Source organism: Streptomyces sp. NBC_01454 (assembly GCF_036227565.1).
Taxonomy (GTDB): domain Bacteria; phylum Actinomycetota; class Actinomycetes; order Streptomycetales; family Streptomycetaceae; genus Streptomyces.
This window is the reverse complement of sequence record NZ_CP109460.1, coordinates 6279857-6337527: the sequence shown is the minus strand read 5'-3', so window position 1 is coordinate 6337527 and position 57671 is coordinate 6279857. Positions and strand designations below refer to the sequence as shown.

Genomic DNA, 57671 nt, shown 5'->3' with positions numbered 1-57671 from the left:
TGCCGCCGGCGCTGCCCGGCGCGGTCCGTGCACTGTCCCTGGGCACCTGCTCGCTCGTGCTGGAACCGGGGGCGAGCGCCTATGAGTCCCTGCTGCGCCGCGAGGCCCGGCGCGGTGTCTTCACGGCGCTGGACCCCAACATCCGGGCCGGTCTGATCTCCGACCCGGCCGCCTACCGGTCCCGTTTCCGCGCCTGGCTCCCGGATCTCGCCCTCCTGAAGCTGTCGGAGGAGGACGCCTTGTGGCTGGCGGGAGCCGAGGACGCAGCGGACGGCGGCTGGGAGGCGGTCACCGCGGCGGCGAAGGAGTGGCTGGACGCGGGGCCCGCGGCGATCGTCCTGACCCGCGGCGGGGACGGTCTGACGGTGCTGACGCGGGGCGGCGGCGCGGTGTCGGTCCCCGGCGAACGGGTCGAGGTCGTCGACACCATCGGCGCCGGTGACACGGTCAACGCCGCCTTGTTGCACCGCCTGGACGCCCATGGCGCCCTCTCGTACGCCGCCGTCTCCGCGCTCGGCGACGACGACTGGCGCGACATCCTGCGGTTCGCCGCCCGCGCGGCCGCCGTGACCTGCTCCCGCGCGGGCGCGGAACCGCCGTTCGCCGCGGAGATGGCGCTGTAAGAGGTGGCTGCGGAGCAGAGGGCGGCGCAGGAGGTGTGGCGGGCGCTCATCGGGGGCCCGCCGCCGTCTGCCGCGACGGGCCGCCACCGCCCCTGGGGAGCGCGGTGACGGCCCGTTCCGGGAACGTTCTCGCCGGCGTCAGGTCCGGCGTGCCCGCGCCGTCGTCTTCGTGGCGGCGGTCTTCTTGGCCGCGGTCTTCTTCGCGGCAGCCTTCTTGGCGGGGGCCTTCGCCGCGGCGGCCTTCTTGGCCACCGGCTTCTTGCCGGACGCCGCCGCCGGGGCGGCATCGCTGACCCGGCCGCCGAGGATCTCCCGCAGGAACTTGCCGGTGTGGCTGGCGGGGATCGACGCCACCTCCTCCGGCGTGCCCTCGGCGACGACCAGACCGCCGCCGTTGCCGCCCTCGGGGCCCATGTCGACGACCCAGTCCGCGGTCTTGATCACATCGAGGTTGTGCTCGATGACGATCACCGTGTTGCCCTTGTCGACCAGGCCGGACAGCACATTGATCAGCTTGCTGATGTCGTCGAAGTGCAGACCGGTGGTCGGCTCGTCGAGGACATAGACCGTGCTGCCCGTGGAGCGCTTCTGGAGCTCGCTGGCGAGCTTGACGCGCTGTGCCTCACCGCCGGAGAGCGTCGGCGCGGACTGCCCGAGCCGGACGTACCCGAGGCCGACCTCGTGGAGCGTCTTGAGGTGCCGGGCGATGGTCGGCACCGCCTCGAAGAAGCTCAGCGCCTCCTCGATGGGCATGTCCAGCACCTCGGCGATGGACTTGCCCTTGTAGTGGACCTCCAGCGTCTCCCGGTTGTAGCGCGCCCCGTGACAGACCTCGCACGGCACATACACATCCGGCAGGAAGTTCATCTCGATCTTGATGGTGCCGTCGCCGGAACAGTTCTCGCAGCGGCCGCCCTTGACGTTGAAGGAGAAGCGTCCCGGCAGATAGCCGCGGACCTTGGCCTCCATCGTCTCCGCGAAGAGCCTGCGGACATGGTCGAAGACGCCGGTGTAGGTGGCCGGGTTGGAGCGCGGGGTGCGGCCGATCGGCGACTGATCGACATGGACGACCTTGTCCACGAGATCGTCGCCGGCCACCCGGGTGTGCCGGCCCGGCACCGACTTGGCGCCGTTCAGCTCGCGTGCGAGGTGGGTGTAGAGGATGTCGTTGACCAGCGTCGACTTGCCGGAGCCGGAGACTCCGGTGACGGCGGTGAACACCCCGAGCGGGAAGGAGACGTCGATGTCGCGGAGGTTGTTCTCCTTCGCGCCGTGCACCGTCAGCCGGCGCGCCGGGTCGGCGGGCCGCCGGATGTCCGGGGTCGCGATGGACTTCTTGCCGGACAGATACTGGCCGGTGATCGACTCCTCGGTGGCCAGCAGCTGCTTCATCGGGCCGCTGTGCACGACCCTGCCGCCGTGCTCGCCCGCGCCGGGGCCGATGTCCACGACCCAGTCCGCGATCTTGATGGTGTCCTCGTCGTGCTCCACGACGATCAGGGTGTTGCCCATGTCGCGCAGCCGCACCAGGGTCTCGATGAGCCGGTGGTTGTCGCGCTGGTGCAGACCGATCGACGGCTCGTCGAGGACGTAGAGCACACCCACCAGGCCGGAGCCGATCTGGGTGGCGAGGCGGATGCGCTGGGCCTCGCCACCGGAGAGGGTGCCGGCCGCGCGGTTGAGCGAGAGGTAGTCCAGGCCGACGTCGACCAGGAACTTCAGCCGCTCGTTGACCTCCTTGAGGACCCGCTCGGCGATCTTCTTCTCGCGTGCGTCAAGCACCATCTCCCGCAGGAAGTCGGCGCAGTCGCTGATGGACATGGCCGCGACCTCGGCGATCGACTTCTGCTGGACCGTGACGGCGAGGACGATCGGCTTGAGCCGGGTGCCCTCACAGGTCGGGCAGGGCACTTCGCGCATATAGCCCTCGAAGCGCTCCCGGCTGCTGTCGCTCTCCGCCTCGGAGTGCCGCCGCTTGACGAACGGCACGGCTCCCTCGAAGGGGGTGGTGTAGGCCCGCTGGCGGCCGTACCGGTTGCGGTAGCGCACCTCGATCTGGGTCTTGTGGCCGTTCAGCAGCGCCTTCTTGGCGCGGGCCGGCAGCCCGGCCCAGGGGATGTCCGTACGGAACCCGAGGGCGTCCGCCAGCGCGCCGACCAGGCGGCCGAAGTACTCCTTGGTGTGGCCGTGCGACCAGGGGTGGATCGCTCCCTCGTCGAGGGAACGGTCCTCGTCGGGGATGATCAGCTCGGGGTCGACCTCCATACGCGTGCCGATGCCGGTGCAGTCCGGGCAGGCGCCGAAGGGCGAGTTGAAGGAGAAGGAGCGGGGCTCCAGCTCCTCGAAGGAGAGATCGTCGTAGGCGCAGTACAGATGCTCCGAATACATCCGCTCGCGCTGCGGGTCGTCCGCGTCCAGGTCGACGAAGTCGAGGATGACCATGCCGCCGGAGAGCCCGAGGGCGGTCTCGACGGAGTCGGTCAGCCGGCGCTTGGCGGTCTCCTTGACGGTGAGGCGGTCGACGACCACCTCGATGGTGTGCTTCTCCTGCTTCTTCAGCGTCGGCGGCTCGGAGAGCTGGATCGTCTCCCCGTCGACCCGCGCCCGGCTGTAGCCCTTGGACTGGAGGTCGGAGAAGAGATCGACGAACTCGCCCTTGCGCTCGCGCACCAGTGGGGAGAGCACCTGGAAGCGGCTGCCCTCGGGGAGTTCGAGCACCTTGTCGACGATGGCCTGCGGCGACTGCCGGGCGATCGGCCGCCCGCACTCGGGACAGTGCGGCTTGCCGATACGGGCGAAGAGCAGGCGGAGGTAGTCGTAGACCTCGGTGATCGTGCCGACCGTCGAGCGCGGGTTGCGCGAGGTCGACTTCTGGTCGATCGACACCGCGGGGGACAGGCCCTCGATGAAGTCCACATCGGGCTTGTCCATCTGCCCGAGGAACTGCCGGGCGTAGGAGGAGAGCGACTCGACATAACGCCGCTGCCCCTCGGCGAAGATCGTGTCGAAGGCGAGCGAGGACTTGCCCGACCCGGAGAGCCCCGTGAAGACGATGAGGGAGTCGCGGGGGAGGTCGAGCGAGACATTCTTGAGGTTGTGCTCGCGAGCGCCACGGACGATGAGACGGTCGGCCACGCCGGTCGGCACCTTTCTTGGAAGGGGGCGGGGGCCGCGGCCCTGCGTCCGCCGCGCGGTGGGTGAGCAGAGGCGACGGAGCGGAAGAGCCCCCGCCCCAGAGTAGGGGGCCCGCCGCGGCACTGTCGTTGGGATGCCACGCACGAGCTTATAGCACGCGCATTCGATTTTGAGAGGCCGCAAGCCCTCTTCACCCGAACGTGTGGCGGCCGCACAATCTTCCCGCCCCGCCCGCACGCCCGTACGCTGCGGAAACGCTCCCGTCAGGCGAAGGCGGGCAGCGCCCGCTCCAGCACATCGAACGTACGCCGCAGCGCCTCCGCCTGTTCAACGGCCACCTCGTCCGCGGGGTCACCCCCGAGCTGTCGCGCCACGGCGTCGGCACCGGCCGCCCGCACCCCCGCGACGATCAGCGCCGCGGCCAGCCGGGCGTCCTGACCGGGCCGGCCGGCCTCGCCGCCCGCGGCCTCCGCGAGCACCCCGGCGAGGGCGCCCTCCATCTCCTCGACCGCCTCGCGGCCCCGCGCCCGCAGCGCCGGGGAGTCCAGCACCGTGCGCCAGAAGTGCGCGAACCCCTCCCCCACCGCGGCCAGCGGATGCCGCTCCGCCACGAGCCCGAGCACCAGCGCGCGCAGCGCGGCGAGCGGCGACTGGTCCGCCCCGCGCTCCCGGACGGCGCGGGTGATCAGCTCCCGCGCTTCGGGGATCCGGTCCAGGAAGAGGTCCTCCTTGCGCGGGAAGTAGTTGAAGACCGTCATCGTCGAGACCTCGGCGGCCCGGGCCACCTCGGCGACCGTGACGTGGTCGAAGCCGCGCTCGAGGAAGAGCAGCGTGGCCTCGCCGGAGATCCGCTGCCGGGTCTGCAGCTTCTTGCGTGCGCGCAGCGTCAGCCGCCCGTCCTCCTTGGTGAAGCCGGTCTCCCCCCGCAGGGCGCCGGCCCGCTCCCCGTCCGTCGTCCGCGCGCCGCCGCGCCGCTCCTCTTCCGCCATGGCCGGAATTCTAGCTAATTTTTAGCCGCCATAATTTTTTAGTCACTACACTCACGCCCATGCATCATGACGCAGACGTAGTAGTGGCAGGGGGCGGCCCGGTGGGGCTGATGCTCGCCTGCGAACTCGCACTGGCCGGTGTCCCGGTCATCGTCCTGGAACGGCTGACCGAGGTGGACACCACGATCAAGGCGGGGGCGATCAACACCCCCACCGCCGAGGCCTTCTACCGCCGCGGGATGCTGCCCGCACTGGCCGAGGCACAGCGCACCGCCCTCGGGTTGTTCGACACGTTCGCGCGCGCCCACCGGGCCGCCGGCGGTTCCGCCCCGGTGCGGCAGCCGCCGAGGTTCGCCGGGCATTTCGCGGGCATCATGCTGCGCGGCGACCTGCTGGACGCGTCCGATCCGGACTTCGAGGGCCCCGGACCCGCCGGCGAGGTCGGTCTCGTGGCGCAGGCGGACCTGGAGCGGCTGCTCCACGCCCGTGCCGCCGAACTCGGGGTGGACCTGCGCCGCGGCACCACCCTGACCGGGTTCGACGCCGGTGCGGACGGCGTGCACGTGCACACCTCGGACGGGTCGCTGCGCACCGGCTGGCTGGTGGGCTGCGACGGCGGCCGCAGCACGGTCCGCCGGCTCGCCGGCTTCCCGTTCCCCGGCACGGCGCCCGAGATCACCGGCCGGCAGGCCCTGGTGGAGCTGACCGGCGCCGAGGCGCTGGGAGTCGGGTGGCACTGGACAAAGACCGGGACCTACGCCCACGGCCCGCTGCCCGGCCGGCTCCTCACCGTGGAGTTCGACGGACCGCCGGCGGACCGCGAATCCCCCGTCACCGCCGAGGAGTTGGAGGCCTCCCTGCGGAGGGTGTCCGGGGTGTCGGACGTGCGGATCCACAAGGTGCTCACGGCGACCCGGTTCACGGACAACGCGCGTCAGGTGCCCGACTACCGCTCGGGGCGGGTGCTGCTGGCCGGTGACGCGGCGCATGTGCACGCGCCGTTCGGCGGCCAGGGGCTGAACCTCGGCATCGGCGACGCGCTGAACCTCGGCTGGAAGCTCGCCGCCACGGTGCGCGGCCGGGCACCGGAGGGGCTGCTCGACACGTACACGGCCGAGCGGCACCCCCTGGGCGCGTGGGTACTGGACTGGACCCGGGCCCAAGTGGCGCTGATGCGGCCGGAGTCGCACGCCCGGGCGCTGCGCGGAGTGATCGCCGAACTGGCCGGAACGGTCACCGCCACCACGTTCTTCGCCAAGAAGATCTCCGGCGTCCAGCAGCACCACGACCTGCCCGGCGACCATCCGCTGACCGGCCGCAGCGCCCCCGACCTGGAGTTCTCCGACGGCACCCGGCTGGCGGACCATCTGCACGACGGTCAGGGGCTGTTGCTCGACCTCACCGGGGACGCCGGGGTGCGCCGGCGCGCGACGGGATACGGCTCCCGGATACGGCTGCTGCGTGCGCACTGCCCCGGGCGGCCCGGTCTGGCCGGCCTCCTGGTACGGCCGGACGGCTGCACCGCCTGGGCGGCGGACTCCCCCGGCGGACCGGACACGGGCGACGAGCTGACGGCCGCGCTGCGGCGCTGGTTCGGCACGCCGGACGACGGGGCGGCCTGACCGCCGCGGGCGGCCCGGCGGCCCGGCGGCTCGGCGGCCGGCCGTCACGCCCCGCCCGCCCCGGCTGTCCCGCCCCCGCGTACGCCCCGATCGGCGCCGGCGGACTCCCGCACACGCCCCGGCGGCGCTAGCGTCGGACCATGACCCTCAACCTGCCTGACTTCCCCCGCGATGTGGCAGCCGTCCGCGAGGCCACCGGCCGACTCATGGCCTCCGTGCGCACGCTCGACGACGCGGCGCTCGCCGAGCCGTCGCTGCTCGCCGGCTGGACCCGCGGCCATGTCCTGGCCCATCTGGCACGCAACGCGGACGCCCTGGGCAACCTCCTGACCTGGGCGCGGACGGACGTGCGGACGCCGATGTACGCGAGCCCCCAGGCACGCGAGAGCGACATCGAGCGGGGCGCCGCCCGCCCGTTGGCGGCGCATCTGGCGGACCTCGAGGAGACGGCGGCACGCTTCGACGCGGCGATGGAGGCGCTGCCCGCGGCGCGCCGGTCGTTCGAGGTCGAGATGCGCAACGGCGTCGTCGAGCGGGCCGACCGGCTGCCGCTGCGCCGGCTGACGGAGGTCGAGCTGCACCGCATCGACCTCGGCATCGGCCACACCGTGGACCAGCTGTCGCCCGCGTTCGTCGACAGCGAGCTGGCCTTTCTGTGCACGGTCAAGTTCGCGGGCCACCCGGAGCTGCCCGCGCTGGAGCTGCGGGCCGACGAGGGCGGCCGGTGGCGCACCGGCCGGTCGGACCCCGCTCCGGGCGGCGGGGCCGCGCCGGTGGTCGTGACGGGCCCGGCGACGGCGCTGGTCGGCTGGCTCACCGGACGCGGTGACGGCGGCAAACTCGACAGCCATGGCTCCGGCCTGCCCGCCGTACCGCCGCTCTAGAGTGGTCCCATGGGCTACAGCGGAGCAGTGAAGGTCGGCGGACCGGCCGACGTGCACGAGCTGACCGACCTGATGATCTCGAAGGTCGCGGTCGGTCCGATGAACAACAACGCCTATGTGCTGCGGTGCCGGGCGACCGATGAGCAGTTGCTGATCGACGCAGCCGCCGAGCCGCGCACTCTTCTCGCCCTGATCGGTGACAGCGGAATCTCCTCCGTGGTCACCACGCACCGGCACGGTGACCACTGGGGCGCGCTGCGCGAGGTGGTCGATGCGACGGGTGCGCGGACGTATGCCGGGCGGTACGACGCCGAGGGCATCCCCGTCCCCACGGAGGTACTGGTCGACGACGGCGACACCCTCACCGTCGGTCGGGTCGAGCTGACCGCGCGTCATCTGGTCGGGCACACCCCGGGCAGTATCGCGCTGGTCTACGACGACCCGCACGGCGCCCCCCATCTGTTCACCGGGGACTGCCTGTTCCCCGGCGGCGTCGGCAACACCTTCGGCAGCGCCGAGAACTTCGTCCGCCTGATCGACGATGTGGAGCGCGAGCTGTTCGACCGGCTGCCCGACGAGACCTGGGTCTATCCGGGCCACGGCAACGACACCACGCTCGGTGCGGAGCGGCCGCAACTCGCGCAGTGGCGCGAGCGCGGCTGGTAGGCGAGAGGCGACAACCGGACGGCGCCCGGCCCGCTCCCCTCGGAGCGGGCCGGGCGCCGTCGTGGCGTACCGCGCCGGGCGGCGGCCTCAGACGCCGCTGTTCTCCTTGACCGCCGTCTCGCCGCCCGCTTGCTTCTTCGAGGCGCGCAGGCTGGTGATCGTGGTGACGATCAGCACGGCGCAGATGACGCCCAGCGAGACCGGAATGCTGATCTCCGGAACGGGCACCCCGGACTCGTGCAGCGCATGCAGCACCAGCTTGACCCCGATGAACCCCAGGATGATCGACAGGCCGTACGAGAGGTGGACCAGCTTCTTCAGCAGTCCGCCGATCAGGAAGTACAGCTGCCGCAGACCCATCAGGGCAAAGGCGTTGGCGGTGAAGACGATGTACGGGTCCTGGGTCAGGCCGAAGATCGCCGGGATCGAGTCCAGCGCGAAGAGGACGTCGGTGGTGCCGATCGCCAGCATGACGATCAGCATCGGCGTCATCAGCCGCTTGCCGTTCTCGACGATGAACAGCTTGGTCCCGTGGTACGTGTCGGTCGACGGGAAGCGCTTCTCGACCATCTTCAGGAAGCGGTTCTCCTCGAACTCCTCGTCCTCCTCCTCGGCGCGCGCCTCCTTGATGAGCTTCCACGCGGTCCAGATGAGGAACGCGCCGAAGAGGTAGAACACCCAGGAGAAGTTGGCGATGATCGCGGCGCCGGCACTGATGAAGCCGGCCCGCAGCACCAGCGCGATCAGCACACCCACCAGCAGCACCCGCTGCTGGTAGATCGCCGGGACCGCGAACTTCGCCATGATCAGGACGAAGACGAAGAGGTTGTCGACGCTCAGGGACTTCTCGGTGATGAATCCCGCGAAGAATTCACCGGCCGGTGCGGTGCCGCCGAGCAGCAGCAGCCCGAGGCCGAAAAGCGTGGCGAGCGCGATCCAGACACCGGTCCAGATTCCGGCCTCCTTGAGGGAGACCTCGTGCGGTTTGCGGCCGCCGATGAAGAAATCGGCGGCGATCAGGACACACAGACCAAGAATGGTCAGCGCCCACAGGGTAGGGGAAACGTCCACTGCTCCTCCGGCAGATTCGTACGGCACTCACAGCGTCGTCGCTGCCGGAGGTCTCTTCCACCCCGCCGCCCCTCGAGGGGCGGGACCGACGCCCCGGGATCTCGTCACACTCGCAATCCGTGATGACGGGTACGTCGCGTAGGAATACTCCCCTCCGCACAAAGAAGCGTAAAGGAAACCCAATGAATAGTAAAGAGAAAGGTAAAGTCGCAGGTCAGGATGGCCGCCGGGCGCCTGCGACCCGCTCCAGCGTCTGCCGCACCACCTGACTGCCCTTCGGGGCGAGCAGGGGTTCGTACGTCCAGGCATGGCCGACCCAGGGGTCGGCGAGGTGGGCATCGGGGACCGGGGTGATCCGCAGCAGGGAGCGCCACAGCGGGTCCAGGACCGGGCCGTACTCCCGGGCCTGGGCGCGGTCGGCGACCATCAGGAGATGCACCCCGACGGCCGGCCCCTCGTCGGCCAGATAGCGGAGCAGGGTGAGGGCGCGGTCGTCGAAGCCGTGCGGGAAGTCGTGCACGATCAGCAGCTGGTCGGCGGGGTCGAGGTCCGGCGGCAGCGCATCGGCGGCGCGGTGGCGGACGGCCATCTGCACCAGCTCGACCCGCCGTGTCAGGTCTTCCAGGACCGAGGCCACCCCCTGGGCGCCGGGCACCGGGAGGGCGGGCAGCACGCCGCTCTCCACCAGGGGCGCGAGCGCGGGCGCCGCGGTACCGGCCGGGTCGATGACCTGGACCGCGAAGTCGCCGGGCGGGTGGACGGCGAGCAGTCGGGCGGCGAGCGCGACGGCGGTCTCCATGGCCAGGCGGCGCAGTTCGGCCTCGTCGGGCGGCCCGTCCGTGAGCGCGCTGCCCAGCTCCCGCCGGCCGACCTCCCGCTCGGGGTCGGGGCGGCCAGGGTGGGCCCGGACATCGGGTCCGCTGTCGATCCACAGCCCGCGCTCCAGGGGGAGGCGTACGAGCATGGGAATGCGCAGGTCCAGGACCTCCGGGAGGTGGAGATCGCCCAGGCGCACCGCCATCGGCCGCTCCTGGGAGGCGTGGTGGCCCTGCCATACGGGGCTGTCCCAGCGGGCGAAGGCCGGCGGCAGTGCGGGCTCCACGACCTCCGACTCGGCCACGAGCTGGCCCAGATCGCGGTCGAGGGCGGCACGGGCCCGGGTCAGGAGGGTGGCGTGCCGGTCGCGGGCGGTGGCACGGGCGGCATCGGCGGCCGTACCGAGGCGGTTGCGCGGGTCGGCGAGGGCCTTGTCGAGCTCCTGCTCCAGACGGGACCGGGCGAAGTCGGCGGCGCTGCGGTAGGCGGCGACCGAACGGGCCAGGTCCTCGAACATGCCCCAGACCTGGTTGTAGAGCCGCTCCTCCATGCTCCAGCCGGCGGCATCCCCGGCCACCGGCAGCGGGGGGCCGTCGGGTGTGGCGGGGCCGTCGGCCGGCGGGGTTGCGGGGGACGGGGTTGCGACGGACGGGGCGGGGTCGGGTGGCGCGGGGGTGGCGCGGCGCCGCGGGTGCCGGTAGTCGACGGGGGCGCCGGCGGGCGGGACGGGGGCGGCCTCGGTACCGGTCGAGGCTGCGGCTCCGGATGCGGCTCCGGATGCGGCTGCGGCTGCGGCGCCGGCATCGGCCGTGGGCGGCGCCGGGGGGCCGTCTCCGTGGGCGGCTCCGGCTCCCGTTCCGTGTGCCGAGGCTGCCGGGTCGTCAGATGCCGTGCGGTGCACGGGGGACGGCCGGTCGCCGGCGGGCGCGGCGGCCGGGCCGGTACCGGACTGTTCGCACCGGGCCGCCGCCACGGGGGCGGGCGCGGGGAGCGCGCGGGCCTGCCCCAGGCCGACCGCCTGCTCGATCTCCGCGGCCAGTTCCGCCGCCTGCGGCAGCCCCTGGTCGTGCAGCATCGCCGGGAGGCCACCTTCGTAGCCCTGGCCCACGGCACGCACCTTCCAGGTGCCCTGCCTGCGGTAGAGCTCCAGGGCGACGACGGCGGACTCGGGGCCCAGGCCGGTCACGGTGTAGCGCGCGAGGGCGGTGCCGTCGAGGCCGGTGACCGCGACGGAGGGCGCGGCGGCCGCGCCGAAGGCGGTCAGCGCACCGATCCCGCTGGGCAGCGCCAGCAGCACGCTGACCCGGTGGACGGCCCCGGGCAGCGCGTCGAGATCCACCGCGATGCGGTGCTCGGCGGCCGCCTGGCGGGGAACCTCGATCCCGGTACGCCGGGGCGCGCCCGGATGCGCGACCGCCTCGTTACCGGAGAGCCTGCCGTGTGCGTCGCCGAGCATGACCCCGGCGACGACGGGACCGCCCGCCGCCACCCGGATCTCCACCCGCGTCCGGTCCAGCGGATGGTTCTGCCCCCGGACCAGCTCGGCCGTCATCAGTCTTCCCCCTGCTTGTCGTGGCGCGTTCCCGGCCGGCTTCCGGGCGGCGGACCGGAGCGCCCGGGGCGGCGCGGCCCGGTGCGCGCTGCCGCGGTGTGTGGCTACAGGTGCGGCAGGATCGCCGGCACGAGGTCCTGGAAGGTACGGCCGACGGAGGGCTCACCGATGGCGGTCATCTGCCAGCCGTCGCCCACCCGGTGCACCTTGGACATGACCTGTGCGGTGTAGTCGCCGCCGCCCGTGAGGGTGTAGCGGGCCAGCTCCTCGCCGGTGGTCTCGTCCACCAGACGGCAGAAGGCATCCTGCACCTCGGCGAAGGTCTGGCCGGTGAAGGAGTTGACGGTGAACACGATCTGGTCGATGTGCACCGGCACCCGCGCCAGGTCCACCAGGATCGCCTCGTCGTCACCGCCCTTGCCCGCACCACCGACCAGGTTGTCGCCGGTGTGCCGGACCGCGCCGTCATCGCTGGTCAGGTGCTGGAAGAAGACGACATCTATGGGCTTCTTCTCGGCGAACAGCACCGCCGAGGCATCGAGGTCGATCTCACTGGTCCGCCTTCCGAACAGCCCGCGGCGCGGCGCCGAACGCCATCCCAGCCCCATCCGCACCGCGGTCAGGCTTCCTCCGTCGGACTTCTCCAGGCTGATGCCCTGTCCCTTGGCCAAATTGACCGACACGCGCCGTCCCCTCTCTGTACTGTCCCCGCCCAGCTTTCCGGCGGCCCCTTCGACCCTATGCACGCCGACGTGCCGAAAGCGGCTGTGGCTCGCCTTTTGTGGCGCTTCTGCAACACACCGGGAACCGCTGGGCACACCCCGTTCACTTGCGGTGATGCCCCGCTCAGGCGGATACGGCCCCGTCCGGACGGACCGGCCGGGCGCCGCCCCTTGGCTCACTCACCCTCAGCTGACGCCGCCCCGCTACTTCACCCCGGCCTCCCTCATTTGCCGCAGCTCCTTCTTCAGTTCGCCGACCTCGTCGCGGAGCCTGGCGGCGACCTCGAACTGCAGCTCGGCCGCGGCGGCCCGCATCCGCTCCGTCATCTCCTCGATGAGCTCGGCCAGTTCGGCGGCGGGACGGTCCGTCAGTGCCGCCGCTTCCTTGCCGCCCTTGCCCTTCGCGGCCTTGGCCCCCAGCGCCGGGACCGGTGCCTTGCCCTTGGTGTCCTTGGCCTCCGCGCCCTGGCGGTACCCCGTGCCCAGCAGCTCCCGGGTGTCGATCTCCTCCCGGGCGATCGTGGCGACGATGTCGCCGATCTTCTTGCGGAGCGGCTGCGGGTCGATGCCGTTCGCCTTGTTGTAGGCCAGCTGCTTCTCCCGGCGGCGGTTGGTCTCGTCGATGGCCTTCTCCATCGCCCGGGTGACCTTGTCGGCGTACATGTGCACCTGGCCGGAGACATTGCGCGCCGCGCGTCCGATGGTCTGGATGAGCGCCGAACCGGACCGCAGGAAGCCCTCCTTGTCGGCGTCCAGAATGGCCACCAGGGAGACCTCGGGGAGGTCGAGGCCCTCCCGCAGCAGGTTGATGCCCACCAGGACGTCGTACTCACCCGCTCGCAGCTCGCGCAGCAGCTCCACACGCCGCAGGGTGTCCACGTCGCTGTGCAGATAGCGGACCTGGATGCCGAGCTCGAGGAAGTAGTCGGTGAGGTCCTCGGCCATCTTCTTGGTGAGGGTGGTGACCAGGACGCGTTCGTTCTTCTCGGTGCGCGCACGGATCTCGTGCACCAGGTCGTCGATCTGCCCGTCGGTGGGCTTGACCACCACCTCCGGATCGACCAGACCGGTCGGACGGATGATCTGCTCCACGAAGCCGTCCCCGCGGGCCAGCTCGTACGGGCCCGGGGTCGCGGACAGATACACCGTCTGCCCGATGCGCCCGAGGAACTCTTCCCACTTCAGCGGCCGGTTGTCCATGGCCGACGGCAGCCGGAAGCCGTGCTCGACGAGGGTGCGCTTGCGGGAGGCGTCGCCCTCGTACATGGCGCCGATCTGCGGGACCGTGACATGCGACTCGTCGATGACCAGGAGGAAGTCGTCCGGGAAGTAGTCGATGAGGGTGTGGGGCGCGGAACCGGGCTCGCGGCCGTCCATGTGCATGGAGTAGTTCTCGATGCCCGAGCAGGAGCCGATCTGACGCATCATCTCGATGTCGTACGTGGTGCGCATCCGCAGCCGCTGGGCCTCCAGCATCTTGCCCTGCTTCTCCATGGTGGCGAGGCTGTCCGCCAGCTCGGCCTCGATCCCGGCGATGGCCCGCTCCATCCTCTCCGGCCCCGCGATGTAGTGGCTGGCCGGGAAGATGTACAGCTCCTGGTCGTCGGTGATCACCTCGCCGGTGAGCGGGTGGAGGGTGGACAGCGCCTCGATCTCGTCGCCGAACATCTCGATCCGCACGGCCAGCTCTTCGTAGACCGGGAAGATCTCGATGGTGTCGCCCCGCACCCGGAAGGTGCCGCGGGTGAAGGACACGTCGTTGCGGGTGTACTGGATGTCGACGAAGCGGCGCAGCAGCTGGTCGCGGTCGAATTCGTCGCCGACCTTCAGCGGCACCATCCGGTCGACGTACTCCTGCGGCGTACCGAGGCCGTAGATGCAGGACACCGAGGCGACGACGATGACATCACGCCGGGTGAGCAGCGAATTCGTGGCGGAGTGGCGCAGCCGTTCGACCTCCTCGTTGATGGAGGAGTCCTTCTCGATGTACGTATCGGACTGCGGGACGTACGCCTCGGGCTGGTAGTAGTCGTAGTAGGAGACGAAGTACTCGACGGCGTTGTTCGGCAGCAGCTCGCGGAATTCGTTGGCGAGCTGGGCCGCGAGGGTCTTGTTGGGCGCCAGGACGAGCGTCGGGCGCTGCAGCTTCTCGATCATCCACGCGGTGGTCGCCGACTTGCCGGTACCCGTGGCGCCCAGCAGGACGACGTCCTTTTCACCCCCGCGGACGCGCTTCTCCAGTTCGGCGATGGCCGCCGGCTGGTCGCCGCTGGGCTGGTAGGGGCTGACGACCTCGAAAGGCGCCACCGTGCGTTCGATCTTTGATACGGGCCGCATGGGATCCACCGTACGACCCTGCACTGACAACCGATGCGAGTAGCGCCCTGACCTGCGTCTTTGCAGGATGAGGGAAGCCTCCCGCGAGGGCCGGCGGGGCCCGGCCGGCGCGGGGCGGCGGACAGCGCGGCGCGTTCTGCGTTCGCCGCGGAGTGGCGCGGCCCCGGCCGCAGCACGCCGCCGGGGCCGGGGCCGACGCCGGGCACCCGGCAGACCGCCCGGTCCGGGACCGGTCGCACCGCGGCCCGGTTCCGTGATCCCGGGGGCGGGTCCGCGAGCCGACCGCGCCGGGCCGGCCTGCGGGGTGTTCGACCAAAACCGTTCAGAAGCACGACGGGTGACGCATCATCGGTCAAGATGCGCGGATGCCGTGGCTCCGGCAAGTTGGACGGCGTCGGGGCGTACGTCTGTCGCAGAGCTGATCCAGGCGACCTGCAACTGCGCGACGCTCCGGCACGGAACCCCGGCCACGTCCCGTTCAGCACCCGGCCACCGCACCACCGCCTGCCGCTACGGCCCGGCTGCGAGCCTCCGTCCGTCCGACCCCGGTACACGTCACTTCACGTCAGTTCACGTCCATGACGTCACGAGGAGTCCGTATGCGTATCCGCCCCGTCGCCACCGTCGCCGCCGGTGCGCTCCTGGGTCTGTCCGCGCTCGTCCTCTCCCCGGCCGCCCAGGCCGCGCCGCACGGACACCCTCCGGTGATGGTCGCCCACCGCGGTGCCGCGTCGTACGCCCCCGAGAACACGCTCGCCTCGATCGACGCCGCCGCCCGGCTCGGGTTCGAATGGGTCGAGAACGATGTCCAGCGCACCAAGGACGGCGAGCTGGTCATCCTCCATGACAGCTCGCTCGCCCGGACGACCAACGTGGAGCAGGTCTTTCCCGACCGGTCCCCGTGGAACGTGTCGGACTTCACGCTCCGCGAGATCGAGAAACTGGACGCGGGCAGCTGGTTCGGAGCGAAGTTCAAAGGGGAGCGGGTGCCGACCCTCGAGGACTACATGGACGAGGTCGAGCACAACGACCAGAGCCTGCTGATGGAGCTGAAGTCCCCGGAGCTCTACCCGGGCATCGAACGGGAGACCCTGCGGGAGCTACGCGGCGCGGGGTGGCTGAACAGCGCGCACCTCAAGGACCGGCTGGTCATCCAGAGCTTCAACGCGGATGCCATCAAGACGGTGCACAGGCTGCAGCCGGAGGTCAGGACGGGCTTCCTCGGCAATCCGTCCGTCGCCGACCTCCCGAAGTTCGCGAAGTACTGCGACCAGATCAACCCCGTCCACACCGCGGTCACCCGGGACTACGTGGCCGCCGTCCACGGTCTGAAGGGCCCGCACCGCCGGCCGCTGGACCTGTACACCTGGACCGTCGACGACCCGGCGACCGCGGTCAAGGTCGCCGGCCTGGGCGTCGACGGCATCATCAGCAACAAGCCCGACGTGGTGCGGGCCGCCGTGGGAGGCGAGGACGACGACTGACGTCCGGGCGGGCGCGGGGCGGGGCCGGCGGCCGGTGCCGGTCCGTTCCCGGCCGCGTTGTCAGTGGTGCGTCCTACCCTGAACAGGTGACGCACGAAGAGCAGGATTCCCCGCCGGCGGCCGCGCCGGACGCGGCACCGGAGACGACCCGGCGCGACTGGGCCTGGACGCGGCTGGAGACGCCCATCGGTCCGCTGCTGCTCGCCGCGACCGGCACGGGCCTGGTCCAGGTCGTCTTCCATGCCGACGCGCGCACGGCCCGCCGCGCGCTGACCCCTCTGGAGCAGCTCTTCGGCGGGCCGCCGCTCACCGGCATACCGCATCTGGCGACGGCCGTCTCCGAGCTGTCCGCCTATTTCGCCGGCGGGCTGCGGACCTTCACCGTCCCGCTGGACTGGTCGCTGTCCTCCGGGTTCTCCGCCCGTGTCCTGCGGATCCTGGCCTGCGATGTCCCCTATGGCGGCGTCGTCGGCTATCAGGATCTCGCCGACCGGGTCGGGGAGCCGGGCGCGGCCCGCGCGGTGGGCGCCGCGATGGGCTCCAACCCGCTGCCGGTGATCGTGCCCTGCCACCGTGTGGTGGCCAGTGACGGCGGGATCGGCGGTTTCGGCGGGGGTCTGGAGACCAAGCGCCTGCTGCTGGCCCTGGAAGGTGTGCTGCCCGCTCCGCTCTTCTGATTCCGTCCGTCGTCCGTCCGCCCCGAGTCCGGCTCCCACGAATGGCAGTGTCATGTCCCGTCAGATCGCTCTGCTCCGCGGCATCAACGTCGGCGGACACAACTCCTTCCCCAAGGCCGGACAGCTGGAGCTGGCCGAGTCCCTGGGCCTGAAGGACGTCTCGGTCCTGCTGCAGACCGGCAATATCGTCTTCGCCGACCCCGGTACGCCGCCGGAGGAGACGGCCCGGATGCTGCACGACCGGATCGCCGCCGAGCTCGGGCTGACGGTGCCGGTCGTGGTCCGGACGGCCGAGGAGCTGGCCGCCGCCGTCGCCGCGAATCCGTTCCCGCAGGCCGTGCCGGAGCCCAAGACCCTCCATGTGACGTTCCTGTCGGACGTGCCGGCCGACACCTCGCGACTGGACGCGCTCGACCCGGCGGCGTTCGCGCCCGATCAGTACCGCCTGATCGGGCGCGAACTGTATCTGTGGTGCCCCGGTGGCACCGGGCGCTCCAAGCTCGCCGAGACCGTGAGCCGCGCCCGGCTCGGGGTGACGGCCACCGCCCGTAACTGGAACACCGTCAGCAAGCTCCTGGCCCTGGCGGAGGCCTGACCCCGGGGGCGGCCGTCAGCGCCAGCCGTAGCGCTCGCGCAGCCGGTTGACGACGAGGTTGAAGCGGCCGCGGTCCAGTGCGCAGGCCTCGCGCCGCATCCCGGCCGGATGCACCCGCAGCACCCGGTCCACGGCCACCCAGGAGTCGCGCCCCGCGCGGTCCCACGGGCCGGCGCCCAGGGGCACCCATTCCCGGTCGTTGTGGTGGCCCTTGCTGGACAGCTGCACGGCCAGCAGCGTTCCGCCCGCCTCACGGGCGACGACCAGCACCGGACGGTCCTTGCCGCGGCCGTCGTTCTCCTCGTAGGGCACCCAGGTCCACACGATCTCTCCGGGATCCGGGTCGCCGTCGGGGTCGGGCGCATAGGTCATGGTCACGGTACCGATGGAGCGCGGCTGCGCCTCCACGGTCGCGGCCGGCCCCTGACTGCCGGGCAGCGCGTCGGGCTCATCGGGTGCGTTGAATGAAGTCGTCACGCGCTCACGCTAACCGCCGTCGCGAACGCGCTGATCAGCGGCCCGCGATCGGCGTTCCATGATCCGTTGTCAGTGGTCGGCCGTACGGTTTTTTCCGCGGGGGACGGCCGTGGGGCCGCCCGGGGAGGGGAGCACCATGTCCGAGGGCAGGACATATCTGGAACTGTCGCAAGAGGGCGGCGGTGCCCCCAAGTTCTACGAGGTGACGGTGCGGGGCACGGTGGTCTCGGTGCGCTACGGACGGATCGGCGCCGGCGGCCAGCAGCAGACCTCGACGTTCCCGACGGGGGAGAAAGCGCGGGCCGCGGCCGCGCGGAAGATCGGCGAGAAGGTCCGCAAGGGCTACGCACCGGCGGTACAGGGACAGCGGTCCGCCCGCCCGGTGACACGGCGCCAGGTCACCTCCACGCCCTCGACGGCCCGCGCGGTCGCACCGGTGCTGTGGCGCTTTCGCACCGGCGCGTCGGCGTTCGGCATCCATGTCGCGGAGGACCGCTGCTGGGTCGGCAATCAGCACGGCGACGTCTACACCCTGGGTCACGACGGCGAGGTACTGGCGCACTATCAGCTGCCCGACGGCGTCAAGTGCCTGGTGGCCGACGACTTCTGGATCTACGCCGGCTGTGACGACGGAACGGTCTACGACCTCTCGTCGAAGGTCCCCTTCGCCGCCTATGACATCGCCCCCGATGTCGACATCTTCTGGCTGGACATCCGCGAGGGCGTCCTCCATGTCGCCGACCGCGACGGCGGGCTGACGGTCATCGACCACGAGGACGAGTTCCAGTGGTCACGGCGCAGCGCGGGCGCACACGCCTGGATGGTGCGGCGGGACGAACGCGCCGTCTACCACGGCCACCACCGCGGGGTGACGGCCTACCGCGCCGACGGCAGCCGCGAGTTGTGGCACACACCGACCAACGGTGCGGTGCTGTTCGGCTGGCAGGAGGACCATGCGGTGTACGCCGGCACCGACCGGCGCGTGGTCCAGCGGCTGGCCAAGGACGATGGGACGCCGGAAGCCACCTACCGGTGCGACACGGTGGTCTACTCCTGCGCGACGGCTCCCGGCGGCCGCTATGTCTTCGCGGGTGACTCGGCCTCTTCGGTGTACTGCTTCGCCGCCGACGGCACCCGCCTGTGGAAGCTGGGCACCGGCGGCGGATCGGCCCTGTCGATGCAGTATCTGGACGAGAAGCTGTACCTGGTCACCACCGACGGGTCCCTGGTGTGTGTGGACGCGAGCGACGCCGCCGTCACCGCCGCCCGGTCGGGCACGGTGCCTCTCGCCCGGGAGGTGAAGTCGGCCGCCGCGCTGCCGACATACACCCCGTCGGCCTCGGTGCGGACGGTGGCCGCGGCCGACGCCTCGGGGATCGTGGTGGAGTGCGTGCAGGAGGGCGGCCGGCTGCGGGTCCATGTCGTCTCCGGCGGTCATGACCCCGCCTGGAACGTGCAGTTCCCGCGCCACATCCGCCGGGCCGGGGCGCGGTTTGCCGTCGATGATCTGGCGGCGGCCCCGGGCGGCTTCTACCGCGTCCGCGGGGAGATACGGCAGCTCGTTTGAGTCCCGGGCGACCGGGCCGGACGGGCGTCCAGGGGCCGGACCGGGCGCTCAGGACGTCCCGTTCCAGGCCGGGCGCCGGGGGTCGTCGGCACGTACGACGATGTCCGCCGCCTCCTCGGGCCGGGTCTCGGCCTCGTAGCGTGCGAACGCGGGCAGCGTCCAGCGCTCGCTCTCCGGGGTGCGGCGGGCGAGCGCGGCGGGTGACAGTTTCAGATGCACCGAGAGATCGAAGGGAAACCAGTGACCGAGCAGCAGCGGGCCGTGCAGCAACAGGACACCGCCGTGCGGAAGTTCGACGTATCCGCTGCGGGTCGCCCGGTCCGCGACCGGATCCCACAGATCGGGCAGCACCCGCCCGCTGCCACCCGGGTCCAGCGGCTGGAACACCTCGCGCCACAGTGCCTGCCGGTCGAACCACTCGTCGTGGAAGGCGTCGGGATCCTCACGGCCGTATTCGAGCCGCAGCGAGGCCGGGCGCAGAAAGCCGAAGGTGCCGGCCTTGTGCACCGCCCGCCCCCGCATCCGCAGCGCCTCGGCGAGCCGGCCGGCCAGATCGCCCGGCGAGGCCGCGGGTGCCCCGTCCACGGCCACCCGCAGCCAGGGGCTCCCGTCCTTCGCCGGCATCGCCACGAGGCGCTCGGCGAGCGCGTCGGTGAGCCGTTCCCAGGTGATCGCTTCGAGCCGCACCCCGCCATTCTGCCCGGACCCGCGGCGCGAGGGCGCCCCGTGTCAGCCGGGCGGCGGCGGGTTCGGCCCGGTGGTGAAGTCGAGGCGGGAGATGACGCCCGCCTGGATCACCGGACTGAGCTGTACCCCGCCGCTGACGGTGTTGTGCAACTCCCCCACGGTTCCGCGCTCCTTCTCGGGAGCCACCTCGTCGAGCAGCGCGCGCAGTTCGGCCGCCGCGGCCGGGTCCTCGCTCAGCAGCCGCCGCAGTCGCAGCCGCCAGGCCGCGGCCACCTCGGCCGCCCCGCTCTCGTCGCCCTCCTGCCGGGCCGCCGCCAGATCGGCGCGCGAGGCCTCCAGCTCACCGGCGAGGGCCTCCTCGTCGTCCGTGCCCCGGTGCCGGGCGAGGAAGACCGCCATTCTGCGGCGGACCGCCGTCCAGCCGTCCGTCGCCATCTGCTGCACCAGCGCCGTCGCCCCCGCCGTGGCGAGCGCCGCCAACTCCGGTTCCATCAGACCTCCCTGGGTGCCATCGGTCCGTCCTCGGGCGGCAGGTGCCGCGGGGCCGAGGCGAACGGGTTCATGGGCGGGCCGGCGGCCCGGCGCCGTGGTTCAGGCCTGGTTCGCGGACGGCCGGGCGGCTCCGTAGCGGCTGAGGACGGCGGCCGCCTCCTTCGTCGCCTCGATGACGCTGTCGGGGGCCACCGGCATGACGGACTTGAGCTTGAGGAGCAGCACCGCTCCCATGATGGAACCGTCCCACATGATCGGCGCCGCGCAGGAGTTCCATCCGGCCATGCACTCCTCGTACCCCAGGGCATGGCCGAGATCGCGCACCTCCGCGAGCGAGGCGACCAGCGCGTCGTTGTCCCGGTAGACGCCCGGTCCCGCCTGGTCGGGCACGGGCTCGGCCAGCACCCGCTGCTGCAGCACCTCGGGCAGGTAGGCGAGGATCGTCCGCCCGGAGGCCCCGGTGCGCAGGGAACGCGTCACGGACAGCACATCGCGCGGCGTCATTCCCAGCTCCGCGAGATCGGAGTCGCCGACGGCCATGTCGACGCACTGACGCTGCGCGCCGGAGAAGGGCGCCACCATGTAGAGGAAGGCCAGCCCCCCGTCGGTGACCTTCCGCAGCTCGCGCAGCACGGTCTGGGCGCCGTCGAGCCGGTGATCGAGCGCGGTGAAGGCGAGCTGGGCGGCCGAGGTCCGCAGCCGGTAGAGGCCGCGGTCCACCCGCTCGAAGATCCGCTGGTAGATGCCGGACTGCAGGATGCGGTAGACGACGGAGTCGTCCAGGCCGGTGAACTCGGCGATCTCACCGGGCCCGTGTGCGCAGCCGCCAAGTTCGGCGAACGCCGTCTGCACGAGGAAGACCCGCTCGGCATGGCCGGATCCCGACGTCCGGGAGCCCGCGGACGACGCACCCTTGGCTACCTGGCGCGGCTTCTTGGCGTGGCCCGCGGTCCCCGGCGCCCGGGCGGTGGTGCCCGAAGCGGGGTCGGGTGCGGTGGCCGAGGCCGAGGCCGACGGTCCCGAGGCTGTGGTGCGTTGGCCCATGGTGTGCTCTCTCCCCTGACAATGATCCGCGCCCGAAGGCGCACGGCTTGTACGGCGCGAGCCGGTCCCCCCGTCGCCCGTGGTTGCCGACGGCCGGCCCCGGCGTCGGCTCCCGCAGCCGTTCTGCCCGTCGGGCGCCCCGGGCTACCGGAATTATCGGGCGACCTCGAGCGCCAGTTTCCCGGTCGGGGTACGGGCAGCCAGCTCGCGGTGCGCCCGCGCCGCCTCACCCAGCCCGTGGACGGCGCCGGTGAGCGGCGTGAGGCTGCCGTCGGCGACCGCGTCGAACAGGGCCCGCATGGACGTCGGCAGTGCCGTACGGTCCGCGTAGAGCTGCGGCAGCCAAAAGCCCGAGACGGTGATGCTCCGCTCCATCAGCTCCCGGGTGGGCACGCTCGCCAGCTCGCCGCCGGCGAACCCGTACACGGCCAGCCGGCCGCGCGACGCGACGGCGGCGAGGGTCCGCTCGAAGGTGGCCCCGCCGGTCATCTCCAGCGCCGCCGCGACCGGGCCGCCGGCCGCGTCCAGGATGCGCTCGGTCAGGTCCTCGGCGGTCGAGTCGACCACCGCGTGGGCGCCCAACTCCTCGGCCAGCTTGCGCTTTTCCGGGGAGCTGGCGAGTCCGATGACCCGGGCCCCGGCGTGCGCGGCGAGCTGGACGGCCAGCGAGCCGACACCGCCCGCCGCGGCCGGCACGACGACGGTCTCGCCCCGGGTGAGGCGCAGCGAGGTGAAGAGCAGATGCCAGGCGCTGTTGCCCTGCAGCGCCAGGGCGACGGCCTGTGCGTCGCTGATGGCGTCGGGCACGTCCCAGGTGACCCGGCGGTGCAGCAGCGCCCGCTCCGCGTAGCCGCCGCCGCGGCACAGCCCGACGACGCGCCGGGTGCCGTCCACCGTCCCCACGACCTCGTTGCCGGGTACGTACGGCAGCTCGACGGGCGCGAGGTAGGAGTCCTCCCGTACGTGCACATCCGCGTAGTTGACACCGGCCAGGGCGACCTCGACCAGCGAGTGGCCGCCGCGGGGCGCGGGTTCGGGAACGTCCTCGAGCCGCAGCACGTCCGGACCGCCGAATTCTCGCATCACAATCGCGCGCACGACTCTCCCTCGGGTTCTCCACTGCGGTGCCCGCACAGGGTAGGCAGGCCGGTCGGGCACCCGCGGTCATCCGATCATTTCGCGCCAACCATGAGAGGCTTCCGGCACCATCACCCTTCTCCTGGTGAAATTTTTCGCCCTGCTTTCTCGCGACGCGAGAAAGCACCGCAGCGTTTTCCGCCCATTGCGCCGGTTTGCATCGGGTCTACCCCCCGGTACTCCCCGGGTGGCTGCCACGCGTCTCTCGTGCACACCCGGCTGTCGGATGTGATCGCCGCAGCCTACGATCCCGAAGAGTGTCCGCCGTTGACCAGATGTGACGGCTGCGTCCCCCTGGGCCGAGCGCGTTTTTCGAGGCAGTTGTGCTCGGCCGCCCCACCCGGTGACACGGGCAGGTGGTGGAGGGGGTGGCCGTGCGCGGGGCGAGGCCGGCACGGCCTGAGGGGGAATCATGATGGGGAAATCGGGGGGCGGCAGGCCGGCGTTCGCGTCGGCCTGCCGGGACCCACAACGTGCACTGCCACTTCTGCTGGCGCCTCTGCGCCTTCTGCGGACCGTGTCCGCGTCCCTGCCGTTCTCGCTGACGGCTTCTTTCACGGCCGCCACCGACGCCGTCATCGCCGCCGCACGCCGGCGTTCCCGTCCGTATGCGGCACCGCCCTTCCTGGAGGTGTCGCGCGCCGGCCGGGGAACCGTGCTCCGCCGCCGAGAAAGGGACTGCCCATGAACGCGTCGAGCTCTGCCGGCAGCAGCGGGCTCCAGTTCACCCACCCCTACCTCGCCGTGGTGCTCGGTGCCGGCTTCACGGGCATGCTCGCCGCCGCCACCCTGTCGCGTCACGCCGATGTCATCGTCGTCGAGCGCGAGCGGCTGCCGCGCACCCCTGCCCTGCCCACGGACCTGCCGCGGGCCCGGCATGCGCAGCTGCTGACGGGGGACGGCGCCCAGCTGGTCGAAGCGCTGCTGCCCGGCAGCATCGACCACTGGCTGGCCGAGGGGGCCCGCCGGATGCCGGTACCGGCCGGGATCACCGGCCGTTCCCCGGTGAACTGGTTAGGCCGGCGACCGCATGCGCAGCATCTGCTCGCCTGTTCGCGTGATCTGCTCGACCGGGCCATCCGCCGTCAGGTGCCCGACCTGCCCGGGGTGAGCGTCCTGGACGGCACCGAAGCGGCGGAGCTGACGGGCACCGCGGAACACGTGACCGGGGTACGGGTCCGGGACACCACCGGTGGCGAAACGTACCGCCTCGATGCCGACCTCGTCATCGATGCCACGGGGCGTCATTCCATCACCCCGTCCCGGCTGGCCGCGCTGGGCCTGCCCACCGTCCATGAGGACGTCTCGGACGCCGGGATCGTCTCGGCGACCCGTATCTTCCGCGCCCCGGAGGGCACGGAGAACTGCCCGGTGCTCACCGCCCGTTCCCCGCTCGTCCAGCCGGTTCCCGGTCCGTTCGCACCCCGGCGCGCGCTGCCCGGGAAGACGGCGACGCTGGTCCCGGTCGAGGGCGGCCGCTGGCTGGTCACGCTCACCGGTACCGGCGACGACCGGCCGTCCGAACACGCGGGCCGCTTCGTGCCGTTCGCCCACCGCTGCAGCTCGCTCATCGGCGACCTCATCGCGGACGCCGAGCCGTTGAGCGAGGTGCGGCTGACCCGCGACACGGCCGGCCGCCGGCGGCGCTATGAACAGCTGGCGTCGTGGCCCACGGGCTTCATCGCGCTCGGTGGCGCCGTGGTCTCGCTCGCCGCCGACTGCGGTCAGGGCCTTGCTCTGGCGGCCCACGGCGCCACCGCGCTGCGCCGGGTGCTGCGCCGCCACGGGATGGACGATCCGGCGCTCGCCGTCAGGACGCAGCGGGCCATCGGGCGCCTCGTCCAGGAACCGTGGGCCCTGGCCACCGGCGAGGCGCTCCCGTTCCCCGCCACCGGCCGGACCGCCGTCCGCCGTACGTACGTCGATGTCGTCACGGCCGCCGCTCCTGCCGCCCCGTTCCTGCGGCCCTCCACCGCGCTCGACCTGCTCCGCGGCGCGGCACGGCGCCGCCCGTCGGCCGACGCTTCCCCGGCCCGGCAGACGGCACCGAGCCCGGCGGCGGGGTCGTTGGCAGCGACGCCAGGCCCCTCGCCGGCTGCCGGCTCCCGGTCCCCGGCAGCGACCGACGCCACATCCCCGCTCCCGACGCTGCCGTCCGCCGCTCTTTCGGCGGCGCCCCGCCCCTCCGGATCCGCGCCCGACCCCGGACGCCTCCCGCGCCGGCTCGGCTTCACGCCGACGGCGCTGCGGCGTATCGGCGGGGCGAGCAGACGGAAGCCGACCGACGACTGAGGCCGGGGACGGTGGCCGTGGCGGTCGCTGGGCAGTACGCGGCGCCGCGTACTGCCCCCTGGGTCACCTGTCGCCGGCCGTTACGGTCCGCCGGTCTTCCGGCTCCCGGTCCTCCGGCTTCCGGTCCTCCGGCTCCCGGGGTTCCGTGGGAAGCCCCAGGAGACGGTGGGCCAAGGCAAGCGGAGCCTGGGGGTTGCGGACGGGGGCGGCGGCCGTGGCGCGGTGGGCGGGGAGGCGTTCGACGGTCGTGGTGCCGGTGTCGGATTCCAGGGCGGGTGCGTAGCCCGCGGCGCGCAGCGCGTCCAGGGTGGCGGCCGGCGGCCGGCCGCTGACCAGGACGGTCGGGGCGATCTCGCGCAGGCCGAGCGGACGCAGTGCGCGGTGCGCGGCGAGCTCCTTGAGGAGGGCTTCGTCGTCGGAGCGGATGCAGCAGGCGGCGGGCAGCACCCGCATCCGGCCGTGGGCGCGGGCGGCGTCCTGGACGAGGTACGCGAGCGGCTGCGGCAGGGTGCCGGTGACCGAGGCGCGGGTGAGGTCTTCGAGGAGCGTGGCGGCGGTGTGGCCGGAGTCCAGCGCGCGGCGTACGGAGTGCGGGGTGAAGCGCCAGGTCACGGCGTGGCCTTCGGATTCGCGGTCGGCCGCGGAGGCGAGGAGTCCGGTGAGCGCGGTGGAGGGGCGGCCGGGTACGACGGCGGTCAGATCGGCCTGGAAATGGGCCTGTTCGAGGAGCTGGGGCAGCAGTGCGGCGAGCGGCTCGTCGAGGGGCCGCGGGTCGGTGAGCAGCGCACGGCCGAGGGGGGTGAGGGTGCCGTGGGCGACCAGGCCCAGGTGGACGGCCTCGTGGAGGGTGTGAGCGGCGCGTTCCTCGGCCATGGGCCGGCGGGTGACGGCGAGGGGGCGGTACCAGTCGGCCGCCCGGAGGAGGTCCGTCCACGGGGTGCGGTGGTCCGATTCGTGCTGCGGGGGCTCGGTGAGCGGCAGCGCGGGGAGGGGTGTTCCGGCGTCGAGGGGGACGGTGGCCAGCGCGGCGAGGAGGGCGTGCCGGAAGGCGGGCGCGTGCCGGTCGTGCCCGCGGACCAGTGCGGTGGGGGTCTCGCCGAACGGGGTGTGGGTGGGGATGTCCCACAGATCGGACCAGGCGGCCAGGACGGGGGCGAGGCGGGCTCCGGGCGGGCGGGTGAGCCAGTCGTCGTAGGCGCCGGTGGGCAGGGCGGTGATGCCGGACGGGGTACGGGTGAGGGCGATGAGTCCGGCGGCGAGGGTGAGGTCGAGGAGGAGGCGGGTGTGCGGTTCGCCGGCGCCGGCCGCCTTGGCCAGCCGTTTGATCTCCCGTACGGTCAGCCCGCCCGACTTGCGCAGGGCGGCGGGCTGCGTCGCAAGAGAGGCCAGCAGGCGCTCCACGGTGGCGTCCAGGGTCGCCACGGCGGTCCGGGATTCGTCGTGCGGCGAGGTCCGGGGAACGGCTGCGGCGGGCTCTTGCGGGGCGGCAGGGGTGTCCGGGACGGGCCGCGGGGCGTCCGCGAGGAACGGTCCGAAGTCGTGGGCGGCGAGGAGTTGGGGGGCCCGGGGCGGGACGACGATCGTGCCGTCCTCGGCCGGTGCGGCGAGGCCGTCGTCGCAGAGGGCGTGCAGGGCGTTCTCGGCGGCGGTGCGGGCGGGGCCGGGCGAGGTGGCGCCGAGGGCGGCGAACACGTCCTGGGCCGGGACGGGTTCGGTGGCCAGATGCGCGAAGGACAGCCGGTGTGCCATCAGGGACTGGTAGTCGGCGCCCGGGGCGGGGGCGACGGGCCCTGGGGCGGCCTGCCCGGCGTGCTCCTGGCTGATGCGGGCGGCGGTGGCGAGCACCGTCAGCCGGGGGTGGTCGAGGTGCACCACCAGTTGGTGGAGGGTTTCGTACGACCACAAGGTGCTTGCCAGGCCGCGGAGTTCGGTGGGCGCGGGGCGGCGGGCGAGCGGCTCGGCGTGGCGGGTGAGGAGCGCGGCCAGCTCCTCGGGGGTGCGCCGGGCGAGGGATTGGGTGAGTGCGTCGAGACCTTCCACGCCGTTGAGGTTAGTCATCGCGCGACCAGGGCGGTGAGGGCGCCCACGGGGTCGGGGTCCGCGGGACCGGCGGGCCACCAGTCCTCGGTGCCGGGTTCGGATTCGTAGGGGTACCAGCGGTGGTCGTGGCCGAAGCGGAGCTGGATGCCGCGGTCCGGGTCGGTGAGGTGGTTGTGGCGCGGACGCAGGGGCGGGAGGTCCGCGGCGAGGAGGGCGCTGCGGGCCCGGTCGAAGTCGCCGGCCGGGGGGTTCCAGGGGGTGTCGAGGAGGACGAGGCCTTCGGGGCCGCCCTGTCGCCAGGCGGCGACGGCGCGGGCCACGTCCGTGGGCGTCCGGCCGGTCGCCGCGGCGAGGTCGCGGTAGAGGGCGCGGGTGGTGGCGGTCAGGCCGGCGGTGGGGTGGGCGGTGGCGGTGAGGCGGATGGCGTCCTCCCAGGCGGGCAGGGCCGGGAACGGGCTGTGGAGGGCCGTTCGCCCCGCGCCGGGGCCCGGGGTGCCGGCGGCGGAGACGCAGGCGTGCGCGCGGGCGGCGGCGTCGGCTGCCAGGAATTCCAGGGTGGCGGGGTCGAAGGGGAGTCCGTCGCCGTCCGGGAGGGCCGGAGGGCGGCCGGGCTGCGGTGGCACCGGCAGCGGTGGCGGAAGAGGCGGCCGGGGGCGGTCGGCGAGGGCTGACCGGGCCGGGACGCCGCGCAACGGGACCTCGGCCGCTGCCGGTTGCTCCCCGGAGGCGTCGCCGGTGGCCGTCGGGGAGCCCCCTTCGGCACGGGGGGCGGACGGCTCTCCCACGGCCCCGGTCCCGGTCCCGGGCCCGCGGCGGTACGGGGCCGGCCGGCCGTCGGTGGGGGCCTGGTCCCGGGCCTCGCGGGTCTCGCGGGCGGTGAGGGCGGTGTTGCGGCGCGAGAGGGCGTCGAGGAGTTCGCGTTCGCCGCGGCCGCGCATCAGCAACAGCACGAACGGGTCGGCGTCCAGGAGCCGGGCCACCTGGAAGCAGAGCGCGGCGGCGTGCTTGCAGGGGCGGCCGTGGTCGGGGCACGAGCACCGGGGGACGAGGTCGCCCGGCCCCGGAAGGAGGTGTACCTCGCCGTCGGCCAGTGCGGGCGGAAGCGTTTTGGCCAGCAGGGCGGTGAGCCGGCCGGGGTCCGCGGCGATGGCGTCCAGGAGGCCGTCCCACTCCTGGTCCGTGAGGGTCCGGAGGCGGATTTCGGCGCTGTAGGGCCGGGGTCTGCTGCCGCGGACGGTGGCGACGATGCGGCCGGGGGTGACGTTGATGGTGTCGACATGGCCGTCGCGGGCGTAGGTCCGGCCGCGGGCGAGCCGGGCGCTGTCGAGGGCGGTGGTCTCCAGTGCGTCCAGCCAGGCGCTGCCCCACCAGGATTCGGCGAACAGTCCCCGGGCGCCGGTACGGGCCGGCAGGGGCGGGAAGGTACGGGAGCGGTCCGCGCGGGCCAGCCGGTCCGCTGCGGCGTCGCGCCCGGAGGCGGGGCGTGGGGTCATCCGGGCCTCCTGAGGGAGACGAGGTCGGCGAGGTCGGCGTCGGACAGCTCGGTCAGCGCGGTCTCGCCGCCGGTCAGCACCGCGTCGGCGAGCGCCCTCTTGGCGCCGAGGAGTTGGGCGATGTTGTCCTCGACGGTGCCCTCGGCGATCAGCCGGTGGACCTGGACGGGCTGGGTCTGGCCGATGCGGTACGCGCGGTCGGTGGCCTGCTCCTCCACGGCCGGGTTCCACCAGCGGTCGTAGTGGATCACATGGCCGGCGCGGGTCAGGTTCAGGCCGGTGCCGGCCGCCTTCAGCGACAGCAGGAAGACGGGGACGTGCCCCGACTGGAAGCGGTCGACCATCTTCTCCCGTTCGGCTACCGGGGTGCCGCCGTGCAGCAGCTGTACCGGGATGCCGCGCCGGGTCAGATGCGCCTCCAGCAGCCGGGCCATGCCCACGTACTGGGTGAAGATCAGGGTGGCGCCGCCCTCGGCGAGGATGGTGTCGAGGAGTTCGTCGAGGAGTTCGAGTTTCCCGGAGCGGGCCACGACGCCGGGGGTGGTCTCCTTGAGGTACTGCGCCGGGTGGTTGCAGATCTGTTTGAGGGCGGTCAGCAGCTTCATGACCAGGCCGCGGCGGGCGATGCCCTCGGCGGTCTCGATCCGGGAGAGCGTCTCTCGGACGACGGCCTGGTAGAGCGCGGCCTGTTCGCGCCCCAGTGCCACCGGGTGGTCCGTCTCCGTCTTGGGCGGGAGTTCGGGGGCGATGCCGGGGTCGGACTTCTTGCGGCGCAGAATGAACGGGCGCAGCAGTCGGGCCAGCCGCTCGGCCGCCGCCGGGTCCTCACCGCCCTCGACCTCACGGGCGTGCAGCGCACGGAAGGTCTTGAGGGATCCGAGGAGCCCGGGGGTCGTCCAGTCCAGGAGGGCCCAGAGCTCCGAGAGGTTGTTCTCCACGGGCGTGCCGGTGAGGGCGATCCGGGCGGGTGCCTTGATACTGCGCAGCGCCTTGGCGGTCGAGGAGCGCGGGTTCTTCACATGCTGCGCCTCGTCGGCGACGACCCATGCCCACGGCCGGCCGGCCAGGTGGGGCGCGCTGCTGCGCATCGTGCCGTAGGTCGTCAGAACGAAGCCGCCGTCCAGGCCGTCGAGGCTGCGGCCGGGTCCGTGGAAGCGGCGTACGGGTGTGCCGGGGGCGAAGCGCTCGATCTCGCGCTGCCAGTTGCCGAGGAGGGAGGCCGGGCAGACGACGAGCACCGGTGCGCCGGGCCGGCGGTGCAGATGCAGCGCGATGACGGTGATGGTCTTGCCCAGGCCCATGTCGTCGGCGAGGCACCCGCCCAGGCCGAGCGAGGTCATGGTGTCGAGCCAGGCCATGCCCCGTAGTTGGTAGTCGCGCAGGGTGGCACGCAGCCCGGGCGGCTGGGGCAGGGCGCGCGCTTCGGTGGTGAGGCGGCCGCGCAGTGCGGCGAGTGCGCCCTGCGGCACCACCTCGACCTCCTCGCCGTCCACCTCCGTGGTGCCGTGGAGCGTCGCGGCGAGGGCGTCGGCCGGTTCCAGATAGCCCAGTTCGCGCTTACGGGCCTTGCGGACGAGTCCGGGGTCGACCAGGACCCACCGGTCGCGCAGTCGGACGACGGGGCGGTGCGCCTCGGCGAGGGCGTCCATTTCCGCCTCGGTCAGCGGGACCCCGTCCATCGCCACCTGCCAGCGGAACTGGAGCAGTTCACGGGTGTCGAAGAAGCCGAAACCGTCCGCGGCCGAGCCGGGTGCCGGGCGCAGGACCGCCGCCGCGGTCAGTCCGCGGACCATCTCCCTGGGCCAGTGGACGGCCACTCCGGCGGCGGCCAGACGCGGTGCGGCCGCGCCCAGCAGCTCGTACAACTCGTCCTCGCCGAGCGGCAGTACATCGGGCACCGGCCGCTCCAGGAGGCGGCTGAGCGGCGCCCACACCCGGGTGGCGCGGCGCAGCGTGAGGAGGGTGTCGACGCGGGAGCGCGCCCCGAAGTGCTCGGGCCCCTCGCCCTCCCACAGGTCCCGGGCGTCGGCGACCAGGGTGGGGTGGGTCAGGCTGTGCACCTGCACTACAGCGGCGGCCGCGCTGCGCTCTTCGGCGTCGCCCGCCCCGCTCTCCTCCTTCCGGTCGAAGAGCCGGTGCGAGGAGAGGTCGAGGCGCAGCGAGAGCCGTACCCCCGCGTCGATGCCGGCCGCGGCTTCGGCGGCCCAGTCCCGTGCGCCGGGCAGGTGTTGCGGTGTCGTCGCGGCGAACGGGGCACCGGCCACCAATGCGGCGGCGGGGGTGCGCGGCAGGGTGTCGACGACCGCGTCCACGTAGCGCCGGATCAGATCCGCGGGATCGTGCAGCTGTAGCGGGCGGCTGCCGGGGAGTGGCACGGGACAGGCCTCGGCGGGCATGGCGGCGGCGATGGCCCGCAGATGCGCGATGTCGTCGGGGTCGAGCGGACCGGCGCGCCAGGCGTCGGTGTCGTCGGCGGTGAGTCCCGGGAGCAGTCTGCCGCGGGCGGCGAGGTGCAGCGCGTGGAGGGTGGCCGCTCCCCAGCAGGCGGCGGCCGGATGGGCGTCCGGATCGTGCCGGGCACGGATCAACAGCGGGACGGCCTCGGTCAGCGGGAGCAGCACGGCGGGGACAGCGCGGCTGCGGGCGCCGTTTCCGTGACGGCGGGCGACGGTCAGCTGCCCCGGCCCGGCGGCCCCCTCCCGCTCCGTCCCCGACGCATCGAGTTCTGTGGTGAGTACATCCGGGAGCGGGCCGCCGTCCGGCCGCCAGAGCGCGATCTTCCCCGCGCGCGGCGGCTGGGCGGGCAGGAAGACCGCGGCGCAGCGGATCGCACCGGCGCCGGTCCCGCCGGCCTCCCCCACGCCCCCGGACCCGGTCGCGGGCGAGCCGTCCGGCGGCCGGGTCTCCCCTGCCGCCGCCTGCCGCCGCCTCGTCATGCCATCCCTCACCGCTCGGCCGTTCCGTTCCGGCCGCGGCGCTCCCCGAGGCTGCCGCGCCCGTCCTGCTGCTGTGTCCCCGACCTGCGAGTCTACGGTCGTACGCACGGTGTCTTCCGTCCCTCCCCCAGCGTCCCGGCACTCCCTCGCGCGCCTCGCGACGAAGTGCCGGACATACGCCAAGCCCAGCCGGCCTTCGGTCACGGCACCTCCTCGCCGACCCCGCGGGAGAAGGCGAACTCCTCGCCCGCTCCCACCGCGGCCCGCGCGGGCCGTGCCGTGATGACGAGGTAAGCAGACGGCACTGACAACGCGGCCCGACGGCAGGACGCGCGGGGTGCGTCCCGCCCCCGCCCCCGCACCGCGCACCGCGCACCGCGCACCGCGCACCGCGCACCGGCCGGAGTTATCCACAGGCCTCACCATCCCCCTCGCCCTCCGCCTCAAATCCGCTACGGTGAGCGATGTCATCACTCTCAGTGACCAGCCGATATCGGTGTCACTGCCGATGTCCATGCCGGTGAGGAGCTGCCATGAACACCCCCACGCCCGAACAAGCCGCCGCGACAGAAGCCTTTTCGACCGGGGCGCATCTGGTGATCCAGGCCGGTGCCGGGACAGGAAAGACCACCACCCTCGCCATGCTCGCCCGCACCGCGCGGCGACAGGGCCGATCGGGCCGCTACATCGCCTTCAACAGAGCGGTCGCGCGCCATGCCGCCCGGTCCTTCCCCTCCAAAGTGCCCTGCGAGACCGCTCATGCCCTCGCCTACACCGCCGTGGGCAGAAGATTCCAGGCGCGCATGAACTCCCCTCGGCAAGCGGGCTGGCGCACCGGAGCTGCTCTGGGCATCGACGACGGAATGAGGGTGCGCCTCGGGGAACGCACCCTCACGCACAAAGCCCTCTCGCACACGGTGCTGCGCACCGTCACCCGCTTCTGCCAGTCGGCCGACGCGGAGGTGGCGTCACACCATGTCCCAGCCCTGCGCGGAGCCGAACCCGCCCCGCTGCACACACACCTCGCCGAACTCGTCCTGCCCTACGCGCGCAAAGCCTGGGCCGATCTTCAGCAACCGGGCCACGGCGTCGTCCGCTTCGAGCACGACCACTACCTCAAGATGTGGGCACTGAGCGAGCCCGTCATCCCTGCGGACTTCCTGCTCCTGGACGAGGCACAGGACACCAACCCGGTGGTGGAGCAGGTCTTCACGGCCCAGCGCGACCACGCACAGCTGGTGATGGTCGGGGACTCCGCTCAAGCCATCTACGGCTGGCGTGGCGCGCGCGATGTCATGACGGGATTCGACGGGAGACAGCTCAGCCTCTCCCGCTCGTTCCGCTTCGGGCCGTCGCTCGCGGCCGAGGCCAACCGCTGGCTCACGATCGTCGGCGCACCGCTCCGGCTCACAGGTGCGCCCGACCTGAAGACACACGTGCGTCAGGTACGCGCGCCGGAGGCAATTCTGTGCCGGACGAATGCGGGGGCGATGGTGGAGGTGATACGGCAGCTGGCAGCGGGCCACCGGCTCGCACTGGCAGGCGGCGGCGAGGCGCTCGGCGCTCTTGCCCGTGCGGCACACGACCTCGATGCCGGCCGCCGCACCGCCCACCCCGAGCTGCTGCTCTTCGAGACCTGGGGCGAGTTGCGCGAGTACGCGGAGTTCGATCCGGCCGGACGGGATCTGCTGCCGCTGGTGGAGCTGGTCGACGAGCACGGCACACCGGCCCTGCTGCGCGCCCTCCAGCAGCTCTCCCCCGAGGAGTCCGCCGAGGTCACCGTTTCCACAGCCCACCGGGCCAAGGGGCGGGAGTGGGCGAGCGTACGCATCGCGGACGACTTCACAGGCCCCGATGATCTCGACGAGCTCGGCGAGGACGGCGCCCCGCTCCCGGGTCCGATCGACCTCGACGAGGCACGTCTTGCCTATGTCGCGGTGACCCGCGCCCGCTCACTGCTCGACATCGGCGGACTGTCCTGGATCAACGGCCACCCCGCCGGCGACCCGCGCCCAGCCGCCGGGGAACCCGCGGAGCAGGCCTCGGAAGGCAGGGAGCAACCGACGAAAAGAGGTGCCGGGAAGTGGTGACTGACCGGTCGATCGGGAGGATCCTGGAGAAGGGAGATGGGTGCTGATGCGTACGGGAAATGAGCCCCTTCAGGCACGCAGCCCGCTGAAAATACGCTGTGCGCTGGCGCTGTGGGGCTTGCTGTGGGCGATCGCCGGAGCCGTGGCCTTCATCGACGTCGGGCGGCCGGAATGGGCGGCAGCATGTGCGGCGCTGGCCGTGGTGGCGACCGCGGACCTGATCATGGTGATCCGCCACATCCGCCAGGGACCCCACTACCAGCCGGGCAAGGACATACCGCCGTACGCGCCCGACCGCGGCCGGAACGACGCGTTCGGCATACGGAACACCGCCGGTCGCAGACGGAACACCGGACGGTAGAGGTCGCGCGGGGCGGCAGCCAGCGGTCCGCAGCGGCAGAACGGGGCGGTCCAGGCCGGCAGGTCAGACAGGCACGATCGGAGGCAGGAACGAGGTATCCGGTCGGGCTTCAGTCCGGCTTCCTCCTGCTGGGCTCTCAAGGCGCCCGAACGGAATCCGCGATCCTGTGACCCGGTAACGACCGAGGCTCGGGGGACTTGGGTACGGGTCCGGGCCGCCGGTCCTCCCAGCGAGGTGGCTCCCCGGAACACCCTGGACACCAGAACACCAACATCTGCCTGTGCTGCCACTGGGCGGGCACAACCTACGGCAGGGGGCGGTGCATTCGCCCCCACCGTCTCGGTGTGGCTACTCCGGATCGTGGTCCGGGTCGCCGTGGTCCTGAGCGGGTGCGCTGTTGCCCGTCTCGGGCGCGAAACGGGCCGCCTCGATGAACTCCGGACGCGGCTCCAGGGCGGCCGCCAGCCGGAAGTGGCGCAGCGCCTCCTTGGAACGATCGGCGCGCTCCAGAGTGCGGCCGAGGGCGAAGTGCGCGAAGGCATTGTCCGGTTCGCGTTCCAGCACGGTCTGGAACTCGAGTTCCGCGGGCCGCAATTGGGCCGCGAGGAAGAAGGCGCGGGCGCGCAACAGCCGGGCCGCGGTGTTCTCGGGGTGCGCGGTGATGACCGAGTCCAGCAGCTGGATCGCGCCGCGCGGGTCACGGGCCGCCAACAGCTGCTCCGCAGCGCGGAAGTCGATCACATGCGTCTCGGGGCTGCTTTCGGGCACGGCCCGCTCCTCTCCGTCGCCGTCGGGACGCGCGTCAGCTACGGACCGTACGGCGCTACCTGGGGCACAACAATCCCCCCGGCCGCGGCATTCCCCGGCCTGCGCAGCCTCAACCGGCCAGCCGGCAACGCGTGAGGCCGAAACGATCCGGACGGAGAGGCCGGCTGAGGAGGGATGGGGCGCGGGACGGGCCCAAGGGAGGAGGCGAGGGGGTGGGGAGGGCGGGGGTGGGGGCGGGGGTGGGGAGGGCGCCCCCGCCCCCGGGGAAAGCACCCCAGGCAGAAGCCACCCCGCCCGACCAGCACCCCGGCCCCCACCCCCCTGCCGGACACCCCGGACCACGTCCACCTACAAGCTGATGTGGTACGCCTTGCGCAACGTCTCGTGCACGGTCCACTGCGTACGGTCGCCCTCGCGCAGGACGCAGGCGTCGCCGGGTCCCACTTCGAGCACGGGGCCGCCGTCGACCTCGATGGTGGCGCGCCCGCTGACGACCACGAACAGTTCGTTGGCCTCGGTGTCGGTGACCACTCCCGGGGTGATCTGCCAGATGCCCCGGATCTGCCGCCCGTCGGGCGACTCCCACAACACCTTGCCCGTCACCACGGGCTCGCCGGAGACGATCTGGGCGGGGTCCAGCGGTTCCACTTCCAGTGCGTCGTCCGCGAGGCCGGGGACGTTGACCACGAACGAGGCGGGGGCGGAGCCGGCGGCGGAGAGGGGCGCGGAGGCGGCCCCGGTGCCGGGCGTCTGGGGGTCGAGATCGGAAGGAGCAGTCATGGCGGCGAGGGTACCGTCCGGCCTCAGGCGCTCCGCAGCCGCTCCCACACCGCGCGGACCTGCGGTTCCAGCGCATCCAGCGGTCCGTTGTTGTCGATCACCAGATTCGCGACCGCCAGCCGCTGTTCGCGGGTCGCCTGGGCCGCCATCCGGGACGTGGCCTCGTCCTCCGCCATCCCCCGCAGCCGCACCAAGCGGTCCAGCTGGGTCTGCGGTGCGGCGTCGACCACGACCACCAGGTCGTACAGCGGCGCCAGGCCGTTCTCCGTCAGCAGCGGGACGTCGTGCACGACCACCGCGTCCGGGCCCGCCGCTGCTTCGAGTTCGGCTGACCGTGCCCCCACCAGGGGGTGCACGATCGCATTGAGCGCCTTCAGCTTCTGCGGGTCGGCGAAGACGATCCCGCCCAGCTTCGGCCGGTCGAGCGTGCCGTCCGGTGTGAGTACACCGTCCCCGAACTCCGCGACCACGGCCGCCAGTCCGGGTGTGCCCGGCTCGACGACCTCGCGTGCGATCTTGTCGGCGTCGACGATCACCGCGCCGTATGACGCCAGCAGTCGCGAGACCTCACTCTTGCCCGCGCCGATTCCGCCGGTCAGCCCCACCTTCACCATGGGCCCACGCTATACGGTGCGCCCAGCGGACGGCAGCGCTGGAGGCGCCGACGGCTCATGCGCCGGCCAGTCCACGCGCCGGCCGACGCAGGTGCCGGCCGGCTCAGGCTCCGCCCGCTTCAGGCCCCGGCCGCGCCGCCGTCGCCCTCCCGCTCCGCAAGGAAGCGCTCGAAGTCCCTGCCGATCTCATCGGCCGAGGGGAGTTCCGCCGGCTCGGCCACCAGGCTCCCCCGGCTTTCCGCGCCGGCCACCGCGTCGTACTGATGCTCCAGCCCGCTGACCAGGGCCACCAGTTCCTCGTCGCCCTCCGAGATCTGCCGCTCGATCTCCTCCTGCGTGCGCAGGGCCTCCGTGCGGAGTGAGTGTGCGGCGCCGGGCAGGACCAGCCCCGTCGCGGCGGTCACGGCCTCCAGCGCGGTCAGCGCGGCGTCCGGGTAGGCGGACCGGGCGATGTAGTGCGGTACGTGGGCCGCCACGCCCAGCACGTCGTGGCCGGCTTCGGCGAGCCGGAATTCGATCAGAGCCTCGGCGCTGCCGGGGACCTGCGCCTCGTCGAAGAAGGCGCTGTGACCCGGCATCAGGTCGGTGCGGTTGCCGTGCGGGGTGATGCCCACGGGGCGGGTGTGCGGGACGCCCATGGGGATGCCGTGGAAGTTGACCGAGAGGCGTACGCCCAGGCGCTCCACGATGTCCTGCACCGCGCCCGCGAAGCGCTCCCACTCCACGTCCGGTTCGGGTCCGGAGAGCAGGAGGAAGGGGGCATCGGTGGTGTCCCGTACGAGCCGCAGTTCGATGCGCGGGGTCTCGTAGGCGGTCCAGCGGCTGCGCTCGAAGGTGAGCAGCGGGCGGCGGGCCCGGTAGTCGACGAGGCGGTCGTGGTCGAAGCGGGCGACGACCTGGTGCGGCAGGCCGTCCAGCAGCCGTTCGACGATCTGGTCGCCGGTCTCGCCGGCGTCGATGTACCCGTCGAAGTGGTACAGCAGCACCAGTCCGGCGGAGTCCCTGGAGGCGATGGCCTCCACCTCCGCGAGCCCGCTGGGCTCCCATTCGTACAAACCCTGGGGATCCAACACAGTGACCGCTCCTCCTCGTTCTCATGGGCGGCAACGCATGAACAGGCGTGAGCATTCCCGACGACCCGCGTGCGAGGTCCTGCGCCCTCACAGACGGCCGGGCTCCCGCGCCCGTTCCGGCCGGCCCGCACCTCGGGCCACCCGGCCCCGCGCCCCGGCTCCTCCGACATGTGCACCGGACTCCCCACCCGACGCCACGCGCCAGCCCCCGCACCTCACGCCTACCCCGTCCCCCTCATCTCACCTTCCGCACTCCGCTTTTCGGCCGGTGAACTCCCCTTCCCGGAGGGCGAGTTCATCATCACTCCCCTCGCTTCCGCATCTTGAGGCACGAGAGCCCCTCCTCTACCTCCCCCACGGAACCCCTGCGCCCCCACCCCGCGGGCACGACACACACACGGCGAAGGCCCGCTCCCCCGTGAGGGGGAACGGGCCTTCGTCTATCGGCTAGTGCCTAGGGGCGAGAGCTCAGCTCTGGCCGCCGGCCAGCTTCTCGCGGAGCGCGGCGAGGGCCTCGTCCGACGCCAGGGCGCCGGAGTTGTCCGCCGACTCCGAGGAGTAGGAGCCGCCGCCGCCACCGGCGTTGCCGCCGCTGGCCTGGCCGCCACCCTGCGCCGCCGGCGCCGCAGCACCCTCGGCCGCAGCCTGCTCGTCGGCCTCGCGGGACTTGATGACCTGAGCCTGGTGCTGCTCGAAGCGCGTCTGCGCCTCGGCGTACTGGTTCTCCCACGCCTCGCGCTGGGTCTCGTAGCCCTCGAGCCAGTCGTTGGTCTCGGGGTCGAAGCCCTCGGGGTAGATGTAGTTGCCCTGGTCGTCGTAGGACGCGGCCATGCCGTACAGGGTCGGGTCGAACTCGACCGCCGACGGGTCGGCACCGAAGGACTCGTTGGCCTGCTTCAGCGAGAGGCTGATGCGGCGGCGCTCGAGGTCGATGTCGATGACCTTGACGAAGATCTCGTCGTTGACCTGGACAACCTGCTCCGGGATCTCGACGTGGCGCTCGGCCAGCTCGGAGATGTGGACCAGGCCCTCGATGCCCTCGTCGACGCGCACGAACGCACCGAAGGGAACGAGCTTGGTGACCTTACCCGGGACGACCTGACCGATCTGGTGGGTACGGGCGAACTGCTGCCACGGGTCTTCCTGGGTCGCCTTGAGCGACAGGGACACGCGCTCGCGGTCCATGTCGACGTCCAGGACCTCGACCGTGACCTCCTGGCCGACCTCGACGACCTCGGAGGGGTGGTCGATGTGCTTCCAGGACAGCTCGGAGACGTGCACGAGACCGTCGACGCCGCCCAGGTCCACGAAGGCACCGAAGTTGACGATGGAGGAGACGACGCCGGAGCGCACCTGACCCTTCTGGAGGGTGGTGAGGAAGGTCTGGCGGACCTCGCTCTGGGTCTGCTCCAGCCAGGCACGGCGGGACAGGACCACGTTGTTGCGGTTCTTGTCCAGCTCGATGATCTTGGCCTCGAGCTCCTTGCCCACGTAGGGCTGGAGGTCGCGGACGCGGCGCATCTCGACCAGGGAGGCCGGGAGGAAGCCACGGAGGCCGATGTCGAGGATGAGACCACCCTTGACGACCTCGATGACGGTACCGGTGACGATCCCGTCCTCTTCCTTGATCTTCTCGATGGTGCCCCAGGCGCGCTCGTACTGGGCGCGCTTCTTCGAGAGGATCAGGCGGCCTTCCTTGTCCTCCTTCTGGAGGACCAGGGCCTCGATCTCGTCACCGACGGCAACGACCTCGTTGGGGTCGACATCGTGCTTGATCGAGAGCTCGCGGCTCGGGATCACGCCTTCGGTCTTGTAACCGATGTCGAGCAGGACCTCGTCCCGGTCGACCTTCACGATGACGCCGTCGACGATGTCGCCGTCGTTGAAGTACTTGATCGTCTCGTCGATCGCGGCGAGGAAGGCTTCCTCGTTACCGATGTCGTTGACCGCAACCTGCGGGGTGGTGGCGGTGGTCTCGGTGCTGCTCGTCATGTGGGTAAAGGCTCCGGTGCGGACATTGAAGTCGTAGGTACTGCTACGCCGAGAGCCTCTATCGCCTCTGCATAAGCCGGACAGTGTCAAAGACGAATCCGCCGGAAGCCCGCAGATGCCGGAGCATCCGGGAGCGACCCGAAACGCCTCAAAACCGAGGGGACATACATACAGATGCGAGCGCGGCCTGCTCCGTCTGAGGCGCGCAAGCCCGCAGCGCAACTTGTAGCATACGGGGGCAGCCGGACCCGGTCAATGCGCGAACGCGCACACCCGGGGCAGAACGCCCCATAACCGGCACACGCGATGTTCCGCGAGGTCGAACGGCCTCACAGTCCCTGCAGCGACAAGCAGAGCGAACACTACGACGACGGGCGCCATGAACCAAGAGCACGAGCCGGAGGCGACCCGCCGTGACGCCTCGGACACCGAGAGCAGCCGGGCCAGCCGGGGCTGGTGGGACAGCAACGCGGACGAGTACCAGAGCGAGCACGGAACGTTCCTGGGGGACGACCGGTTCATCTGGGGACCCGAGGGGCTGGACGAGGCGGAGGCCGCACTGCTCGGGCCGGCGGCTGAGCTGAAGGGGCGGCGGGTCCTGGAGATCGGGGCCGGCGCGGCGCAGTGCTCCCGATGGCTGGCGGCGCAGGGCGCGCTGCCCGTGGCGCTGGACCTCTCCCACCGGCAGTTGCAGCATGCGCTGCGGATCGCCGGCGGGGCGGCGGAGGACGCCACCGAACTGGTGGAGGCGGACGCTGGGGCGCTGCCGTTCCGCGACGGCAGTTTCGATCTCGCGTGTTCCGCATACGGGGCGCTGCCGTTCGTGGCGGATCCGGTACGGGTGCTGCGTGAGGTGCGCCGGGTGCTGCGGCCGGGCGGCCGGTTCGTCTTCTCCGTCTCGCACCCCATCCGCTGGGCCTTCCCGGACGAGCCGGGGCCGGAGGGGCTCTCGGTGGGGGCGTCCTACTTCGACCGCACGCCGTACGTGGAGCAGGACGAGCACGGGCGGGCGGTGTATGTGGAGCACCACCGGACGCTGGGCGACCGGGTGCGGGACGTGGTGGCGGCCGGGTTCCGGCTGGAGGATCTCGTCGAACCGGAATGGCCGGAATGGAACACCCAGGAGTGGGGTGGCTGGTCTCCGCTGCGGGGGCATCTGATCCCGGGGACGGCGATCTTCGTGTGCACGGCGGCTGCCGGGGGCCGGTAGGGCGGTGGGCGCGGCCGCCGGTGGCGGGGGCCGGGGCGGCAGACTGGGGGCGTGATCCGTCGTGACGCCCTCGCCCAGCTGCCCGTCCGTACCGCGTTGCCCGCGCTGCGCGCCGCTCTCGACGGGCCCGGTGCCGCGGTGCTGTGCGCGCCGCCGGGCACCGGCAAGACGACGCTGGTGCCGCTGGATCTCGCGGGTCTGACGGGCTCGGGTCCGGCGCGGCGGGTGCTGGTCGCCGAGCCGCGCCGGATCGCGGCCCGGGCGGCGGCGCGCCGGATGGCCTGGCTGCTGGGTGAGAAGGCCGGTGAGCGGGTGGGGTTCACGGTGCGCGGTGAGCGGCGGGCCGGGCCCCGGACGGTCGTCGAGGTGGTGACCACCGGGGTGCTGCTGCAGCGGCTGCAGCGCGATCCGGAGCTGGCCGGGGTCGATGTGGTGGTCCTGGACGAGTGTCATGAGCGGCATCTGGACGCCGACACCTCCGCGGCCTTCCTGCTGGACGTGCGGGAGACGCTGCGGCCGGAGCTGGGGCTGGTGGCGGCGTCGGCGACCACGGACGCCGAGGGGTGGGCGCGGTTGCTGGGCGCGGGCGGGCAGGCGGCGCCGGTGGTCGAGGCGGCGGGCGTGTCGCATGCCGTGGAGGTGGTGTGGGCGCCGCCGCAGCGGCCGGTGCGGCCGGCGCACGGGATGCGGGTCGATCCGGCGCTCCTCACGCATGTGGCCGCGGTGGTGCGGCAGGCGCTGCGTGAGCAGGTGGGCGATGTGCTGTGTTTCCTGCCCGGGGTCGGGGAGATCGGGCGGGTCGCCGGGCAGCTGGCCGGGGTGGACGCGGAGGTGTTGCAGGTGCACGGGCGGGCGCCGGCCGAGGTGCAGGATGCCGTGCTGGCGGGCGGGGACGGCGTGCGGCGGGTGGTGCTGGCGACGTCGGTGGCGGAGTCCAGTCTGACGGTGCCGGGTGTGCGGGTGGTGGTGGACAGCGGGCTGGCGCGGGTGCCGCGGACGGATCACGCGCGGGGGCTCAGTGCGCTGGCGACCGTGCGGGCCTCCCGGGCGGCGTCCCGTCAGCGGGCCGGCCGGGCGGGGCGCGAGGCGCCCGGTGTGGTCTACCGCTGCTGGGCGGAGGGCGAGGACGGGCGGCTGCCGGCGTTCCCCGATCCGGAGATCAGGGTCGCCGATCTCACGGCCTTCGCGCTGCAGGCGGCGTGCTGGGGCGATCCGGGGGCCGGTGGTCTCGCGCTGCTCGACGCGCCGCCGGCCGGTGCGCTGGCCGCGGCCCGGGAGGTGCTGGCGGCGATCGGTGCGGTGGACGCGGAGGGCCGGGCGACCGGCCGGGGGGTGCGGATGGCGCGGCTGGGGCTGCATCCGCGGCTGGCGCGTGCCCTGCTGGACGGTGCGCCCGAGGTGGGTGTGCGGCGTGCCGCGGAGGTGGTCGCCCTGCTGAGTGAGGAGCCGCCGCGGGCGTACGGGGACGATCTGGCGGCCGCGTGGCGTACCGCGCGCCGGGGCGGCGACGCGTATGCGGCGCGGTGGCGGCAGGAGGCCCGGCGGCTGGCGTCGGCGGCGGGTGAGCCGCGGGCCGGGGCGGACGGGTCGGCGGTGGGCGGCGACGGGGGCCGGGGCGACGATGCGGTGGCCGGGCTCGTCGCGGCGCTGGCGTTCCCGGAGCGGGTGGCCCGGGCGCGCGGGGCCGGAAGTTTTCTCATGGCGTCGGGGACGGGGGCCGAGCTGGCGGGGGCGGGGCCGGGGTCGCGGGCCGGCGACGGGTCGGGGCTGCGGGATGCCGAGTGGCTGGCGGTCGCGGTGGCGGACCGGCCGGTGGCGGCGGTGTCGGCGCGGGTGCGGCTGGCGGCGGTGCTCGATGAGGAGACGGCGTGTGCGGCGGCGGGGGCGCTGTACTCCTCGGGCGAGGAGGTGGGGTGGTCGGGCGGCGACGTGGTGGCCAGGAGGGTGACCCGGCTGGGGGCGATCGAGCTCGCGTCGCGGCCGCTGGCCTCGCCCGGCGCCGAGCTGCTCCGGGACGCGGTGGTGTCGGGTCTGCGGCGGGAGGGGCTGGGTCTGCTGCGCTGGCCGGCCGCCGCGGTGTCCCTGCGGCAGCGGATGGCGTTCTTGCACCGGGAGTTGGGCGCGCCGTGGCCCGAGGTGTCGGATGCGGCGCTGCTGGAGCGGGTGGAGGAGTGGCTGGGGACCGAGCTGGGGCGGGCGCGGCGGCGGGCGGATCTGGAGCGGATCGACGCGGGGCAGGCGCTGTCCCGGCTGCTGCCGTGGGCGACCGGGGACGCGGCGCGCTTCGACGAACTGGCGCCGGAGCGCATCGAGGTCCCGAGCGGGTCGCGGGTGCGGGTGGATTACGGGGGTGAGCAGCCCGTACTGGCCGTGAAACTGCAGGAGTTGTTCGGCCGGCAGACCTCGCCGCGGGTGGCCGGCGGGCGGGTGCCGGTACTGGTGCATCTGCTCTCCCCCGCCGGGCATCCGGCCGCGGTCACCGCCGATCTCGCGTCGTTCTGGCGGGACGGGTACCGGTCCGTGCGTGCGGAGTTGCGTGGCCGCTACCCCAAGCATCCGTGGCCGGAGGACCCCTCGACGGCCGAGCCGACGCGGCACACGACGGCACGGCTCAAGCGGGGCTGAGCCCGGGGGTGGTGCGGGGCCGGCGGCTGCGGGCTTCGAGGTGCAGGCTCAGGGCGAGCAGCGTGGCGCCGAGCGCCAGGAACCCCCAGGGGAGGTAGCGGGTGAGCAGCAGGACGAGGGTGCGCTGTGACCTCACCAGGGAGACGGTGGCGTCGACGTAGTCGGCGCGCATCTTCACATGGCCGGCGAAGGCGGTGACGGTGCGGCCGCCGGGCAGCAGGTCGCCGCCGCGCAGCTGCTCCTTGTGGATCTCCTGGCCGTTGACCGGCGCTCCGGTGACCGGCTCGACCCAGAACATCCGCTTGGTGGTGTACCAGCGGGTGGTGCCCATCTTCGCGACGGCCTGCGGGGTGACGCCCTTGACGGGCATCTTCTTGGGGATGGCGACCTTGGTCCAGGGGATGGTCTGCTCGAAGTAGTAGACCTCCAGGCCGCGGAAGGTGCGGGTGCCCTTGTAGTGAATGGGGGCGGAGGTGCGGGTCTGGGCGTCGAAGTAGGCGTAGTCGCGTTTCTCGGTGAGGAACGGCCACTTGTATTCGATGCCCTCGCGGCGGACGGGGTCGCCGTCGACCGATTCGCCGGTGGCGTGCACGGGTTCCTGGGTGTGGGCGTCGAAGAGGTAGCGCTCGGGGATCTCGGAGACCATTTTTCCGTCGGGGCCGGCGACGTAGGACAGGGTGTCCCAGACGACGACATCGCGGCCGGCGGACTCCTCGATCCGGTCGGATGCGGCGACGTTGCCCTTGAGGGTCTGCACGATGGTGACCTCGGGGACCTGTTCGGCTTTCATCGTCCCGTAGTTGAGGAGGGTGGCGGGCTTCGCCTCCAGGACCATGTCCTGGTACTGGCCGGGCGGGATCTTGGCGAGCCGGGGGAAGGCGTACCAGCGCATCAGCGGGGACAGTGCGGTGAAGAAGACGGCGAGGGCGAGCAGGACCAGGCTGGCCGTGCGGCGCATGCCGCGGGCCGCCCGGCGCCGGCCGGGGGCGTCGGTGGTGGCGTCGGCCGGGGGTGTGGCGCGGGTGGAGTCGGTGCGGCGCATGGCGGTGTCCCTCCCTCAGGGGTGCGCGGGCACGGTGGTCAGCAGCGGCTTGGGGGAGGTCGTGCCGCCGGGGTCACCGGCCGCCGTGAGGGCGAGGACGAGGGCGAGCGCCGCGGCCAGTCCGATCGCGGCTGCTGTCAGGGCGCGCATGACCGGCCTCCCAGGAAACTGATACGGCGTCAGGCGGGGGCACCGTAGCAACGGGCGGCCGAGATGAGAACACGTGGCACCGCCGTCCTGCCCTGGACGGCGGGCAGGACGGCGGTGGGGCGGGCGCGGTCACCGGTCCGGCGCCAACCGGGCGCGGTGTACGGCCGGTTGGGGCGGTGAGCTCCGGTAGTGGCGCCCGGGCCGGGTGGCGCGGGGTCAGGAACCGGCCGGGGCGGCGACCTTCAGCTTGACGGTGAGCACGGCGCCGTCGGCGGTGGTCAGCCGCAGCAGGAACGTGCCCGCGTGACTGTCCGTGTAGATCTTCGGGAGCTTCAGCAGGCCCTGGGCGTTGGTGGTGAGACCGGTGAGCGTGCGGACCGGGTCGTCCCGGTCGTCGCCGGTGGCCCGGGGGTCCTTGAAGTAGGGGCCCTTGTCGTTCTCCACGGGGTGGTCCGGGTCGTCGGTGACCATGGTCGCGGTGACCGGCACCCCCGCCGCGAGCTTGCCGCGGTAGGTCGCCTTGATCTCGACCGCGTCCTCGGCGAAGGGCTGGCCGGCGGTGGCCGTCAGCGGCTTGTCCGAGGTGCGGGCGAGCGTGTCGGCCTTCGGGGCGGGCTTGGCCTTGACGGTGGCGCCGAAGTCGACGGCGGGTGCGGGGCGGCCCACGGCCGTGGCGCGGACGGTGAAGGCACCGGCCTTGTCGCCCGCGCGCAGGGCCGGGGCGGCGGCCAGCCCGTCCTTGCCGGTGGTGACGGTGACGGCGGTGCGGTCGCCGGGGAAGCGGGCGCCGGCGGAGGCGGGGAGGGTGAAGCGGACGGGGGCGCCGGCGACCGGCTTGCCCGCCGCGTCCTCGGCGCGGACCGTCGGCGCGGCGGTGAACTCGCCGCCGGCGGTGGCGGTCAGGTCCTTGTCGCCGACGCGGGTGAGGGCGGTGAGCCGGGGTTCGGCGGGCGGCTTGGGGGTGGGGTCGGGCTCATGGGTCGGGGTGCCGGTGCCGCCGCCCGGTGTGGGGTCGGTGCCGCCCGGCTTGTCGGGGTGGTGCTGCTGTCCCTTGCCGGGCTTGCCGGGCCCTCCGGTGCCGGATCCGCCGTGCCGCCGGTCCTTGTCCGGCGCGCCGCCGGAGCTGCGGCTCCCGGGCACGGTGCCGGTCCGGGCGTCGCGGTCGTCGCCGGCCGTACGGGGCTCCCGCCGGCGTTCCGGAAGGACGCCCCGGCCGTCGGGGATCGCGTGGGTGCCGTGGCGGTAGAACGTGTACCAGGACAGCACGGTGCGCAGATACTCGTCGGAGTTGTTGTAGCCGAGGATCGCGTGGTCCAGATCGTCCTGGTCCGACAGGTCGCGGCCGCCGGCGCAGAGATAGCGGCCGGCGGCGAGCGCCGCGTCGAAGACGTTGTTGGGGTCCTTCTTGCCGTCGCCGTTGCCGTCGGCGCCCCAGCCGGTGCGGTCGGGGCCGCCCTGTGACCAGGTGGAGGGGATGAACTGCATCGGGCCCACGGCACGGTCATGGGTGACATCGCCGTCGTAGCGGCCGCCGTCGGTGTCGGTGATCCGCGCGAAGCCGTGGCCGTTGAGCTGCGGGCCGAGTATCGGCTGGAGGGTGGTCCCCTCGGCGTCGACCGCTCCGCCGCGCGCCTGGCCGGATTCGACCTTGCCGATCCCGGCGAGCAGCTGCCAGGGCAGCCGGCAGGCCGGGTCGGAGCCCTCGATGGCCGACTCTGCCTTCTTGTACGCGGCCAGGACGGTGGCGGGGAGACCGGCCTCGGCGGGGCCCGCGGGGCTGCCGGAGTGCGGGCCGGTGTGGTGCGAACCGCGCGGCGGTACCGGGCTGTTGAGGGGCGGCAGGTCGGTGTAGTACGCCGTGCCGCCGTCGATGGGGGTGTCGGCCGGGGGCGGGGGCGGCTGCTTTCTGGCGGCGGCCGCTTCGGCGGCGCCCGGCGCCTGAGAGGCCGTCAGGGCGGCGAGCACCAGGGCCGCCACGGCCGTCGAGGCCGCTCCCCTGTGGAGCCGCCGTCGGAATGTGGCTGACATACGTGGTCCCCTCCGCGTTGCCCTACCGCGCTCCTGACGCGGTATCGCGCTCCCCGGCGCTCCAACTCAGGCGACACTACGACAACTCGGGCCTGGCATCTACCACCCACTTCGGACACATAGTGATCGGAACCGGTCGGGGAGGGGGCGGGCCGTTTACTCCCGAGGCGCGCGGCGGCCGTGCTGACGAGTCATCAGGAGGGGTGGGGCGGTTGCGGCGAGACCGGTCGGGGGTGGCGTGGAGGAGGGAGCGGGAGGCGCAGCCGGCCGGGGGTACGGCGCACATCGGCCGGCCCGGCCGCGTCAGAACGCAGCGGAGCCGGCCGATGTGCGCCGGGGAGGGCCTGGGACGTGCCCCGCGCCCTCCCCGGTCCGTCGTCCGCTCAGTGCGCCGCGGACTCCCAGTCCTTGCCAGAGCCGACGGAGACGTCCAGCGGGGCGCGGAGTTCGACCGCGTCGGCCATCTCGCGGCGGAGCAGTTCCTCGACCTTCTTGCGCTCGCCCGGGGCGACCTCGACCACGATTTCGTCGTGGACCTGGAGCAGCATCCGGGACTCCAGCTTCGCGGCCCGCAGTGCCGCGTCGACCCGCAGCATCGCGATCTTGACGATGTCGGCGGCGGTGCCCTGGATCGGGGCGTTCAGGGCCATCCGCTCGGCCATCTCGCGGCGCTGGCGGTTGTCGCTGTTGAGGTCGGGGAGGTAGCGGCGGCGGCCGAGCATCGTCTCGGTGTAGCCGGTGGCGCGGGCCTCCTCCACGGCGCGGCGGAGGTAGTCGCGCACCCCGCCGAAGCGCTCGAAGTAGTTGTCCATCAGCTTGCGGGCCTCATCGGGCTGGATGCCCAGCTGCTGGGAGAGCCCGAAGGCCGACAGGCCGTACGCCAGGCCGTAGGACATCGCCTTGATCTTGCGGCGCATCTCCGCGTCGACCTCGTGGGTGGCGACGGAGAAGACGTGGGAGGCGACCGTGGTGTGCAGGTCCTCGCCGGAGGTGAACGCCTCGATCAGGCCCTCGTCCTCGGAGAGATGGGCCATCACCCGCAGTTCGATCTGGCTGTAGTCGGCGGTCAGCAGCGACTCGAAGCCCTCCCCGACGACGAACCCGCGGCGGATCGCCCGGCCCTCGTCCGTGCGCACCGGGATGTTCTGGAGGTTGGGGTCCGTGGAGGACAGCCGGCCGGTGGCGGCCACGGTCTGGTTGAAGGTGGTGTGGATCCGGCCGTCGGCGCCGATGGTCTTGATCAGGCCCTCGACGGTGGTGCGCAGCTTGGCCTGCTCACGGTGCCTGAGCATGATCACCGGGAGCTCGTTCTCGGTCTGGGCGGCCAGCCAGGCCAGGGCGTCGGCGTCGGTGGTGTAGCCCGTCTTGGTCTTCTTGGTCCTGGGCAGGCCCAGTTCGCCGAAGAGGACCTCCTGCAGCTGCTTGGGCGAGCCGAGGTTGAACTCGTGGCCGGCGGCGGCATGCGCTTCCTTGACGGCCTGCTGCACCGCGCCCGCGAACTGCTGCTCCATGCGCTCCAGCCAGCCCCGGTCCGCGGCGATGCCGGCGCGCTCCATCCGGGCCAGCAGCACGCTGGTCGGCAGCTCCACCTCGCGCAGCAGCTCGGCCGCGCCGACCTCGGCCAGCTTCGTCTCGAACGCCGCTCCCAGGTCGAGGACCGTGCGGGCCTGCCCCATCAGGGCGTCCGCCTCGGCCTGCTCGTCCGCGCCGAACGCCAGCTGGCCGTCACCGGCCGCGGCGGGGGCGAGATCGCGGCCCAGGTACTCGATGGCCAGGGCGTCCAGGGCGAAGGAGCGGCGGCCCGGCTTGACCAGGTAGGCGGCCAGCGCGGTGTCCATGGTGACGCCGTCGATGCGCCAGCCGTGCTCGCCGAAGACCCGCATCAGGCCCTTGGCGTTGTGCATCACCTTGGGGCGGGCGGCGTCCGCGCTCCAGGCGGCGAAGGCGCGCTCGTCGGCCTCGTCGAGCTGGGCGGGGTCGAACCAGGCGGCCGGCCCGTCGCCGGCGGCGAGCGCGATCTCGGCGACGCTGCCGCTGCCGAGGTTCCAGACGTCGACCGTGGCCACGCCGAGCGGTCCCGTGCCGTGTTCGGCCAGCCACGGAGCGAGTTCGCCGGCGCCGAGAACCGTGCCGTCCACCTCGATGCCGGCCGCGGGGGCGGCCTCCTCGGCGGCTTCGGCGGCGCCCGGGTCGACGGCGTGCAGCCGGTCGCGCAGGCCCTGGTTGCGGATCTCCAGCCCGTTGAAGAGGACCGCGAGCGCCTCCCGGTCGTACGCCTCGCGGGTCAGCTCCGCCGGGCCGCACGGCAGCTCGACATCGCGCACCATCTCCGTGAGCCGGCGGTTGAGCCTGACCGCGTCCAGGTGCTCGCGGAGGTTGGCGCCCGCCTTGCCCTTGACCTCCTCGGCACGCTCCACCAGCTCCGCGAACGAACCGAACTGGTTGATCCACTTCGTGGCGGTCTTCTCTCCGACGCCGGGGATGCCGGGGAGGTTGTCCGACGGGTCGCCGCGCAGCGCGGCGAAGTCCGGGTACTGGGCGGGGGTCAGGCCGTACTTCTCGAAGACCTTCTCCGGGGTGAAGCGGGTCAGCTCCGAGACGCCCTTGGTGGGGTAGAGCACCGTGACGTCGTCGGAGACCAGCTGGAAGGAGTCGCGGTCGCCCGTGACGATCGAGACCTCGAAGCCCTGGGCCGTGGCCTGCTCGGTGAGGGTGGCGATGACGTCGTCGGCCTCGAAGCCCTCGACGGCGAAGCGCTTGACCCGCATCGCGTCGAGCATCTCGCCGATCAGCTCGACCTGGCCCTTGAACTCGTCGGGGGTCTTGGAGCGGTTCGCCTTGTAGTCGGCGAACTCCTCGGAGCGCCAGGTCTTGCGCGAGACGTCGAAGGCCACGGCGAAATGCGTGGGCGCCTCGTCGCGCAGGGTGTTCGCGAGCATCGACGCGAAGCCGTAGATCGCATTGGTCGGTTGTCCCGAGACGGTCGTGAAATTCTCCACGGGCAGGGCGAAGAACGCCCGGTATGCCATGGAATGCCCGTCCATCAGGAGCAGGTGGGGACGGCCGCCCGCCGCCGCCCGGGTGCCGGTCGCTTCGCTCTTCTTCGCTGCCTTTGCTGCCACGCCCCCGATCCTGCCACGCCCCACTGACAATCCCCGCCGCGACGGCTCCCGGCCTCCTCGCCGCGCCCCGCTCCGGACCCGGCGGCCCCGCCCCGGCCCGCCGCGCACCGCCCCGATCTCCGCGTACGCCGCCGGCCCCCGCCGCCGCCCCCTGCACCGCGCCGCGCGTCCGTGACAGGATCCCTCGCGTACGACACATGTGCAGGACAACGGTCCGCCGCCCCCGGGGACCACCGCAGCTCACGGCTCAAGGGAGAGCGTCATGGCAGGCAAGCCGCCCGCGTCGGACCCCGTCCAGGACGCGCCCGAGGTCAGCGCACCCCAGCACTCCGCCGTCGGGCTGCCGGCCCTCACCCACTCCCTGCGCATCGCCCAGCAGCAGATGGGCGTGCGCCGTAGCGTCCAGACCCTGCTGCGCGTCAACCAGCCCAACGGTTTCGACTGCCCGGGCTGCGCCTGGCCCGAGCCCGACAAGCCGCACACCGCCGAATTCTGCGAGAACGGCGCCAAGGCCGTCGCCGAGGAAGCCACCCTGCGCCGCGTCACCCCGGAGTTCTTCGCGACCCACTCCGTCGCCGGCCTCGCCGACCGCAGCGGCTACTGGCTCGGCCAGCAGGGCCGCCTCACCCACCCCATGTACCTGGCCGAGGGCGCCGACCACTACACCCCCGTCTCCTGGGAGCGGGCCTTCGACCTGATCGGCGAGGAGCTGACCGCCCTCGACTCCCCCGACGAGGCCGTCTTCTACACCTCCGGCCGCACCAGCAACGAGGCCGCCTTCCTCTACCAGCTCTTCGCCCGCGAATTCGGCACCAACAACCTGCCCGACTGCTCCAACATGTGCCACGAGTCCTCGGGCTCCGCGCTCACCGAGACCCTCGGCATCGGCAAGGGCAGCGTCCTGCTGGAGGACCTCTACCAGGCCGACCTGATCATCGTCGCCGGCCAGAACCCGGGCACCAACCACCCCCGGATGCTCACCGCCCTGGAGAAGGCCAAGGCCGGCGGCACACAGATCATCTCGATCAATCCGCTGCCCGAGGCCGGCCTGGAACGCTTCAAGAACCCGCAGACCCCACGCGGCCTGGCCGGCGGCGGCACCGCGCTCACCGACCTCTTCCTCCAGGTACGCCTCGGCGGCGACCAGGCCCTCTTCCGGGCCCTCAACCGCCTCGTCCTCGACACCGACGGCGCCCTCGACGAGGACTTCATCCGTGACCACACCCACGGCTTCGAGGAGTTCGCGCGCGCCGCACGCGCCGACGACAACTGGGACGAGACGCTCACCGCCACCGGCCTGACCCGCGAGGAGATCGAGCGCGCACGGGAGATGGTCCTCGCCTCCCGGCGCACCATCGTGTGCTGGGCGATGGGCCTGACCCAGCACAAGCACTCCGTCCCCACCATCCGGGAAGTCGTCAACTTCCTACTGCTGCGCGGCAACATCGGCCGCCCCGGGGCCGGCGTCTGCCCCGTCCGCGGACACAGCAACGTCCAGGGTGACCGCACCATGGGCATCTTCGAACGGCCCGCGCCCGCCTTCCTCGACGCCCTGGAGAAGGAGTTCGACTTCGCACCGCCCCGCGAGCACGGCCTCGACGTGGTCCGCGCCATCCGTGCGCTGCGCGACGGGCAGGCCAAGGTCTTCTTCGCGATGGGCGGCAACTTCGTCTCCGCCACCCCCGACACCGACGTCACCGAGGCCGCCATGCGCCGCGCCCGGCTGACCGTCCATGTCTCCACCAAGCTCAACCGCTCGCACGTGATCACCGGCGCCCGCGCCCTGATCCTGCCGACCCTGGGCCGCACGGACCGCGATGTGCAGCGCGGCGGCGCGCAGTTCGTGACCGTCGAGGACTCCATGGGCATGGTGCACGCCTCCCGCGGCCGGCTGGAGCCCGCCGGTTCCCAGCTGCTGTCCGAGCCCGCGATCGTGGCCCGGCTGGCCCGCCGCGTCCTGGGCGAGGACAGCGCCACCCCCTGGGAGGAGTTCGAGCACGACTACGCCACGATCCGCGACCGGATCGCCCGGGTCGTCCCCGGCTTCGAGGACTTCAACGCCAGGGTCGCCCGCCCCGGAGGCTTCGCCCTTCCGCACGCCCCCCGGGACAGCCGCAGCTTCCCCACCGCCACCGGCAAGGCCAACTTCACCGCCGCGCCCGTGGAATACCCCACCGCCCCCGAAGGGCGGCTGCTGTTGCAGACGCTGCGCTCCCACGACCAGTACAACACCACCATCTACGGCCTCAACGACCGCTACCGCGGCATCAAGAACGGCCGGCGCGTCGTGCTCGTCCACCCCGACGACGCCCGCGAACGGGGCCTGGCCGACGGCGCGTACGCCGACCTGATCAGCGAATGGACCGACGGCAGCGAGCGGCGGGCGGACGGCTTCCGCGTCGTGCACTACCCCACGGCCCGCGGGTGCGCGGCCGCCTACTACCCCGAGACCAACGTCCTGATCCCCCTCGACCACACCGCCGACACCAGCAACACCCCGGCCGCCAAGTCCGTGGTGATCCGCCTGGAGCCCGCCCGCCAGGACTGACCACGACGGAGGGGCCGGCGGGAACCCCCACCCCGCGCTGAGCGCTTGCTCAGTGGCCTGATAGGAACAGGCACGGATCGACGACGATCACGGGCGAGCGAACGGAGCCGTAGGCATGGGTGAGCAGAGCACGACCAAGTTTCCGCAGGAGATCCTCGACCAGTGGGCCGGCCTCGGCCTCGACCTGCCGGCGCTGTTCTCCGCCGGGCACCTCGGCGAGCGGATGAGCGTGCAGGTCGTCGAAGCCGCCCCGGAGCGCATCGTCGGCACCATGCCCGTCGAGGGCAACACCCAGCCCTACGGACTGCTGCACGGCGGCGCCTCCGCCGTCCTGGCCGAAACCCTCGGCTCCGTCGGCGCCATGCTGCACGGCGGCCCCACCAAGATCGCGGTGGGCGTCGACCTGAACTGCACCCACCACCGCGGCGCCCGCTCCGGGCTGGTCACCGGTGTCGCCACCCCCGTACACCGCGGCCGCTCCACCGCCACCTACGACATCGTCATCACCGACGAGCAGGACAAGCGGGTCTGCACCGCCCGTCTGACCTGCCTGCTGCGCGAGACCGACAGCGACGCCTACCGCAGCTGAGCCACCCCGGCCGGCGCACCGCCGCCCGCCGCCGCGGCCCCGCATCCAGACCCCTGGAGCGGGGCCGCACCCCTTTCCGTAACGCTGAGTAACAGGCGCGCGGGGCGGTGCCGTGCGCAACTCCCGCGCCCTTCAAGGGCCCCGGCGCCCCCGCGCCCGCCACGTCCGGATACCGGACGCCGAACCGTCACCACGCGCCTCATTCCCCCGTGGAGGTGCACGTTCACCCCCCACACCGTGTTCGCCCTCCGGTGTAAGGACCATAACGGCAAAACGCTCATCGAAGGTCATAACAAGAGCGTCACATCCTGCACAGCGCCTCTGCCGGTGTGGCGAACACCGCTCTAGAGTCACGGCCAGTCACCGCGCCGCCGGGCGCGCTGCGAGCACGGAACCCGGTCTCACCCCGTACAGCCCGGCGCGCGAACCGGCCATGCGACAGCTGTGGCCGCCAGGGAAAGGACTGATCGTGCGTCACCGTTCCTTGCTCATCCTCACCACCGCAGTCACCGCCGGTGCCCTCACCCTTTCCGCGTGCGGCTCGCGCGGCGAGAACAAGAGCGGCGACGGAAAAACCACCGTCGTCATCGGCCTCGACGCCCCCACCACCGGCGAGCTCTCCGCACTGGGCCTGGGCATCCGCAACTCCGCCCAGCTCGCCATCGACAACGCCAACAAGGCCGGCGAGGTCAAGGGCGTCACCTTCAAACTCGAAGCCCTCGACGACAAGGCCCTGCCCAACGTCGGCCAGCAGAACACCACCAAGCTCGCCGGCGACAAGGACGTCCTCGGCATCGTCGGCCCGCTCAACTCCGGCGTCGCCCAGTCCATGCAGCAGGTCTCCAAGCAGAACAACCTCACGCTGATATCCCCGGCGAACACCACGCCCGACCTCACCCAGGGCCCGGACTGGCGCAAGAACAAGCGGGTCCGCCAGTTCCCGACCTACTTCCGCACCGCCACCACCGACGAGGTGCAGGGCGCCTTCGACGGCCAGTACGCCTGGGAGAAGATGAAGGCCAAGAAGGTCTATGTCATCGACGACCAGAAGACCTACGGCGTCGGCCTGGCCTCCTCCTTCAAGGACCAGTTCACCAAGCTCGGCGGCAAGATCGCCGGCACCGAGCACGTCAGCCCCGACGACCGTGACTTCAAGGCCGTCGTCTCCAAGGTCAAGTCCGCCAAGCCCGACCTGGTCTTCTACGGCGGCGAGTACCCCGCCTCCGGCCCGCTCAGCCAGCAGCTCAAGGACGGCGGCGTCACCGTCCCCCTCATGGGCGGCGACGGCATGTACAGCGGCGACTACATCAAGCTCAACAAGAAGGCGCAGGGCGACTACGCCTCCTCCGTCGGTAAGCCCGTCGAAGATCTCCCCTCCGCCAAGAAGTTCATCGCCGACTACAAGGCAGCCGGCTTCAAGGAGGCCTACGAGGCCTACGGCGGCTCCACCTACGACTCCACCTGGGCCGTCATCCAGGCCGTCAAGAGCGTCGTCGACGCCAACGGCGGCAAGCTCCCCGACGACGCCCGCAAGAAGGTCGTCGACGCCATGAACAAGGTCACCTTCGACGGCGTCACCGGACGCATCGCCTTCGACAAATACGGCGACACCACCAACACCATGATCACCGCTTATCAGGTCGACAAGGGAGCCTGGGCCGCCCGGTTCAGCGCCGAATTCAAGAAGTTCGACAAGAGCTGACCGACCGCACCGCACCGCATCGCACCACCGACACCCCGGGCCGCGCCAGGACGCACCACGCCCCCTGGCGCGGCCCGCGGCACACCGGGGCAGCCCGGAACCCCGTAACTCCCATGCAACGGAGGCCCTGCGGTGAGTGAACTGCCGCAACAGCTGGCCAACGGACTCATCCTCGGCGCGATGTACGGTCTCATCGCGATCGGCTACACGATGGTCTACGGAATTGTCCAGCTCATCAACTTCGCCCACGGCGAGATCTTCATGGTCGGCGGCTTCGGGGCGCTCAGCGTCTTCCTCGCGCTCCCCGCCGGCACCTCGCTCGCCCTCGCACTGCCGATCATGCTCCTCGGCGGCATCGCCGTATCCGTCCTCGTCGGCATCGCAGCGGAACGTTTCGCCTACCGCCCGCTGCGCGGCGCCCCCCGCCTCGCCCCCCTCATCACCGCCATCGGCCTGTCCATCGCGCTCCAGCAGGCCATCTGGAAGTGGTACCCCGACGGCAAACAGGCCCGGGTCTTCCCCCAGTTCAAGGGCCACTCCTTCGACATCCTCGGTGCCACCGTCCAGCGCGGCGACATCTTCGTCCTCATCGCCGCACCCGCCTGCATGATCGCCCTCGGCTTCTTCGTCGCCAAGACCCGCAGCGGCCGCGCCATGCAGGCCACCGCGCAGGACCCCGACACCGCCAAACTCATGGGCATCAACACCGACCGCATCATCGTCCTCGCCTTCGCCATCGGCGCCGCCTTCGCCGGCGTCGCCGCCGTCGCCTACGGACTGCGCACCGGCGAGGTCCAGTTCCGCATGGGCTTCATCATGGGCCTCAAGGCCTTCACCGCCGCCGTCCTCGGCGGCATCGGCAACATCTACGGCGCCATGCTCGGCGGCGTCGTCCTCGGCATCGCCGAAGCCCTCGCCACCGCCTACATCGAAGAAATACCGGGCATGGAGCAATTCGGCGGCGGAGCCTGGAAGGACGTCTGGGCGTTCGTCCTCCTCATCCTCGTACTCCTGCTCAGACCACAGGGCCTCCTGGGCGAACGTGTCGCGGATCGGGCGTGATAGCGATGACCACAGACACCACCACAACCCCCGCGCGCGGCCTGCTCCCCCTCCCCGAACGCACCGCCCGCCTCACCACCGCCGCAGGCGCCCTCGTCACCGCCCTCTCCACCGGCCTCGCCTGGACCTGGAGCAGCGACTTCCCCGGCGACCTCACCTACAGCCTCTCCCCCGCCGGCCTCCAGCTCATCACCCTCTTCGGCGGCCTCCTCACCCTCCTCCTCGCCACCTCCGCACTCGGCATCCGCGGACTGCGCTGGCTCACCCCCGCAGGACGCAACGCCCCCACCCTCCTCGCCGCCCTGGCCACCTTCGCCGCGACGTGGTTCACCCTGATCGCCATCGCCATCCAACTCGGCGGCCTGATCAACCTCGAACCCGGCGGCCTCCTCGCCGGCATCGCCTCCCTGATCACCCTCCTCGCCGCCCTCGCCCTCCCCCCGGACACCCCCGGCGACACCCCACCCGCCGGCCCCTGGCAGCGCTTCACCTCGGTCCTCGCCGCCACCCCCGTCCGGCGCCGCACCCGCGAACTCCCCTCCTGGGCCGAGATCCTGATCATCGCCGCCGCCTTCGCCGCCGGCCTGCTCGCCTTCACCTACGGCATCGACACCGACGACGGCGCCCCCTTCGTCGGCTACCTGCTCTTCATGGTGCTCGCCGTCCCCGCCCTCAACCGGGCCGGACTCATCGCGCGCCTGACCGCACTGACCCGCGCCCACCGCGGCGTCGCCCTCGGCGCGGCCTTCCTCTCCGCCGCCTGCTTCCCCTTCACCCAGGACACCGACCAGTACACGATCATCGGGGCCAACATCCTGATCTTCGCCACCGTCGCCCTGGGCCTCAACGTCGTCGTCGGCCTCGCCGGCCTCCTCGACCTCGGCTACGTCGCCTTCCTCGGCGTCGGCGCCTACGCCGCCGCCCTCGTCTCCGGCTCCGCCGAATCCGCCCTGGGCGTCCACTTCCCCTTCTGGGCCGCCCTCCTCACCGGAGCCGCCGCCTCCCTCGTCTTCGGCGTCCTCATCGGCGCCCCCACCCTCCGCCTGCGCGGCGACTACCTCGCCATCGTCACCCTCGGCTTCGGTGAGATCTTCCGCATCGCCATGCTCAACCTCAACGGCACCACCGGCCCCGACATCACCAACGGCGCCATGGGCATCCCCAACATCCCCAACCTCGAAATCTTCGGCTTCAACTTCGGCGAACCCCACACCATCCTCGGCATCCCCATCGCCACCTACGGCAACTACTACCTGTTGATGATCCTCGTGACCGCCTTCGTCGTCCTCGTCTTCCGACGCGCCGCCGCCTCCCGCATCGGCCGCGCCTGGATCGCCATCCGCGAGGACGAGACCGCCGCCGTCGCCATGGGCATCAACAGCTTCCGCCTCCGCCTGCTCGCCTTCGCCCTCGGCGCCGCCCTGGCCGGACTCGCCGGCACCGTCCACGCCCACGTCGTCACCACCGCCACCCCCGAACAGTTCCAGTTCGCCGGCCCCCAGCCCCCCAACTCCGCCTTCCTGCTCGCCGCCGTCATCCTCGGCGGCATGGGCACCCTCAGCGGACCCCTCGTCGGCGCCGCCCTCCTCTTCCTCATCCCCGCCAAACTCGACTTCCTCCAGGACTACCAACTCCTGCTGTTCGGCATCGCCCTCGTCCTCCTCATGCGCTTCCGGCCCGAAGGACTCATCCCCGACCGCCGCAAACAGCTGGAATTCCACGAAACCGGCCAGCTCGACGTGCCCGACCAGCGCCTCCCCGACACCGACGCCACCCTCGGCGTCACCAAGGCAAAGGCGTGAGGACCATGACCACATCACCCAACGCCACCGCCACCACCACCGAGGGCGACACCATCCTGCGCGCCGACGGCGTCACCATGCGCTTCGGCGGACTCACCGCCGTACGCGGCGTCGACCTCACCGTCGGCAGCGGCGAAATCGTCGGCCTCATAGGACCCAACGGCGCCGGCAAAACCACCTTCTTCAACTGCCTCACCGGCCTCTACGTGCCCACCGAAGGCACCGTCAGCTACCGCGGCACCCGACTCTCCCGCAAACCCCACCTCGTCACCCAGGCCGGCGTCGCCCGCACCTTCCAGAACATCCGCCTCTTCGCCAACATGACCGTCCTCGAAAACGTCCTCGTCGGACGCCACACCCGCACCAAAGAAGGCCTCTGGTCAGCCCTGCTCCGCGGCCCCGGCTTCAAAAAAGCGGAACGCACCAGCGAGGAACGCGCCATGGAACTCCTGGAGTTCACCGGCCTCGCACACAAACGCGACCACCTCGCCCGCAACCTCCCCTACGGCGAACAACGCAAGCTCGAAATCGCCCGCGCCCTCGCCAGCGAACCAGGACTCCTGCTCCTGGACGAACCCACCGCCGGCATGAACCCCCAGGAAACCCGCGCCACCCAGGACCTCGTCCTCGCCATCCGCGCCCAGGGCACCGCCGTCCTCGTCATCGAGCACGACATGCGCTTCATCTTCAACCTCTGCGACCGCGTCGCCGTCCTCGTCCAGGGCCAGAAACTCGTCGAAGGCACCGCGGAAATCGTCCAGGCCGACGACCGCGT

At 72.3% G+C, this 57671-nt stretch carries 42 protein-coding genes (2 of these 42 running past the window's edge); 19 read left to right on the top strand and 23 right to left on the bottom strand.

The window, feature by feature from the left end:
- Positions 1-623: the 3' portion of a carbohydrate kinase family protein gene (locus OIU81_RS27985; RefSeq protein ID WP_329152170.1), read on the top strand. 376 nt of this gene lie to the left of the window's left edge; 623 of the gene's 999 nt are visible here — the last part of the coding sequence; its start codon lies beyond the left edge, outside the window; its stop codon occupies positions 621-623.
- Between the two features lie 138 nt (positions 624-761).
- Here the strand turns inward: OIU81_RS27985 and uvrA are convergent, their stop codons facing one another.
- Together uvrA and OIU81_RS27975 are read right to left on the bottom strand one after the other, a co-directional pair.
- Complete coding sequence (gene uvrA / locus OIU81_RS27980) at positions 762-3758, bottom strand: excinuclease ABC subunit UvrA (protein ID WP_329152169.1); 2997 nt, start codon at positions 3756-3758, stop codon at positions 762-764.
- A 263-nt stretch (positions 3759-4021) separates the two neighbouring features.
- Entirely contained in the window at positions 4022-4747 is a 726-nt protein-coding gene (locus tag OIU81_RS27975) for a TetR/AcrR family transcriptional regulator (RefSeq protein WP_329152167.1), read from the bottom strand.
- 59 nt (positions 4748-4806) lie between these two features.
- Here OIU81_RS27975 and OIU81_RS27970 point away from each other — a divergent pair, with 59 nt between their 5' ends.
- From OIU81_RS27970 to OIU81_RS27960, 3 genes are all read left to right on the top strand, one after another.
- Entirely contained in the window at positions 4807-6369 is a 1563-nt protein-coding gene (locus OIU81_RS27970) for an FAD-dependent oxidoreductase (protein ID WP_329152165.1), read from the top strand.
- Positions 6370-6509: 140 nt separating this feature from the next.
- Entirely contained in the window at positions 6510-7253 is a 744-nt protein-coding gene (locus OIU81_RS27965) for a maleylpyruvate isomerase family mycothiol-dependent enzyme (protein ID WP_329152163.1), read from the top strand.
- 9 nt (positions 7254-7262) lie between these two features.
- Complete coding sequence (locus OIU81_RS27960) at positions 7263-7919, top strand: MBL fold metallo-hydrolase (protein ID WP_329152162.1); 657 nt, start codon at positions 7263-7265, stop codon at positions 7917-7919.
- An 87-nt stretch (positions 7920-8006) separates the two neighbouring features.
- Here OIU81_RS27960 and OIU81_RS27955 read toward each other — a convergent pair whose 3' ends face one another.
- The 4 genes from OIU81_RS27955 to uvrB form a co-directional block, all read right to left on the bottom strand.
- Positions 8007-8990 carry a TerC family protein gene (locus OIU81_RS27955; protein WP_329152161.1) on the bottom strand — a complete coding sequence of 328 codons (984 nt, stop codon included), beginning with the start codon at positions 8988-8990 and terminating at the stop codon, positions 8007-8009.
- Positions 8991-9204: 214 nt separating this feature from the next.
- The gene (locus tag OIU81_RS27950; protein WP_329152159.1) at positions 9205-11358 is read right to left on the bottom strand and encodes a TerD family protein; all 2154 of its coding nucleotides are present in this window, start codon (positions 11356-11358) and stop codon (positions 9205-9207) included.
- Between the two features lie 104 nt (positions 11359-11462).
- A complete protein-coding gene (locus OIU81_RS27945) occupies positions 11463-12041 on the bottom strand; it encodes a TerD family protein (RefSeq protein ID WP_329152157.1) in 579 nt (192 codons plus the stop codon).
- A gap of 243 nt (positions 12042-12284) precedes the next feature.
- Complete coding sequence (gene uvrB, locus OIU81_RS27940; protein ID WP_329152155.1) at positions 12285-14417, bottom strand: excinuclease ABC subunit UvrB; 2133 nt, start codon at positions 14415-14417, stop codon at positions 12285-12287.
- A gap of 599 nt (positions 14418-15016) precedes the next feature.
- Between uvrB and OIU81_RS27935 the strand changes: the two genes are divergently transcribed.
- The 3 genes from OIU81_RS27935 (at position 15017) to OIU81_RS27925 (ending at position 17173) form a co-directional block, all read left to right on the top strand.
- The gene (locus OIU81_RS27935; protein ID WP_329152154.1) at positions 15017-15901 is read left to right on the top strand and encodes a glycerophosphodiester phosphodiesterase; all 885 of its coding nucleotides are present in this window, start codon (positions 15017-15019) and stop codon (positions 15899-15901) included.
- A gap of 86 nt (positions 15902-15987) precedes the next feature.
- Positions 15988-16578, top strand: a complete 591-nt coding sequence (locus OIU81_RS27930) for a methylated-DNA--[protein]-cysteine S-methyltransferase (RefSeq protein WP_329152153.1) — start codon at positions 15988-15990, stop codon at positions 16576-16578.
- 52 nt (positions 16579-16630) lie between these two features.
- Positions 16631-17173 (top strand): DUF1697 domain-containing protein, encoded by a 543-nt coding sequence (locus OIU81_RS27925; protein WP_329152152.1) that lies wholly within the window; start codon positions 16631-16633, stop codon positions 17171-17173.
- Between the two features lie 15 nt (positions 17174-17188).
- Here the strand turns inward: OIU81_RS27925 and OIU81_RS27920 are convergent, their stop codons facing one another.
- Complete coding sequence (locus tag OIU81_RS27920) at positions 17189-17650, bottom strand: type II toxin-antitoxin system PemK/MazF family toxin (RefSeq protein ID WP_329152151.1); 462 nt, start codon at positions 17648-17650, stop codon at positions 17189-17191.
- A 136-nt stretch (positions 17651-17786) separates the two neighbouring features.
- Here OIU81_RS27920 and OIU81_RS27915 point away from each other — a divergent pair, with 136 nt between their 5' ends.
- Positions 17787-19217: a WGR domain-containing protein gene (locus OIU81_RS27915; RefSeq protein ID WP_329152149.1), complete on the top strand. Its 1431-nt coding sequence runs from the start codon at positions 17787-17789 to the stop codon at positions 19215-19217.
- Positions 19218-19265: 48 nt separating this feature from the next.
- Here the strand turns inward: OIU81_RS27915 and OIU81_RS27910 are convergent, their stop codons facing one another.
- The 4 genes from OIU81_RS27910 to OIU81_RS27895 form a co-directional block, all read right to left on the bottom strand.
- The gene (locus OIU81_RS27910; protein ID WP_329152147.1) at positions 19266-19904 is read right to left on the bottom strand and encodes a uridine kinase; all 639 of its coding nucleotides are present in this window, start codon (positions 19902-19904) and stop codon (positions 19266-19268) included.
- 42 nt (positions 19905-19946) lie between these two features.
- Positions 19947-20396: a hypothetical protein gene (locus OIU81_RS27905; protein ID WP_329152145.1), complete on the bottom strand. Its 450-nt coding sequence runs from the start codon at positions 20394-20396 to the stop codon at positions 19947-19949.
- Between the two features lie 99 nt (positions 20397-20495).
- Entirely contained in the window at positions 20496-21440 is a 945-nt protein-coding gene (locus OIU81_RS27900; protein ID WP_329152141.1) for an IclR family transcriptional regulator domain-containing protein, read from the bottom strand.
- A gap of 153 nt (positions 21441-21593) precedes the next feature.
- Entirely contained in the window at positions 21594-22538 is a 945-nt protein-coding gene (locus OIU81_RS27895) for a quinone oxidoreductase family protein (protein WP_329152139.1), read from the bottom strand.
- A 723-nt stretch (positions 22539-23261) separates the two neighbouring features.
- Here OIU81_RS27895 and OIU81_RS27890 point away from each other — a divergent pair.
- On the top strand, positions 23262-24869 hold the full coding sequence (locus tag OIU81_RS27890; RefSeq protein ID WP_329152137.1) for an FAD-dependent monooxygenase: 1608 nt from the start codon (positions 23262-23264) through the stop codon (positions 24867-24869).
- 63 nt (positions 24870-24932) lie between these two features.
- On the opposite strand, the gene OIU81_RS27885 is transcribed toward OIU81_RS27890, so the two are convergent.
- From OIU81_RS27885 to OIU81_RS27875, 3 genes are read right to left on the bottom strand one after another with little or no spacing between them, the layout of a single operon-like run.
- Positions 24933-26909, bottom strand: a complete 1977-nt coding sequence (locus OIU81_RS27885) for a helicase-associated domain-containing protein (protein ID WP_329152135.1) — start codon at positions 26907-26909, stop codon at positions 24933-24935.
- Between the two features lie 14 nt (positions 26910-26923).
- Positions 26924-28402, bottom strand: a complete 1479-nt coding sequence (locus tag OIU81_RS27880; protein WP_329152134.1) for an SWIM zinc finger family protein — start codon at positions 28400-28402, stop codon at positions 26924-26926.
- The gene (locus OIU81_RS27875) at positions 28399-31338 is read right to left on the bottom strand and encodes a DEAD/DEAH box helicase (RefSeq protein WP_329152132.1); all 2940 of its coding nucleotides are present in this window, start codon (positions 31336-31338) and stop codon (positions 28399-28401) included. Before OIU81_RS27875 ends, OIU81_RS27880 begins: the two co-directional genes overlap by 4 nt.
- 533 nt (positions 31339-31871) lie before the next feature.
- Between OIU81_RS27875 and OIU81_RS27870 the strand changes: the two genes are divergently transcribed.
- A complete protein-coding gene (locus OIU81_RS27870) occupies positions 31872-33428 on the top strand; it encodes a UvrD-helicase domain-containing protein (protein WP_329152130.1) in 1557 nt (518 codons plus the stop codon).
- 46 nt (positions 33429-33474) lie between these two features.
- Complete coding sequence (locus OIU81_RS27865; protein ID WP_329152127.1) at positions 33475-33789, top strand: DUF6343 family protein; 315 nt, start codon at positions 33475-33477, stop codon at positions 33787-33789.
- Between the two features lie 348 nt (positions 33790-34137).
- Here the strand turns inward: OIU81_RS27865 and OIU81_RS27860 are convergent, their stop codons facing one another.
- The 5 genes from OIU81_RS27860 to rpsA form a co-directional block, all read right to left on the bottom strand.
- A complete protein-coding gene (locus OIU81_RS27860) occupies positions 34138-34557 on the bottom strand; it encodes a tetratricopeptide repeat protein (RefSeq protein WP_329152125.1) in 420 nt (139 codons plus the stop codon).
- A gap of 348 nt (positions 34558-34905) precedes the next feature.
- Complete coding sequence (locus OIU81_RS27855; protein ID WP_329152123.1) at positions 34906-35337, bottom strand: cupin domain-containing protein; 432 nt, start codon at positions 35335-35337, stop codon at positions 34906-34908.
- A 23-nt stretch (positions 35338-35360) separates the two neighbouring features.
- Positions 35361-35951, bottom strand: coding sequence for a dephospho-CoA kinase (coaE, locus tag OIU81_RS27850; RefSeq protein ID WP_329152120.1), 591 nt, complete (start codon positions 35949-35951; stop codon positions 35361-35363).
- Positions 35952-36070: 119 nt separating this feature from the next.
- Positions 36071-37024 (bottom strand): PAC2 family protein, encoded by a 954-nt coding sequence (locus OIU81_RS27845; RefSeq protein ID WP_329152118.1) that lies wholly within the window; start codon positions 37022-37024, stop codon positions 36071-36073.
- A gap of 468 nt (positions 37025-37492) precedes the next feature.
- Complete coding sequence (gene rpsA / locus OIU81_RS27840; protein ID WP_329152116.1) at positions 37493-39016, bottom strand: 30S ribosomal protein S1; 1524 nt, start codon at positions 39014-39016, stop codon at positions 37493-37495.
- A 379-nt stretch (positions 39017-39395) separates the two neighbouring features.
- Between rpsA and OIU81_RS27835 the strand changes: the two genes are divergently transcribed.
- Positions 39396-40226, top strand: a complete 831-nt coding sequence (locus OIU81_RS27835; protein ID WP_329152114.1) for a class I SAM-dependent methyltransferase — start codon at positions 39396-39398, stop codon at positions 40224-40226.
- A 51-nt stretch (positions 40227-40277) separates the two neighbouring features.
- Entirely contained in the window at positions 40278-42851 is a 2574-nt protein-coding gene (gene hrpB / locus OIU81_RS27830) for an ATP-dependent helicase HrpB (protein ID WP_329152111.1), read from the top strand.
- Here the strand turns inward: hrpB and OIU81_RS27825 are convergent.
- From OIU81_RS27825 to polA, 4 genes are all read right to left on the bottom strand, one after another.
- On the bottom strand, positions 42838-43809 hold the full coding sequence (locus OIU81_RS27825) for a DUF3068 domain-containing protein (protein ID WP_329155408.1): 972 nt from the start codon (positions 43807-43809) through the stop codon (positions 42838-42840). The genes hrpB and OIU81_RS27825 overlap by 14 nt on opposite strands.
- Before the next feature lie 99 nt (positions 43810-43908).
- Positions 43909-44043, bottom strand: coding sequence for an SPW_0924 family protein (locus tag OIU81_RS27820; RefSeq protein WP_329152109.1), 135 nt, complete (start codon positions 44041-44043; stop codon positions 43909-43911).
- Positions 44044-44259: 216 nt separating this feature from the next.
- On the bottom strand, positions 44260-46071 hold the full coding sequence (locus tag OIU81_RS27815) for a lytic transglycosylase domain-containing protein (RefSeq protein ID WP_329152107.1): 1812 nt from the start codon (positions 46069-46071) through the stop codon (positions 44260-44262).
- Positions 46072-46454: 383 nt separating this feature from the next.
- The gene (gene polA / locus OIU81_RS27810) at positions 46455-49115 is read right to left on the bottom strand and encodes a DNA polymerase I (RefSeq protein ID WP_443074169.1); all 2661 of its coding nucleotides are present in this window, start codon (positions 49113-49115) and stop codon (positions 46455-46457) included.
- 340 nt (positions 49116-49455) lie between these two features.
- Here polA and OIU81_RS27805 point away from each other — a divergent pair, with 340 nt between their 5' ends.
- The 6 genes from OIU81_RS27805 to OIU81_RS27780 form a co-directional block, all read left to right on the top strand.
- Positions 49456-51741: an FdhF/YdeP family oxidoreductase gene (locus OIU81_RS27805; protein WP_329152103.1), complete on the top strand. Its 2286-nt coding sequence runs from the start codon at positions 49456-49458 to the stop codon at positions 51739-51741.
- Positions 51742-51856: 115 nt separating this feature from the next.
- Positions 51857-52330 (top strand): PaaI family thioesterase, encoded by a 474-nt coding sequence (locus tag OIU81_RS27800; protein WP_329152102.1) that lies wholly within the window; start codon positions 51857-51859, stop codon positions 52328-52330.
- Between the two features lie 484 nt (positions 52331-52814).
- Positions 52815-54032, top strand: coding sequence for a branched-chain amino acid ABC transporter substrate-binding protein (locus tag OIU81_RS27795; RefSeq protein WP_329155406.1), 1218 nt, complete (start codon positions 52815-52817; stop codon positions 54030-54032).
- A 132-nt stretch (positions 54033-54164) separates the two neighbouring features.
- Positions 54165-55094 (top strand): branched-chain amino acid ABC transporter permease, encoded by a 930-nt coding sequence (locus OIU81_RS27790; protein WP_235450731.1) that lies wholly within the window; start codon positions 54165-54167, stop codon positions 55092-55094.
- Positions 55095-55099: 5 nt separating this feature from the next.
- Entirely contained in the window at positions 55100-56896 is a 1797-nt protein-coding gene (locus tag OIU81_RS27785; protein ID WP_329152098.1) for a branched-chain amino acid ABC transporter permease, read from the top strand.
- A 5-nt stretch (positions 56897-56901) separates the two neighbouring features.
- Positions 56902-57671, top strand: partial view of an ABC transporter ATP-binding protein gene (locus tag OIU81_RS27780; protein ID WP_329152096.1) — the 5' portion only. The gene runs 223 nt beyond the window's last position; only the first 770 of its 993 coding nucleotides appear in the window; it begins with the start codon at positions 56902-56904; the stop codon falls past the right edge of the window.

Bases quoted from the DNA above. Each gene is read 5' to 3' on its own strand.
- coaE (WP_329152120.1), bottom strand. From the start codon at position 35,951: ATGGTGAAGGTGGGGCTGACCGGCGGAATCGGCGCGGGCAAGAGTGAG.
- OIU81_RS27965 (WP_329152163.1), top strand. From the start codon at position 6,510: ATGACCCTCAACCTGCCTGACTTCCCCCGCGATGTGGCAGCCGTCCGC.
- OIU81_RS27890 (WP_329152137.1), top strand. From the start codon at position 23,262: ATGAACGCGTCGAGCTCTGCCGGCAGCAGCGGGCTCCAGTTCACCCAC.
- OIU81_RS27865 (WP_329152127.1), top strand. From the start codon at position 33,475: ATGCGTACGGGAAATGAGCCCCTTCAGGCACGCAGCCCGCTGAAAATA.
- OIU81_RS27975 (WP_329152167.1), bottom strand. From the start codon at position 4,747: ATGGCGGAAGAGGAGCGGCGCGGCGGCGCGCGGACGACGGACGGGGAG.
- OIU81_RS27825 (WP_329155408.1), bottom strand. From the start codon at position 43,809: ATGCGCCGCACGGCCAGCCTGGTCCTGCTCGCCCTCGCCGTCTTCTTC.
- OIU81_RS27935 (WP_329152154.1), top strand. From the start codon at position 15,017: ATGCGTATCCGCCCCGTCGCCACCGTCGCCGCCGGTGCGCTCCTGGGT.
- polA (WP_443074169.1), bottom strand. From the start codon at position 49,115: ATGGACGGGCATTCCATGGCATACCGGGCGTTCTTCGCCCTGCCCGTG.
- OIU81_RS27785 (WP_329152098.1), top strand. From the start codon at position 55,100: ATGACCACAGACACCACCACAACCCCCGCGCGCGGCCTGCTCCCCCTC.
- OIU81_RS27905 (WP_329152145.1), bottom strand. From the start codon at position 20,396: ATGGAACCGGAGTTGGCGGCGCTCGCCACGGCGGGGGCGACGGCGCTG.
- OIU81_RS27800 (WP_329152102.1), top strand. From the start codon at position 51,857: ATGGGTGAGCAGAGCACGACCAAGTTTCCGCAGGAGATCCTCGACCAG.
- OIU81_RS27870 (WP_329152130.1), top strand. From the start codon at position 31,872: ATGAACACCCCCACGCCCGAACAAGCCGCCGCGACAGAAGCCTTTTCG.
- uvrB (WP_329152155.1), bottom strand. From the start codon at position 14,417: ATGCGGCCCGTATCAAAGATCGAACGCACGGTGGCGCCTTTCGAGGTC.
- OIU81_RS27835 (WP_329152114.1), top strand. From the start codon at position 39,396: ATGAACCAAGAGCACGAGCCGGAGGCGACCCGCCGTGACGCCTCGGAC.
- OIU81_RS27805 (WP_329152103.1), top strand. From the start codon at position 49,456: ATGGCAGGCAAGCCGCCCGCGTCGGACCCCGTCCAGGACGCGCCCGAG.
- OIU81_RS27915 (WP_329152149.1), top strand. From the start codon at position 17,787: ATGTCCGAGGGCAGGACATATCTGGAACTGTCGCAAGAGGGCGGCGGT.
- OIU81_RS27855 (WP_329152123.1), bottom strand. From the start codon at position 35,337: ATGACTGCTCCTTCCGATCTCGACCCCCAGACGCCCGGCACCGGGGCC.
- OIU81_RS27900 (WP_329152141.1), bottom strand. From the start codon at position 21,440: ATGGGCCAACGCACCACAGCCTCGGGACCGTCGGCCTCGGCCTCGGCC.
- OIU81_RS27875 (WP_329152132.1), bottom strand. From the start codon at position 31,338: ATGACGAGGCGGCGGCAGGCGGCGGCAGGGGAGACCCGGCCGCCGGAC.
- OIU81_RS27880 (WP_329152134.1), bottom strand. From the start codon at position 28,402: ATGACCCCACGCCCCGCCTCCGGGCGCGACGCCGCAGCGGACCGGCTG.
- OIU81_RS27970 (WP_329152165.1), top strand. From the start codon at position 4,807: ATGCATCATGACGCAGACGTAGTAGTGGCAGGGGGCGGCCCGGTGGGG.
- OIU81_RS27950 (WP_329152159.1), bottom strand. From the start codon at position 11,358: ATGACGGCCGAGCTGGTCCGGGGGCAGAACCATCCGCTGGACCGGACG.
- rpsA (WP_329152116.1), bottom strand. From the start codon at position 39,016: ATGACGAGCAGCACCGAGACCACCGCCACCACCCCGCAGGTTGCGGTC.
- OIU81_RS27815 (WP_329152107.1), bottom strand. From the start codon at position 46,071: ATGTCAGCCACATTCCGACGGCGGCTCCACAGGGGAGCGGCCTCGACG.
- OIU81_RS27960 (WP_329152162.1), top strand. From the start codon at position 7,263: ATGGGCTACAGCGGAGCAGTGAAGGTCGGCGGACCGGCCGACGTGCAC.
- OIU81_RS27820 (WP_329152109.1), bottom strand. From the start codon at position 44,043: ATGCGCGCCCTGACAGCAGCCGCGATCGGACTGGCCGCGGCGCTCGCC.
- OIU81_RS27925 (WP_329152152.1), top strand. From the start codon at position 16,631: ATGTCCCGTCAGATCGCTCTGCTCCGCGGCATCAACGTCGGCGGACAC.